At 73.5% G+C, this 55,321-nt stretch carries 52 protein-coding genes, 1 other RNA gene, 1 pseudogene and 1 riboswitch (2 of these 55 only partly in view); of the genes and pseudogenes, 25 read left to right on the top strand and 29 right to left on the bottom strand.

The genetic code is table 11. From position 1 onward, the window contains the following. On the top strand, positions 1–855 hold the 3' end of the coding sequence (locus ACIPPS_RS18410; protein WP_401432836.1) for a recombinase family protein. The gene continues 894 nt to the left of window position 1, outside the view; only the last 855 of its 1,749 coding nucleotides appear in the window; its start codon lies beyond the left edge, outside the window; the stop codon is at positions 853–855. 187 nt (positions 856–1,042) lie between these two features. Next, positions 1,043–1,336 (top strand): hypothetical protein, encoded by a 294-nt coding sequence (locus ACIPPS_RS18405; RefSeq protein ID WP_401432833.1) that lies wholly within the window; start codon positions 1,043–1,045, stop codon positions 1,334–1,336. Between the two features lie 82 nt (positions 1,337–1,418). On the opposite strand, the gene ACIPPS_RS18400 is transcribed toward ACIPPS_RS18405, so the two are convergent. Genes ACIPPS_RS18400 through ACIPPS_RS18390 form a run of 3 tightly spaced genes read right to left on the bottom strand, consistent with a single transcriptional unit; the run spans position 1,419 to position 3,023 of the window. Further along, positions 1,419–2,267 (bottom strand): helix-turn-helix domain-containing protein, encoded by an 849-nt coding sequence (locus ACIPPS_RS18400; RefSeq protein ID WP_401432830.1) that lies wholly within the window; start codon positions 2,265–2,267, stop codon positions 1,419–1,421. Positions 2,268–2,281: 14 nt separating this feature from the next. Next, on the bottom strand, positions 2,282–2,797 hold the full coding sequence (locus ACIPPS_RS18395; RefSeq protein WP_401432827.1) for a DUF6879 family protein: 516 nt from the start codon (positions 2,795–2,797) through the stop codon (positions 2,282–2,284). After that, positions 2,769–3,023: a hypothetical protein gene (locus tag ACIPPS_RS18390; RefSeq protein ID WP_401432824.1), complete on the bottom strand. Its 255-nt coding sequence runs from the start codon at positions 3,021–3,023 to the stop codon at positions 2,769–2,771. The genes ACIPPS_RS18395 and ACIPPS_RS18390 overlap by 29 nt, the downstream gene beginning before the upstream one ends. A 186-nt stretch (positions 3,024–3,209) precedes the next feature. On the opposite strand from ACIPPS_RS18390, the gene ACIPPS_RS18385 reads away from it, so the two are divergent. Together ACIPPS_RS18385 and ACIPPS_RS18380 are read left to right on the top strand one after the other, a co-directional pair. Continuing rightward, a complete protein-coding gene (locus ACIPPS_RS18385; protein WP_401432821.1) occupies positions 3,210–3,401 on the top strand; it encodes a hypothetical protein in 192 nt (63 codons plus the stop codon). Next, positions 3,389–3,595, top strand: a complete 207-nt coding sequence (locus tag ACIPPS_RS18380; protein WP_401432818.1) for a hypothetical protein — start codon at positions 3,389–3,391, stop codon at positions 3,593–3,595. The genes ACIPPS_RS18385 and ACIPPS_RS18380 overlap by 13 nt, the downstream gene beginning before the upstream one ends. Positions 3,596–3,768: 173 nt before the next feature. Here ACIPPS_RS18380 and ACIPPS_RS18375 read toward each other — a convergent pair whose 3' ends face one another. Together ACIPPS_RS18375 and ACIPPS_RS18370 are read right to left on the bottom strand one after the other, a co-directional pair. Next, entirely contained in the window at positions 3,769–4,437 is a 669-nt protein-coding gene (locus ACIPPS_RS18375) for an O-methyltransferase (RefSeq protein ID WP_401432815.1), read from the bottom strand. Between the two features lie 140 nt (positions 4,438–4,577). Next, on the bottom strand, positions 4,578–5,828 hold the full coding sequence (locus tag ACIPPS_RS18370; protein WP_401432812.1) for a cytochrome P450: 1,251 nt from the start codon (positions 5,826–5,828) through the stop codon (positions 4,578–4,580). A 274-nt stretch (positions 5,829–6,102) separates the two neighbouring features. Between ACIPPS_RS18370 and ACIPPS_RS18365 the strand changes: the two genes are divergently transcribed. After that, a complete protein-coding gene (locus ACIPPS_RS18365) occupies positions 6,103–7,281 on the top strand; it encodes a steroid 3-ketoacyl-CoA thiolase (protein ID WP_401432809.1) in 1,179 nt (392 codons plus the stop codon). 349 nt (positions 7,282–7,630) lie between these two features. On the opposite strand, the gene ACIPPS_RS18360 is transcribed toward ACIPPS_RS18365, so the two are convergent. The 8 genes from ACIPPS_RS18360 to ACIPPS_RS18325 form a co-directional block, all read right to left on the bottom strand. Beyond that, positions 7,631–8,056 carry a transglycosylase SLT domain-containing protein gene (locus ACIPPS_RS18360; protein ID WP_401432806.1) on the bottom strand — a complete coding sequence of 142 codons (426 nt, stop codon included), beginning with the start codon at positions 8,054–8,056 and terminating at the stop codon, positions 7,631–7,633. A gap of 285 nt (positions 8,057–8,341) precedes the next feature. Beyond that, complete coding sequence (locus tag ACIPPS_RS18355) at positions 8,342–9,238, bottom strand: ECF transporter S component (RefSeq protein WP_401433154.1); 897 nt, start codon at positions 9,236–9,238, stop codon at positions 8,342–8,344. A gap of 53 nt (positions 9,239–9,291) precedes the next feature. Beyond that, positions 9,292–11,181 (bottom strand): ABC transporter ATP-binding protein, encoded by a 1,890-nt coding sequence (locus ACIPPS_RS18350; protein ID WP_401432803.1) that lies wholly within the window; start codon positions 11,179–11,181, stop codon positions 9,292–9,294. Further along, positions 11,178–12,371 (bottom strand): energy-coupling factor transporter transmembrane component T, encoded by a 1,194-nt coding sequence (locus tag ACIPPS_RS18345; RefSeq protein ID WP_401432800.1) that lies wholly within the window; start codon positions 12,369–12,371, stop codon positions 11,178–11,180. Before ACIPPS_RS18345 ends, ACIPPS_RS18350 begins: the two co-directional genes overlap by 4 nt. Beyond that, complete coding sequence (locus ACIPPS_RS18340; RefSeq protein ID WP_401432797.1) at positions 12,368–13,066, bottom strand: SCO2322 family protein; 699 nt, start codon at positions 13,064–13,066, stop codon at positions 12,368–12,370. Before ACIPPS_RS18340 ends, ACIPPS_RS18345 begins: the two co-directional genes overlap by 4 nt. Further along, positions 13,063–14,319 (bottom strand): prenyltransferase/squalene oxidase repeat-containing protein, encoded by a 1,257-nt coding sequence (locus ACIPPS_RS18335; protein ID WP_401432794.1) that lies wholly within the window; start codon positions 14,317–14,319, stop codon positions 13,063–13,065. The genes ACIPPS_RS18340 and ACIPPS_RS18335 overlap by 4 nt, the downstream gene beginning before the upstream one ends. 97 nt (positions 14,320–14,416) lie before the next feature. After that, a riboswitch (cobalamin riboswitch) is annotated at positions 14,417–14,557 on the bottom strand. A 157-nt stretch (positions 14,558–14,714) separates the two neighbouring features. After that, positions 14,715–15,755, bottom strand: a complete 1,041-nt coding sequence (locus ACIPPS_RS18330) for an MBL fold metallo-hydrolase (protein ID WP_401432791.1) — start codon at positions 15,753–15,755, stop codon at positions 14,715–14,717. Between the two features lie 111 nt (positions 15,756–15,866). After that, positions 15,867–16,841 (bottom strand): alpha/beta fold hydrolase, encoded by a 975-nt coding sequence (locus ACIPPS_RS18325; protein WP_401432788.1) that lies wholly within the window; start codon positions 16,839–16,841, stop codon positions 15,867–15,869. A gap of 243 nt (positions 16,842–17,084) precedes the next feature. On the opposite strand from ACIPPS_RS18325, the gene ACIPPS_RS18320 reads away from it, so the two are divergent. The 3 genes from ACIPPS_RS18320 to ACIPPS_RS18310 all read left to right on the top strand — a co-directional run bounded on the left by ACIPPS_RS18320 (position 17,085) and on the right by ACIPPS_RS18310 (position 19,411). Beyond that, on the top strand, positions 17,085–18,554 hold the full coding sequence (locus ACIPPS_RS18320; protein ID WP_401432785.1) for an aldehyde dehydrogenase: 1,470 nt from the start codon (positions 17,085–17,087) through the stop codon (positions 18,552–18,554). After that, positions 18,554–18,787 (top strand): ferredoxin, encoded by a 234-nt coding sequence (locus tag ACIPPS_RS18315; RefSeq protein WP_401432782.1) that lies wholly within the window; start codon positions 18,554–18,556, stop codon positions 18,785–18,787. The genes ACIPPS_RS18320 and ACIPPS_RS18315 overlap by 1 nt, the downstream gene beginning before the upstream one ends. 84 nt (positions 18,788–18,871) lie before the next feature. Beyond that, the gene (locus tag ACIPPS_RS18310) at positions 18,872–19,411 is read left to right on the top strand and encodes a hypothetical protein (protein ID WP_401432779.1); all 540 of its coding nucleotides are present in this window, start codon (positions 18,872–18,874) and stop codon (positions 19,409–19,411) included. Between the two features lie 125 nt (positions 19,412–19,536). On the opposite strand, the gene ACIPPS_RS18305 is transcribed toward ACIPPS_RS18310, so the two are convergent. Further along, the gene (locus tag ACIPPS_RS18305; RefSeq protein WP_401432776.1) at positions 19,537–20,154 is read right to left on the bottom strand and encodes a TetR family transcriptional regulator; all 618 of its coding nucleotides are present in this window, start codon (positions 20,152–20,154) and stop codon (positions 19,537–19,539) included. Between the two features lie 218 nt (positions 20,155–20,372). Here ACIPPS_RS18305 and ACIPPS_RS18300 point away from each other — a divergent pair, with 218 nt between their 5' ends. The 3 genes from ACIPPS_RS18300 to ACIPPS_RS18290 are packed head-to-tail and all read left to right on the top strand — an operon-like array spanning position 20,373 to position 23,567. Next, positions 20,373–21,704 (top strand): glycosyltransferase family 4 protein, encoded by a 1,332-nt coding sequence (locus ACIPPS_RS18300; RefSeq protein WP_401432774.1) that lies wholly within the window; start codon positions 20,373–20,375, stop codon positions 21,702–21,704. A 55-nt stretch (positions 21,705–21,759) separates the two neighbouring features. Then, entirely contained in the window at positions 21,760–22,491 is a 732-nt protein-coding gene (locus tag ACIPPS_RS18295; protein WP_401432771.1) for a class I SAM-dependent methyltransferase, read from the top strand. Further along, a complete protein-coding gene (locus tag ACIPPS_RS18290) occupies positions 22,488–23,567 on the top strand; it encodes a prenyltransferase (protein WP_401432768.1) in 1,080 nt (359 codons plus the stop codon). Before ACIPPS_RS18295 ends, ACIPPS_RS18290 begins: the two co-directional genes overlap by 4 nt. Positions 23,568–23,613: 46 nt before the next feature. On the opposite strand, the gene ACIPPS_RS18285 is transcribed toward ACIPPS_RS18290, so the two are convergent. After that, on the bottom strand, positions 23,614–23,901 hold the full coding sequence (locus tag ACIPPS_RS18285) for a hypothetical protein (protein ID WP_401432765.1): 288 nt from the start codon (positions 23,899–23,901) through the stop codon (positions 23,614–23,616). A 113-nt stretch (positions 23,902–24,014) separates the two neighbouring features. Between ACIPPS_RS18285 and ACIPPS_RS18280 the strand changes: the two genes are divergently transcribed. Beyond that, positions 24,015–24,578: a hypothetical protein gene (locus ACIPPS_RS18280; protein ID WP_401432762.1), complete on the top strand. Its 564-nt coding sequence runs from the start codon at positions 24,015–24,017 to the stop codon at positions 24,576–24,578. Between the two features lie 94 nt (positions 24,579–24,672). Here the strand turns inward: ACIPPS_RS18280 and ACIPPS_RS18275 are convergent, their stop codons facing one another. The 3 genes from ACIPPS_RS18275 to ACIPPS_RS18265 all read right to left on the bottom strand — a co-directional run bounded on the left by ACIPPS_RS18275 (position 24,673) and on the right by ACIPPS_RS18265 (position 27,634). Beyond that, positions 24,673–25,683: an LLM class F420-dependent oxidoreductase gene (locus tag ACIPPS_RS18275; RefSeq protein WP_401432759.1), complete on the bottom strand. Its 1,011-nt coding sequence runs from the start codon at positions 25,681–25,683 to the stop codon at positions 24,673–24,675. Between the two features lie 161 nt (positions 25,684–25,844). Continuing rightward, positions 25,845–26,687: a hypothetical protein gene (locus tag ACIPPS_RS18270; RefSeq protein ID WP_401432756.1), complete on the bottom strand. Its 843-nt coding sequence runs from the start codon at positions 26,685–26,687 to the stop codon at positions 25,845–25,847. Between the two features lie 92 nt (positions 26,688–26,779). Beyond that, positions 26,780–27,634: an N-acetylmuramoyl-L-alanine amidase gene (locus ACIPPS_RS18265; RefSeq protein ID WP_401432753.1), complete on the bottom strand. Its 855-nt coding sequence runs from the start codon at positions 27,632–27,634 to the stop codon at positions 26,780–26,782. A gap of 380 nt (positions 27,635–28,014) precedes the next feature. Between ACIPPS_RS18265 and ACIPPS_RS18260 the strand changes: the two genes are divergently transcribed. Further along, positions 28,015–29,622, top strand: a complete 1,608-nt coding sequence (locus ACIPPS_RS18260) for a hypothetical protein (protein WP_401432750.1) — start codon at positions 28,015–28,017, stop codon at positions 29,620–29,622. Here ACIPPS_RS18260 and ACIPPS_RS18255 read toward each other — a convergent pair. Together ACIPPS_RS18255 and ACIPPS_RS18250 are read right to left on the bottom strand one after the other, a co-directional pair. Next, positions 29,610–30,245 carry a class I SAM-dependent methyltransferase gene (locus ACIPPS_RS18255; RefSeq protein WP_401432747.1) on the bottom strand — a complete coding sequence of 212 codons (636 nt, stop codon included), beginning with the start codon at positions 30,243–30,245 and terminating at the stop codon, positions 29,610–29,612. The two genes, ACIPPS_RS18260 and ACIPPS_RS18255, sit on opposite strands and share 13 nt — an antisense overlap. A 130-nt stretch (positions 30,246–30,375) precedes the next feature. After that, positions 30,376–30,747, bottom strand: a complete 372-nt coding sequence (locus tag ACIPPS_RS18250) for a MerR family transcriptional regulator (protein WP_401432744.1) — start codon at positions 30,745–30,747, stop codon at positions 30,376–30,378. 193 nt (positions 30,748–30,940) lie between these two features. On the opposite strand from ACIPPS_RS18250, the gene ACIPPS_RS18245 reads away from it, so the two are divergent. The 3 genes from ACIPPS_RS18245 to ACIPPS_RS18235 are packed head-to-tail and all read left to right on the top strand — an operon-like array spanning position 30,941 to position 35,918. Continuing rightward, the gene (locus tag ACIPPS_RS18245) at positions 30,941–33,226 is read left to right on the top strand and encodes an acyl-CoA dehydrogenase (RefSeq protein WP_401432741.1); all 2,286 of its coding nucleotides are present in this window, start codon (positions 30,941–30,943) and stop codon (positions 33,224–33,226) included. A gap of 12 nt (positions 33,227–33,238) precedes the next feature. Next, positions 33,239–34,432: a lipid-transfer protein gene (locus ACIPPS_RS18240; protein WP_401432738.1), complete on the top strand. Its 1,194-nt coding sequence runs from the start codon at positions 33,239–33,241 to the stop codon at positions 34,430–34,432. A 49-nt stretch (positions 34,433–34,481) separates the two neighbouring features. After that, positions 34,482–35,918: an MFS transporter gene (locus ACIPPS_RS18235; RefSeq protein WP_401432735.1), complete on the top strand. Its 1,437-nt coding sequence runs from the start codon at positions 34,482–34,484 to the stop codon at positions 35,916–35,918. Positions 35,919–35,975: 57 nt separating this feature from the next. Here ACIPPS_RS18235 and ACIPPS_RS18230 read toward each other — a convergent pair. Continuing rightward, positions 35,976–36,468 (bottom strand): annotated as a pseudogene (locus tag ACIPPS_RS18230) (response regulator transcription factor); the annotation flags it as partial. A gap of 432 nt (positions 36,469–36,900) precedes the next feature. Here ACIPPS_RS18230 and ACIPPS_RS18225 point away from each other — a divergent pair. Genes ACIPPS_RS18225 through ACIPPS_RS18215 form a run of 3 tightly spaced genes read left to right on the top strand, consistent with a single transcriptional unit; the run spans position 36,901 to position 39,816 of the window. Beyond that, a complete protein-coding gene (locus ACIPPS_RS18225) occupies positions 36,901–37,755 on the top strand; it encodes a MaoC/PaaZ C-terminal domain-containing protein (protein WP_401432732.1) in 855 nt (284 codons plus the stop codon). A 28-nt stretch (positions 37,756–37,783) separates the two neighbouring features. Then, entirely contained in the window at positions 37,784–38,860 is a 1,077-nt protein-coding gene (locus ACIPPS_RS18220; RefSeq protein ID WP_401432729.1) for a Zn-dependent alcohol dehydrogenase, read from the top strand. A 14-nt stretch (positions 38,861–38,874) separates the two neighbouring features. Then, positions 38,875–39,816 carry a 3-oxoacyl-ACP reductase gene (locus tag ACIPPS_RS18215; protein ID WP_401432727.1) on the top strand — a complete coding sequence of 314 codons (942 nt, stop codon included), beginning with the start codon at positions 38,875–38,877 and terminating at the stop codon, positions 39,814–39,816. A gap of 112 nt (positions 39,817–39,928) precedes the next feature. Here ACIPPS_RS18215 and ACIPPS_RS18210 read toward each other — a convergent pair whose 3' ends face one another. Next, positions 39,929–40,066, bottom strand: a complete 138-nt coding sequence (locus ACIPPS_RS18210) for a hypothetical protein (RefSeq protein ID WP_401432724.1) — start codon at positions 40,064–40,066, stop codon at positions 39,929–39,931. Between the two features lie 35 nt (positions 40,067–40,101). Beyond that, the gene (locus ACIPPS_RS18205; protein ID WP_401432721.1) at positions 40,102–41,214 is read right to left on the bottom strand and encodes a hypothetical protein; all 1,113 of its coding nucleotides are present in this window, start codon (positions 41,212–41,214) and stop codon (positions 40,102–40,104) included. A gap of 431 nt (positions 41,215–41,645) precedes the next feature. On the opposite strand from ACIPPS_RS18205, the gene ACIPPS_RS18200 reads away from it, so the two are divergent. From ACIPPS_RS18200 to ACIPPS_RS18185, 4 genes are all read left to right on the top strand, one after another. Next, positions 41,646–42,464 (top strand): Nif3-like dinuclear metal center hexameric protein, encoded by an 819-nt coding sequence (locus tag ACIPPS_RS18200; protein ID WP_401432719.1) that lies wholly within the window; start codon positions 41,646–41,648, stop codon positions 42,462–42,464. Then, entirely contained in the window at positions 42,461–43,204 is a 744-nt protein-coding gene (locus ACIPPS_RS18195) for a zinc ribbon domain-containing protein (protein WP_401433151.1), read from the top strand. The genes ACIPPS_RS18200 and ACIPPS_RS18195 overlap by 4 nt, the downstream gene beginning before the upstream one ends. After that, positions 43,204–44,715 carry a bifunctional RNase H/acid phosphatase gene (locus ACIPPS_RS18190; protein WP_401432716.1) on the top strand — a complete coding sequence of 504 codons (1,512 nt, stop codon included), beginning with the start codon at positions 43,204–43,206 and terminating at the stop codon, positions 44,713–44,715. Before ACIPPS_RS18195 ends, ACIPPS_RS18190 begins: the two co-directional genes overlap by 1 nt. Before the next feature lie 88 nt (positions 44,716–44,803). Beyond that, positions 44,804–45,637 carry a GNAT family N-acetyltransferase gene (locus ACIPPS_RS18185; RefSeq protein WP_401432713.1) on the top strand — a complete coding sequence of 278 codons (834 nt, stop codon included), beginning with the start codon at positions 44,804–44,806 and terminating at the stop codon, positions 45,635–45,637. 169 nt (positions 45,638–45,806) lie between these two features. On the opposite strand, the gene ACIPPS_RS18180 is transcribed toward ACIPPS_RS18185, so the two are convergent. Both ACIPPS_RS18180 and yaaA read right to left on the bottom strand, forming a co-directional pair. Further along, entirely contained in the window at positions 45,807–46,439 is a 633-nt protein-coding gene (locus tag ACIPPS_RS18180; RefSeq protein WP_401432710.1) for a bifunctional 4-hydroxy-2-oxoglutarate aldolase/2-dehydro-3-deoxy-phosphogluconate aldolase, read from the bottom strand. 108 nt (positions 46,440–46,547) lie between these two features. Continuing rightward, entirely contained in the window at positions 46,548–47,315 is a 768-nt protein-coding gene (gene yaaA / locus ACIPPS_RS18175; RefSeq protein ID WP_401432707.1) for a peroxide stress protein YaaA, read from the bottom strand. A 97-nt stretch (positions 47,316–47,412) separates the two neighbouring features. On the opposite strand from yaaA, the gene ACIPPS_RS18170 reads away from it, so the two are divergent. Continuing rightward, positions 47,413–48,855 (top strand): RNB domain-containing ribonuclease, encoded by a 1,443-nt coding sequence (locus tag ACIPPS_RS18170; protein WP_401432704.1) that lies wholly within the window; start codon positions 47,413–47,415, stop codon positions 48,853–48,855. Here the strand turns inward: ACIPPS_RS18170 and ACIPPS_RS18165 are convergent. Next, positions 48,806–49,837, bottom strand: a complete 1,032-nt coding sequence (locus ACIPPS_RS18165; protein WP_401432701.1) for a hypothetical protein — start codon at positions 49,835–49,837, stop codon at positions 48,806–48,808. The genes ACIPPS_RS18170 and ACIPPS_RS18165 overlap by 50 nt on opposite strands. Next, entirely contained in the window at positions 49,834–50,601 is a 768-nt protein-coding gene (locus tag ACIPPS_RS18160) for a MerR family transcriptional regulator (RefSeq protein WP_401432698.1), read from the bottom strand. The genes ACIPPS_RS18165 and ACIPPS_RS18160 overlap by 4 nt, the downstream gene beginning before the upstream one ends. Before the next feature lie 77 nt (positions 50,602–50,678). Between ACIPPS_RS18160 and rnpB the strand changes: the two genes are divergently transcribed. After that, positions 50,679–51,077, top strand: an RNA gene (gene rnpB / locus ACIPPS_RS18155) — RNase P RNA component class A. A 146-nt stretch (positions 51,078–51,223) separates the two neighbouring features. On the opposite strand, the gene ACIPPS_RS18150 is transcribed toward rnpB, so the two are convergent. Beyond that, complete coding sequence (locus ACIPPS_RS18150) at positions 51,224–52,150, bottom strand: glutaminase (RefSeq protein WP_401432695.1); 927 nt, start codon at positions 52,148–52,150, stop codon at positions 51,224–51,226. A gap of 87 nt (positions 52,151–52,237) precedes the next feature. Next, positions 52,238–55,321, bottom strand: the 3' portion of a protein-coding gene (locus ACIPPS_RS18145) for a LuxR C-terminal-related transcriptional regulator (RefSeq protein ID WP_401432691.1). The gene runs 27 nt beyond the window's last position; the window shows 3,084 of its 3,111 coding nt (coding positions 28–3,111); its start codon lies beyond the right edge, outside the window; its stop codon occupies positions 52,238–52,240.

Genomic DNA, 55,321 nt, shown 5'->3' with positions numbered 1-55,321 from the left:
ATCCCGGGCAAGACGGGGAAGCGCGTCATCCTGCGTGACGACGAAGGGCAGCCCGTCCAGTCGCACGAAGCGCTGATCCCCACGGAGGAATGGTGGAAGCTCCAGGACGTGCTGGACGGCCGGACGCAGGTGGTCGTACGAGCGGGCCGACGCGTCCCCACTCTGCTGGCTGGACACGGACTGCTGTTCTGCGACGTCTGCGGATCGGTAATGGTGACTGACCGACGGGCCGGGAAGCTCTACTACAAGTGCAACCGGGCCGGGGGACTGGTCCCGGGCCACGGTGGTCTCGTCATCGGCCAGGACGCGGCGGACAGCGAGACGGCGGGGCGGGTGTGGGCCCGTCTCATGGCCATGGACCCCGACGACCCGGAAGACCTCGAATGGCTGGCCGAGGCGTCACGGCGCTTCGCCCGCCAACAGGACACGTCCCAGCGAGACGCGGAACGCGCGGCGGTACGAGCCGAGTTGGAGCACGTACGGGAGTCCCGCCGCATCCTTCACGTGGACCGGCTGGCCGGCGTCTACGCCGACGAGACGGGTGCGCAGATGTTCAGGGAGTCCATGGCGCGGTTGGCTGCCCACGAGGAGCGGACGGCCGAACGGCTGGCGGAACTGGAGGCGACCGGCAGTCGAAGCATCCAGATCCCCAACGAGTGGACGAGCGTGGACGGAGATTCCATCGGGGAGGATTCGACATGGGCGGCGTGGGACCTGGAGAAGAAACGGGAGTTCCTGGCGCTCTTCATCGACTCCGTGAGGATCACCAAGTCTGTCGGCAGGGGCCGGAACGCGAACACGAGGGACCGGGTGGTCGTGCGATGGGCTGCGGCGCCTGACTCTGCGGGAGCCTGAGCCGCCTGAGAGGTCTACACGGTCCGCCGCCAGGAAAGCGGGTGGCGGGCCGTATGGCGTTCCTGAGCCCCGCCGGTTTACGGGTCGCCCGAGCCAAGCCCCGGTAGTCCCTCACGGACCGCCGGGGCTTCGCTGTGCCCGCAGCGGGGCCGACCAGCGGGCGGACATAGCCGGTAAGCCCACGGTCATGTGGAACGGCATCCCGCTGCTGGATGCCGGCCAGCGTCTCGACGGTACGGACGTGCTGCCGCTGACGACTGGGACCGGTGGTGTGGAGACCGGTGACAGCTACGCCGTTCGCTTCGGGGCGACCGAGGCGGACGCCGGTGTCTCCGGACTCACCAACGGTGGTGTTCAGGCCACCGACCTGGGCGAGTCGCATGACAAGCCTGTCTACCGCACCCGTATCGACTTCTACTGCGGCATCGCTCTCATCGGCGGTAAGGCAGCCGCACGCCTCACCGGCGTACTGAACGGCTGATGCCGCCATATGGCCCCTGTGCCCTCTCCATCGCCGGAGAGGGCACAGGGGCCTTTTTGCGTTTCCGCAGTAAGCCGGACGGTCAGCCGAGCGACGACAAGGCGGACGTCACGAGCGTGCGTGCGGCGGCTCCCCGTGCCGACCCTTGCGACAGCCGGTCGAAGGCTCGTGCGTAGAGCTCGACTTGGCTTGGTTGCGTCAGTGTGGACGCGGCGTCCAAGGTGTCCGCGTGCACCCTCGTGTCGTCGAAGATGGTGAAGGTCGGCATGGGCCAGACGGTTCGCTGCGACGAGAACGGGACGATGCCCACGGCCACGTTCTGGAGGTCCATGACCGCCAGGAGGTGACCGAGCTGCGCCGCCATCGTCTCGACGGTGCACAGCCGGTAGCGCAGGACCGATTCCTCCAGGACGAACGAGAACCGGTGCGCCGCGTTGTTCAGCACCGCGTTTCGTCTCATGCGGACCTTGACTGCCTCTGTCACGTCGTCCGGTGTTCCCCGGAAGTCCGCGATGGACGACAGGAGCGCCGTCGCGTATCCCGGTGTCTGGAGGAAGCCGGGGATCACGTCGGAGACGTAGACACGGAAGAGGCGCGTGCGCCGGTACAGGCTCTCCGTGGATTCCTGCACGTGCCGCAGGCCGCCTCGCTGGAGGCGTTTCCATTGGATGTGGGCGTCCGCGGACTGTCTGTTCGCCGCGATGAGGTCCGGCGCCTGGTCGTCGGCTCCGCACGCCCGGCACCACGCTCGGATGTCCGCGTCGGACGGGGGTGTCTTGGCGTTGCCGATGCGCGACACCTTCGAGTCCGACCAGCGGAGCCTGACGGCCAGCTCCCGCCCGCTGATTCCGGCGTCCCTGCGTAGCTCGCGCAGTCGGCCCGCGAGTGCTTCACGAGCCCGCTGGACGCTCGATGAGGGGTGTGGGGGCATGGAGCTGGCTGTCCTCAGATCGCGTACAGGTGGTGCGGGACGGCCCGGTCCCAGACGGCTTCGAAGGCCGATGCGCAGAGTTTCACCGTCGCCGGGTCGTCTGTGATCTCGTCCTCCACCACCACCCCGTCGCCGGAGAAGTGGTGCACGCGCAGGAGTTCGCCGTCGAAGAGCCAGAAGTCATTGCCGGGGAGGGCGATGTCCGTGGCCCGGCGGCGCGGCAGCCAGCGGACGTCCTCGCCGGCCGTGACGTTGGCGTGGGTGACGTAGTGCTCCCACCGGATGTACTCCGTCACGGGTTCGGAGACGATCCGGGCGCGACGGATCGACACCCCCCGCGCCACGGTGTCCGTGATCAGCTGGTCGTACGGGTGCCACCAGGACGCGCGGTCGTCCCAGTCGATGCGCTCGCCGCGCTTCCATGCTTCGAACCTGTCGGTGGACGCGTACGAGTCACGCATCTCCAGGTGTACGGCGGACCGCTCGCACCGGCCCAACAGCTCAGCGAAGCTGGGCACGCTCGACGGCATCGCACGCCTCCCGGATCATCGGAATCATGCGGGCCGGAATCCTGACGATGGCCTCGTTGTCGGGAACCGGCCCGTTCGCGGGGCTGCTCGCCTCGCACCGGGCCTGAGTCTCGCTGTCCGGCCTCCAGCCTTGCAACAAGATCTCCTGAGCTTCCGCGTCCGCCCACACCGTCGGGCAGTGATCGCGGTCGGTGTTCGGGTCGATGCCTACGAACTCTACGGCCATGGCTGACTCCCTGGTCCAGGTGATTGCGCGGACTTGCATGAACCATGTCGACCTGTGCTCAGAGCGTCAACATGCTAATGAGACAGGTGATTTGGCGTGCAAACCCATGCAATTTCGTGGAACTTCCACCGGGTGTCTTCCTAGCGTCCTCGGCAGGGAACGCAGACGGACCGAGGGGACGACGACATGCCCGGCAAGGCTCAGGAGCGTGAAACGGACGCACGGCAGTGGGAGTACACGACCTACGCCCCTTCGGGCGAGGTGTGTCCCGCCTGCGACAAGCCGATCGCCTCACTCGAACGCTGTCGCCGGGGAACGCCGCGCGAACCGTCCCAGCCCGACAGGACCGTCTACCAGCACGTGAAGTGCCCCAAGTGATCGGCCCGGACGACATCGGCCGGCGCGTCGAGGACGGCGCGGGAAGGGTCGGCATCCCGCGTGACCTGATCCGTGACTACGAGGATCCCGCCGAGTTGCCCCGCGAGCGCCGGAAGCGAGCCATGGCGTTCCTGCGGCCCGAGCGCGGCGGGCGGGAGTGGTTGGTCCCGCCCGACCATGTGCGGCGAGCGTAAGGGGGCATGGGCCGACAGCGGGGGCCGGCGGCTTCTAGGCTGGCCGACTCACGGCGGCAGGGCGCCGCCACGCCACGACCCGGGCCCCATCAGTCCGTCTGTCGCGCCGCCCCCGGCCTCCGTCACCCGTTCAGCCACGCCACGACCCGGGCCCCATCAGTCCGGTCCGTCCGCTACGCCACCACCCGGGCCACCAGCAGCCCGTCGTACCCCTTCACGCCGACCGTCTGGAACGCCGTCGCGTCGAGCCGGGGCTCGCGTGAGACCAGGTCGAACATCGCGCGGGTGCCGGTGATCGCCGGTTCCGTCGACTCCGCGTCGACGACCGCGCCGCCGCGCACCACGTTGTCGACGACGATGACCGAGCCGGGGCGGGAGAGCCGCAGCGCCCACTCCACGTAGTGCGGGTTGTTCACCTTGTCGGCGTCGACGAAGACGAAGTCGAACGGGCCGGCGCCCTCCGCCTCCAGCTGCGGCAGGGAGTCCAGGGCCGCGCCCGTACGGACCTCGACGATCTTGTCGAGGCCCGCCCGGGCGAGGTTGGCGCGGGCCACGTCCGCGTGGGCCGGGTTGTGCTCCAGCGAGACCATCCGGCCGTCCGAGGGCAGCGCCCGGGCCATCCAGATCGTGCTGTAGCCGCCGAGCGTGCCGATCTCCAGGATCGAGCGCGCACCCCGCAGGGAGACGAGCAGGTTCAGGAGTTTGCCCTGGTTGGGGGCGACGGCGATCTCCGGGAGGCCGGCGGCCTTGGAGTCGGCGAGCGCGGCGGCGAGCGTCTCGTCGGCCGGGGCGAGCAGATCGGTCAAGTAGCGGTCGACGGTGGACCATTGATCCTGAGTCATGGAGCCGAACGTACCGCAGCACGCGCCCGCGTACGGCTGACCGCCACGACCCCGTGCCCGACCATGAGCAGCCGGAACGGCACGGGCGGCGGGCGGCGGAGGCCCCGGCGTAGGGGGGAAGGCCCCCGCCTCCCGGTCTGTCAGGAGCCGGTCCGGACCCGCAACTCCTTGATGCCGTTCAGCCATGCGGCGCGCAGCCGCCGCGGTTCGCTCACGAGCGTCAGATCCGGCAGCTCGTCCGCGAGGGCGTTGAAGATCAGCTCGATCTCGTTGATGGCGAGCGACTTGCCGAGGCAGAAGTGCGGGCCCCCGCCGCCGAATCCGAGGTGCGGGTTCGGGTCGCGCGTGATGTCGAAGGTCTCGGGGCTCTCGAAGACCTCGGGGTCGTTGTTGGCGGAGGAGTAGAAGATCCCGACCCGGTCGCCCCGGCGGATCTTCTGGCCGCCGATCTCGGTGTCCTGGGTGGCCGTCCGCTGGAAGGAGACCACCGGCGTCGCCCAGCGCACGATCTCCTCGGCGGCGGTCGCCGGCCGGTCCCGCTTGAAGAGCTCCCACTGGTCGGGGTGGGTGAGGAAGGCGTGCATGCCGTGGCTGATCGCGTTACGGGTGGTCTCGTTGCCGGCCACCGCGAGCAGCAGCACGAAGAAGCCGAACTCGTCGGAGGAGAGGTTGCCCTGGCCCTCGGCGGCGACGAGCTGGGACACGATGTCCTTGGCGGGGCACTCCTTGCGCGCGGCGGCCAGGTTCATCGAGTAGCCGATGAGCTCCATGGCGGCCTCGGCGCCGATCTCCTCCGTGATGGCGTACTCGGGGTCGTCGTACGCGATCATCTTGTTGGACCACTCGAAGATCCGGGAGCGGTCCTCCTGCGGTACGCCGATGAGTTCGGCGATGGCCTGGAGCGGCAGCTCGACGGCGACCTGGGTGACGAAGTCGAAGGAGCCGTCCCCGGCGGCGGCGTTCCGCCGCGCCTCCTCGACGATCGCCCGGGCGCGCTCGCGCAGCGCCGTCTCCAGGGACCGGATCGCCCGGGGCGTGAAGCCGCGCTGGACGATCTGGCGGACCCGGGTGTGCTCGGGCGGGTCCATGTTGAGCATGATCAGCTTCTGGACCTCGATCTGGTCCCGGGAGATGTGCTCGTTGAAGCGGATGACCGCGGTGTTCTCGGTGGAGGAGAACAACTCGGGGTGCGTGGAGACGTACTTGACGTCCGCGTGCCGGGTGACGGCCCAGTAACCCTCGTCGTCGAAGCCGGTGATGCCGCGCGGCTGGGGGCACCACCAGACAGGTGCGGTCTGGCGCAGCTGGGCGAACTCCGGGAAGGGTATACGGCTCTGGAGCAGATCGGGGTCGGTGGCGTCGAACCCTTCGGGGAGGTGAGGGCAGGGCATCGGCAACACACTCCTGACGGTTCATCAGATGATGACGGCAAGGTAATAACGGGTTCTACAAGTCGCAAGGGATGTGGCCGGAACTGTTGCCCGAGCCGCCGCGTGGAGGCGATCGGCGCACGCGGGGCGCCCGGCGCGGTGCGTGCACAACCCTTGCGTACCGGCGGTAGCAGTCATAAGACTTCACTCAGAACTAGAACGCGTACTAGTTCCCCGTACCGCCCGCGTCGCGGAGTGCCGGGACGCCCCGCCCGGGCGAGGAGAGGACGAGCTCATGGCCGCGGAACCCGTCATCGTCGAAGCAGTACGCACCCCCATCGGCAAGCGCGGAGGCGCGCTCGCCAACCTGCACCCCGCCTACCTCCTGGGCGAGACCTACCGTGAACTCCTCGGCCGCACCGGTATCAAGGCCGACTGCGTCGAGCAGATCGTCGGCGGCACCGTGACCCACGCCGGCGAACAGTCCATGAACCCCGCGCGTACCGCCTGGCTCACCATGGGCCTTCCGTACGAGACCGCCGCCACCACCGTCGACTGCCAGTGCGGCTCCTCGCAGCAGGCCAGTCACATGGTCGCCAACATGATCGCCTCGGGCGTCATCGACATCGGCATCAGCTGCGGTGTCGAGGCGATGTCCCGCGTCCCGCTCGGCTCCGGCTCCAAGCACGGCCCCGGAAAGCCCTGGCCGGACGAGTGGAACGTCGACCTGCCCAACCAGTTCGAGGCCGCCGAGCGCATCGCCCGCCGGCGCGGCCTGACGCGCGAGCGCGTCGACTCGCTCGGTCTGCTCTCCCAGGAGCGGGCCGCGATCGCCTGGTCCGAGGAGCGGTTCAAGCGCGAGACCTTCGCCGTCCAGGTCCCGACGACCGAGGAGGAGCAGGCCGCCGGGCAGGGCATGTGGCGGCTGGTCGACCACGACGAGGGGCTGCGCGACACCACCATGGAGGCGCTCGGCCGGCTCAAGCCGGTCATGCCGACCGCCGTCCACACCGCCGGGAACTCCTCGCAGATCTCCGACGGGGCGTGCGCGCTGATGTGGGCGTCCCGGCGGACGGCCCGCGCGCTGGGCCTCCGGCCCCGCGCCCGGATCGTCGCGCAGGCCCTCGTCGGCTCCGACCCGCACTTCCACCTGGACGGCCCCATCGACGCGACCCGCGCGGTGCTGGGCAAGGCCGGGATGTCGCTCAAGGACATCGACCTGGTCGAGATCAACGAGGCGTTCGCGTCGGTGGTGCTGAGCTGGGCCCAGGAGTTCGAGGGCGACCTGGACGGCCTGGTGAAGGTCAACGTCAACGGCGGCGCGATCGCGCTCGGGCATCCGGTGGGGGCGACCGGGGCGCGGCTGATCACGACGGCGCTGCACGAGCTGGAGCGTACGGACAAGGAGTTCGCCCTCGTCACGATGTGCGCGGGCGGGGCGCTGGCCACGGGCACGATCATCCAGAGGCTCTGAGACCGCGTACGTCCGGGGGGTGCGGGCCACCGGGAACGCCGCAGGCCCCGCTCCTCCGAGGGGAGGGCGGGGCCGTGCGGGTGCGCGGGGTGCGGCGACCGGTGGGCCGGTGAAGCGGGGCCGGTCGTCGCGGGGCCTGCGACCGGGCGGGTCGGCGGCTGCGCGTCGGTGACTCCTAGGGCGTGTTTCGAAAGTCCCGTCTGACCGGGGACGCCTGGCACGCACGCTCGCCGCGTTGTCAGTCGTCGGCGCAGCCCGCTGCGCTCTCCTCCCTCCGCCTTGCGATCGCACGCACCAGACGCCCCCGGCCCCGCCCTCCGGGCGGACGACGCTACTTTCGAAACACGCCCTAGTACCAGCCGTTGGCCTGCCAGTGGGCCCAGGCGCCGTTCGGGCTGCCGTAGCGGTCGTTCATGTAGTCGAGGCCCCACTTGATCTGGGTGGCCGGGTTGGTCTTCCAGTCGGAGCCGGCCGAGGACATCTTCGAGGCCGGGAGGGCCTGGACCAGGCCGTAGGCGCCGCTGGACGAGTTGGTGGCGGAGGGGTTCCAGCCGGACTCGTGAGAGACGATCTTGCTGAACGACGCGTACTGCGAAGCCGGGACGATCTGCTTGGCGATCTCCTGGGGAGTCGCGGCCGAAGCCGTGGACGTCGTGCCGAGCACCGCACCCGAGGCGCCGAGCAGCACGGCTGCGGTGGCGGCGAGGGACTTCTTGCGGGACGCGACACGGGGGGAGAGCGAGCGGAACACGAAGCGACCTAACGTCGGGGACATGGGGTGCGCCGGACGTTTTCGGCAAGCCGGAACCAGAGCCCGGGGAACCCGGGATCCGGCGGGTGATCGGCCTGTCCGAGGAGCTGCGCTGGAGCGCTGCTGCCTGGCGACGTCCACCAGAGAAGCAGGGCCGGACGGGCGACGCAACGACCCCCGATACGAAGCGGAGTCGGACCCGCGCCGAACGGCAGGGGTGCCGGAGGTGGGTGGTTTTCGCAGGGCACGTACGCGTATGGGAGGATTTAGGCCGGTTTGGACCCTCTCCTATTCCACGTCGTACGTGACCTAGGTCCTGTGGGGCGGCTCACTCCGAAGGGACTCCCCAGAGCCCTCGAATGTGACCTGGGCCTCGAAGTTCGCGCGCCGCGTGGCGCGCCGGAGCGCCTTCAGGAGCGTGCCGCCGACGGTGAGGGTGAGGACGACGGTGAGGGCGGCCCGGCCGAGGTCCCAGCCGAGGGAGGTGGCGAGGACGTAGGCGAGGAAACGCGCCAGGTTCTCGCCCACCGGGGCACCGGGCTGGAAGGAGATCCCGGTACCGAGACCGCCGACCGTGACCCAGCCGTACAGATTGGTGACGGTGCCGTACGCGAACGCCGCCAGGAACCCGTACGCCGACAGCATCAGCAGCTCGCGCCGGCCCCGGATCCCGCCCTCCGCCGGGCCCGGGAGCAGCCCCGCGCCCATGGTGAACCAGCCCATGGCCAGCATCTGGACCGGCATCCAGGGGCCCACGCCCCCGGTGAGCAGGGCGGACGCGAACATCGTGACGGCCCCGAGGACGAAGCCGAAGCCCGGTCCGAGCACCCGGCCGCTCAGCACCATCAGGAAGAACATCGGCTCCAGGCCCGCCGTGCCCGCGCCGAGCGGCCGCAGCGCCGCGCCCACGGCCGCGAGGACGCCCAGCATCGCGACGGCCTTCGCGTCCATGCCGGAGTCGGCGATGGTCGCGACGACCACCGCGATCAGCAGGGGCAGCAGGACCGCGAAGAACCAGGGGGCGTCGGCGGCGTGCGTGGTGACGGCCGATGCGCCGTCGGCGAAGAGCGGCCAGCCGACGGCGATCAGGCCGATGACGGAGACGAGGGTGAGCGTGGCCACCGAGCGGACCCCGAGGCGGATGGGACGGGTGGGGCGGGTGGGATAGGTGGGATGGGTGGCGCGGTGGCCGACGCGGCCGCGCAGGGGGCCGCTGCGCGCGGGGCCGCTCCTTCCGGGGCGGCCGTCGGTAGGGCTGCTCACAGGGCCTCCCTGACCTGCTCGACCGTGAGCCAGGGCTGCGGCGCGAGGATCTTGGCGACCTGCGGGGAGAAGGCGGGGGAGGAGACGACGACCTCGGCCGTCGGGCCGTCCGCGACGACCTCGCCGCCCGCGAGGATCACCACCCGGTGCGCCAGCTCGGCCGCCAGCTCCACGTCGTGCGTGGCGAGCACGATCGCGTGGCCGTCGGCGGCGAGCTCGCGCAGATGGGCGACGAGGCGGGCCTTCGTGGCGTAGTCGAGCCCACGGGTCGGCTCGTCGAGGAGGAGGAGCGGAGGGCGGCCGGTGAGGACGACGGCGAGCGCGAGGGCCAGGCGCTGGCCCTCGGAGAGGTCGCGCGGGTGGGTGCCGTCCGCCACGCCCGGCAGCAGCTCGGACACCAGGGCCCGGCAGGTCCCGGGGGCGGCGCCCGCGTCGGCGTCGGCGGCGGAGCACTCGGCGCCGACCGTGTCCGCGTACAGCAGGTCGCGGGGCTCCTGCGGGACGAGGCCGACGTGGCGGATCAGCTCGCGGGGATCGGTGCGGTGGGGCGCGCGGCCGGAGACGAGGGCGGTGCCGGAGGTGGGCTCGACGATGCCGACGAGCGTGTTGAGCAGGGTGGACTTCCCGGCGCCGTTGCGTCCCATGAGCGCGACGGTCTCGCCCGCGTCGACCTGGAGCTCGACGCGCCGCAGCGCCTCGACGCGCCCGCGCCGGACACCGAGGGCGCGGACGTCGACGAGGGGGGTGGGTGCGGTGGGGGAGGGGGCGTGAGTGGTCGTGCCGGCGCGAGGGCGCCGCCGGAACAGGGAGATTCCCCCACTCCGCCCTGTGCCGAGACCCCGCCTGGGGCTGGGGCCAGGGCTGGGCCCGGCGCCGAGGCTGGGGCTGGGCCCGGCGCCGAGGCTGGGGCCGGGCCCGGCGCCGAGGCCGGTGGATTCCTGGCGCCCGGGGGCCGCTGTCCCCGTCTCCGCCCCCGTCCCCATGTCCCGTCCCATTCCCCGTCCCATTCCCCGTCCCGTCCCCGTTCCCGTCCCCGTCCCCGTCCCCGTTCCCGTTCCCGTTCCCGACGGAGTCGGCTCGCGGCCCTCCAGGCGCGCGCGCAGGGGCGCCGCCCTTCGGCGGGCGTCGCGGACCGTCAGGGGGAGCGGGGTCCAGCCCGCGAGGCGGCCCAGGGACACCACCGGCGGGTGGATCGGCGAGACCGCCATGATCTCCGCGGGCGGCCCCATGATGCCGTCCGGCAGCAGCACGACCTGGTCCGCGTACTGGACCACCCGCTCCAGCCGGTGCTCCGCCATCAGGACCGTCGTGCCGAGGTCGTGGACCAGCCGCTGCAGCACGGCGAGGACGTCCTCCGCCGCCGCGGGGTCCAGCGCCGACGTCGGCTCGTCCAGGACGAGGACCTCGGGGTGCGGGGTCAGCACCGAGCCGATCGCCACCCGCTGCTGCTGGCCACCGGAGAGCGTCGCGATGGGCCGGTCCCGCAGCTCCGCGAGGCCCAGGAGGTCCAGGGTCTCCTCGACGCGCCGCCGCATGACCGGGGGCGCCAGGCCCAGGGACTCCATGCCGTACGCGAGCTCGTCCTCGACCGTGTCCGTCACGAAGTGCGCGAGCGGGTCCTGGCCGACCGTGCCGACCACGTCCGCCAGCTCGCGCGGCTTGTGCGTCCGGGTGTCCCGGCCCGCGACCGTGACCCGGCCGGTCAGCGTGCCCCCCGTGAAGTGCGGGACCAGCCCCGACACCGCGCCCAGCAGTGTCGACTTGCCGACACCCGAAGGGCCGACGAGCAGCACCAGTTCACCCTCGGGGATCGTCAGGTCGATGCCCTGGAGCGTGGGCGCGGCGCCGTCCCCGTACCGCACCGAGACGTTCTCGAACCGGATCACTGCGACTCCTTGGACACGGATACGGAGGCCGACGGGCAGGCCGACGCGGACGCGGACGGGGGTGCCGACCGGGATGCGGAAGCGGAGGGCGGCGGGGGCGCGGACGGGGGCGCGGGCACGGGGGCCACGAACGCCGGCACCAGGCCCACCAGCAACGACACGGCCGGCCACAGCGGAAGCTCCGGCGCGACGAGCGGTACGACGCCGGGGTGCAGCTCCTCGAACGCGTACCCGTTCGCCCAGATCATCAGCGCCGCCACCGCCACGCCCGAACCGGCCACGAGCCAGGCCCGCGCCCCCCACAGGTCCGGCCGGTACCGGCTCCGTACCGCGCGCCGACCGCCCAGTCGGAGCCCCGCCATGGCGGCGACGAGCCCCGCGACGACCAGCGGAAGCCCGTAGCCCGCGCCCTCCGCCGCCAGCAGGCCGTACGAACCGGCGCACACGCCGAGCAACCCGCCGAGCGTGAGCAGGTTCGTCGTCCGGCGTACGGCCGGCGGCACCTGAGCCGTACGGCCGTAGCCGCGTGCGTCCATCGAGGCGGCCACCGCGATCGAACGTTCCAGCGCGCCCTCCAGGACCGGCAGCCCGATCTGGAGCACCGCCCGCACGCCGCCCGTCGGCCGGCCCCGCAGTCGCCGGGCGGTCCGCAGCCGCACCACGTCGGCCACCATGTTCGGCGCGAAGGTCATCGCCACCACGACGGCGACGCCCGCCTCGTACAGCGCGCCCGGCAGCGACTTGAGGAGCCGGGCCGGGTTCGCGAGCGCGTTCGCCGCGCCCACGCAGATCAGCAGCGTCGCCAGCTTGGCCCCGTCGTAGACCGCGAAGACGACCTGCTCCGCCGTCACCCGGCCGCCGATCCGCACGCCCTGCGCCCACAGGGGCGTCGGCACCTCGGGCAGTGTGAACAGCTCGACGGTCCCCGGGATCGCCGAACCCAGCACCACCGAGAACACCACCCGCAGGGCCACCACGAACAGACCCAGTTTCACGAACGCCCCGTACGAACGCGCCCACGGGGCGTCCGTACGGCGGGCCGCGACGACGTAGCCCGCGACCGCGACGATCAGGCCGAGGAGGAGCGGGTTGGTCGTACGGGAGGCGGCGACGGCCAGGCCGAGCGCCCAGATCCACCAGGCGCCCGCGTGCAGCGCGTTGGACCGGCTCGCCTCGGGGGCACGGATCATGCGCGGCGGCGGGCCTTCCAGAGTGCGGCGCCCCCGAGCACGAGCACGGCTGCCCCGCCCACCAGGATTCCGGCGGACGGCCCGCCGTCACCGCCCCCGTCGCCCTCCGTGGCCTTCGCGGACGTCGACACCGAGGGGTTTCCGGTGGACAGGCCTTCCCTGGACGGCGCCTTCGTCTCCGCGACCTGCTCGCCGCAGCCCTGCGCCGGGTATCCGGCGATCCCGCACAGCAGCGCCGCGCTGTCGTAGCGCAGCGGCTTCGCCACGGCGGCCAGCGCCTCCGCGCCCGTCGCGCTCTCCCGGACCTGCGCGCAGCCGGTCCTGATCCGCGGGACGGGCGGCGCCTCCCCCTGCGGGGCGTCCTGCGGGGTGCCGAAGTCCACGACGACGGCGACGCGCTTGGTGCCGGACTTCGCCTCCGTACCGCCGCAGACCCCCGTGAAGTCGGGGGCGACGGAGGGCCGGGCGGCGTCGTTCGTGTCCTTGCTGACCGCGAAGCGGAAGCCGATCGCGTCGCCGTCGCCGGGCCGGGCGGTCGCCGGGCCCTGCGTCGCGTACGCCCATGCGGTCGGTGTGTCGCCCTCCCAGTACGACCAGTACCGGTAGCCGGCGGCCTGGGCGGGCGCGGCCACGGCGAGGGTCAGCGCCACGGACGCGGCCGCGCCGACGAGACGCGACGGTCGAAAGGCACTCACTTCCTGCGCCCGCTGATCAGGAAGCCGATCCCGATGCCGGCGACCGCGCCGATGCCGATGATCCACCACAGGTTGGACAGCGAGCCGGAGCTCTCCTCCTGGCTCGCCTTCGCGGTGGGGGAGGGCGAGGCCTTCGGCGCGGGACCGGTGGCCGCCAGCTCCTTGAGGAGGTCGGTCGAACCGAACGCGGTCGGGTCGACGCGCATGGCCTTCGCGGCCAGGATCAGCTGCGCGTACGCGGCGGGGCCGCTCTCCTTCGCCCAGGCGGCGGAGTTCTGCTGGAGCCAGGTCAGGGCGCCGGTCGCCTCCTTGGTGGCACCGGCGGCGGCGAGCGCGACGACCGCGTCGGCGGTGTTGCCGTGGTCCGGCAGCTCGGTCGGGTCGGTGGCGCCCGGCATCGGCGGGGTGTTCAGGTGGCCGGTCCCGGCGAGCGCGGCGGCCAGGTAGGAGGCGCCGTTGAGCGCGGCCCGGTCGATCGTGGGCTTCGCCTCCGGCGTGCAGACCGGGGTCTGCTGGGGTTCGATGCCGCGGGCGGTGATGCCCTTGCCGAGCCCCGCGAGGGTGGCGGCGGCGGTCGCGTCGGCGTTCGCGAGCAGCTTGCCGTCCTTGTCGGGCTGGTAGGCGAAGGCGCCCGGGCCCTCCTTGGTCGAGCAGGGCAGCGCGAGCGTGAGCAGGGCGTCGTACGGGGTCCTGCCCTCGGCGGACGTCACGTCGCCGGGCTTCTGGCCGAGCGCGGTGAGCGCGCTGACGACGATCGAGGTGGAGTTGGCGTCGCTGGGACTGCCGGGGTTGTAGCCCCAGCCGCCGTCCTTGTTCTGCACGCTCTTCAGCCAGCTCGCACCGGCCTCCGCGGCCTTCCCGAGCGGCTCGGGGGCGGTGCTCCGGCCCTTGACGCCGGTGAGCGCCTGGACGGCGACGGCGGTGGCGTTGGTGTCCAGCATGGTCGCCGGGTCGCACGGCTTCGCCGGGTCGGGACGGTAGGAGGCGAAGGCGCCGTTGGCGCACTGCTGCCCCGTCAGCCAGCTCACGGCCTCGTCGGCGGGCTGCACTCCGCTGGTCGTCTGGGCGACGAACGCGAGCGACTGGCGCCACACACCGTCGTACGTCGGGTCCTTCGTGCCGTACAGCCCGGCAGGGACGGTGGGCGCGGGGGTCGCGGAAGGGGACGGCGCGGCGGACGCGGCGGGGGCCATGCCGGTGCAGAGCACCGCTGCGGCTGCGAACGCGGCGGCGCCGCGGCGGACGGTGGTCATGCGTGTGGTGGCCTCTCCTGCGGCCGGGCACCGGCACGCTGAGGCACCAGGCTCGGCTCCGTATTCCTCGACGGTGCCGGCGGTCACGTCCCGGACGGGGCATTCCGACTCCCGTTCTCGGGGCGGATGCCTTCCGGGCCGTTGCGGGCCTTCTGGCTCCTCCGGGCCTTGCGGCCCGGCGGCCTTCCGAGGGACGGTCACGGTTGCGGGTCAGCGCCGGATTTGCACCGGCTTCCCCCCGAACGGGTGTGATGACGACTCGCACACTCTACCGGCCCGTACCCCGGCCGACCGGTGGGTGGGAGCCGCCTCACACCCGGGCCGCCGCGGCCCGGGCGTGGTCACACCGCGGCCGGTGACGTGCGTGGCGGTCACACCGCCACGCACGTCACCGGTCACACCGCCACGTACGTCACCGGCTCCGTACCGGCCACGGCCTCGGCGCGGCCCAGCTTCACGAGCCGGCGCAGATGCGCCTCGGCCTCGCTGACCGCGATGGTCCGCGATCCGTACGGGATCTGCTCCCAGGGGCGGTTCCACTCCATGCGTTCGGCGAGCTGCCACGGGGTGAGCGGGTGCGCGAGCAGGTCCACGAGCCCGGTCAGCCGCTCCTCGTGGTGGTCGAGCAGTTCCCGTACCCGCCCGGCGGCGTCGGCGAAGGCGTACTGGTGGGCGGGGAGCACCTCGGCGACGCCGAGCCGCCCGATGCGCTCCAGCGAGTCCAGGTAGTCGCCGAGGGGGTCGGTGACCACCGCGTCGTCGGGGTCCTCGTAGAGGCCGATGTGCGGGGAGATCCCGGGCAGCAGATGGTCGCCGGAGAAGAGCCGGCCGTGCCCGGGCAGCCGCGCCGGGTGCTCCTCCTCCAGGTGCAGGCAGACGTGGCCCGGGGTGTGGCCGGGCGTCCAGATCGCGCGTAGTCGGCGGCCCGCCAGGTCGAGGAGTTCGCCGGGGACGATCTCCCGGTCGGGGAGGGCGGAACGCAGCCCGGGCAGGGTGCTCGCGCGGCGGCCGGAGGCGCGGGCGGCGAGGAGCGGCGCGGTGTGCTCCTCGGGCGCGCCGACGGCGGCCAGCTTGCGGGCGAGGTAGTCGAGCCAGGTGCCGGGCTCGGACGCGCGGGTGCGGCGGACGACGGCGGTGTCGGCGGCGTGCATCGCGATCCACGCCCCGGACGCCTCGCGCACCTGACCCGAGAGCCCGTGGTGGTCGGGATGGTGGTGCGTGATGACGATCCCGTGCACCTCGCGCACGGAGGTGCCCAACGCGACGAGACCGTCGGACAGTTCGCTCCAGGACGCCGGATCGTCCCACCCGGTGTCGATCAGCACGGGCCCGCGGTCGGTGTCGACGACGTGCACCAGGGTGTGCCCGAGGGGGTTGTCCGGGATGGGGACCCGTATCGCCCAGACGCCTCCGCCGTGCTCGGTCACCTGGCTCATGGGCCCTCATCTCTCCGCGACGGCAAGGTGCTTGTTCGACCCTGGCCACTATAACGAGAACTGACGAACCGTCAGAGTGGCCCGCGTCGCCCTGCCGTGAGGGGAGCGGAGTTACTTCGTGCCCGCCGTGCTCGGGCGGGGCTCGGCGGCGCGGCCCACGACGAGGCGGATCGCCGCGGTCGTGAGGTCCGGGTCGTGGAGCTGGACGTAGTGGTCGCTGCCGGTCGCCAGCAGGTGCGGGGTCTGCGGCCGTAGGGCCACCAGCGCCTGCTGGGCCTTGGGCCAGGAGGCCTCCAGCTTCGCCAGCAGCGCCTTGGACATGGTCGGCGGGGCGGCGAAGGGTTCCGTCTTGCTCAGCACCGCGACCGGGACCGGCGGGAGCGGGCCGCCGCGATCGATGAGGGTGACCCCGCCGTCGATGTCCACCTGCTCGAAGAACGGGTCGTCGTCGAAGGGGGTGCCGGGTTGCCGCAGCGCCTCGACGTACGCGGGCCAGTCCGCGCCCATCGCGGGCTTCAGCGCGGGACCCAGGGCGTCGACCAGCACGAGACCGGTCGTCCGCTCGGGGTGCTCCTGCGCGTATCGCAGGGCGAGCATCCCGCCGAAGGAGTGCCCCACCAGCAGGTACGGCCCCGGCACCTGGCCCGCGGTCAGCACGCGGTCCAGGTCCTGGACCATGGCGGGCAGGGTCCGGGTGCCCCGCACGGGGGTGCTGCGGGTGGTGAGCGCCGGGGGGTCGGTGTAGCGGATCGTGCCCGGCCGGTCGTAGGTGCACACGCGGGTGAACCCGGCCACGCCCGGCAGCACCGGGGCGTCCGGCACGGGCGGGGTGACCTCGGTCAGGGACCACGGGTCGGCGGACTCGTGCAGCCCGGAGACCAGCACCACGGTGGGGCTCCCGGAACCCTCGCAGTGCAGGTACAGGCTGCGCCCGCCGCCGATGTCCACCTGCTCCTCGCCGCCCCCGCCCCCACCGCCCCCGCCGGGTCCGCCGGGGTCGCCGCCCCTGCCGGGGCCGCCCGCGAACAGCAGGACCACGGCCCCCAGGGCGGCCACACCACCGGACACACGCCATCGCCATCGCATGCCCTCAGCGTCACCGTCGGCCCGCCGCGCCGCTAGCCGGGAGGCTCGTGGGGCGGCCATCGGGGTGGCTGCCGGACCAGAGACGGTCCGCAGCCGCCCGGGCGGGCCGGGGCACGGCCCCCACCAGCGGCAAAGCGGCTGGTGGGGGCCCATCCGGTCCTGGGCATTGCCCACGATAACTAGAACTGGTATCAGTTCTGATACACAGTCAGAAACATCGCGGGTTCCGGGAGGCAGTCGGTCATGACCGAGCTTGTGGAGCACGGAAAGCTGTACATCGGCGGGGAGTTGACCGATCCGGCGGGCGGGGACGTCATCGAGGTGATCTCGCCGCACACCGAGGAGGTCATCGGCCGGGTGCCGCACGCCTCCCGGGCCGATGTCGACCGGGCCGTCGCCGCCGCGCGCGAGGCCTTCGACCACGGCCCCTGGCCGCGGATGTCCCTCGAGGAGCGGATCGAGGTCGTCGGGCGGATCAAGGACGCCATCGCCGTACGCCACGAGGAGATCGCCCGCTCGATCAGCTCCCAGAACGGCTCCCCGTACTCCTGGAGCGTCCTCGCCCAGGCGCTGGGCGCCATGATGGTGTGGGACGCGGCGATCACGATCGCCCGTGACTTCCCGTACGAGAGCAGGCGCGCCGGGGTGCTCGGGCCGATCATGGTGCGCCGCGAGCCGGTCGGGGTGGTCGCGGCCGTCGTGCCGTGGAACGTCCCGCAGTTCACCGCCGCCGCGAAGCTCGGCCCCGCGCTCCTTGCCGGCTGCGCGGTGGTCCTGAAGCCCTCGCCCGAGACGCCCCTCGACTCGTACATCCTCGCCGAGATCGCGACCGAGGCCGGGCTCCCCGAGGGCGTGCTCTCCGTCCTGCCCGCCGACCGCGAGGTCAGCGAGTACCTGGTCGGCCATCCGGGTGTCGACAAGGTCTCCTTCACCGGGTCGGTCGCGGCCGGCAAGCGCGTGATGGAGGTCGCCTCCCGCAACCTCACCCGCGTCACCCTCGAACTCGGCGGCAAGTCCGCCGCCGTGATCCTGCCCGACGCCGACCTGGCCGCCACCGTCGCCGGGGTCGTCCCGGCGGCCTGGATGAACAACGGCCAGGCGTGCGTCGCCCAGACCCGCATCCTCGCCCCGCGCAGCCGGTACGACGAGATCGCCGAGGCGTTCGCCGCGGCCGCGGGCGCGCTGGTGGTCGGCGATCCGCTCGACCCCGCCACCCAGGTCGGCCCGCTCGTCGCCCGACGGCAGCGGCAGCGCTCCCTCGACTACATCAGGCTGGGCCAGGACGAGGGCGCCAAGGTCCTGACCGGCGGCGGCCGTCCGGCGGGCCTGGACCGCGGCTGGTACGTCGAGCCGACCCTCTTCGGGGCCGTCGACAACTCCATGCGGATCGCCCGCGAGGAGATCTTCGGGCCCGTCATCTGTCTGCTGCCGTACGGGGACGAGAGCGAGGCGCTCGCGATCGCCAACGACTCCGACTTCGGGCTCAGCGGCAGCGTCTGGACCGGGGACGTGGAGCACGGCATCGACTTCGCCCGGCAGGTCCGCACGGGCACCTTCAACATCAACACCTTCAGTCTGGACATGCTCGGCCCGTTCGGCGGCTACAAGAACTCCGGCCTGGGGCGGGAGTTCGGCCCCGAGGGCTTCGGCGAGTACCTGGAGTACAAGATGATCCACCTGCCGGCCGGGTACGAGGGGCCGGGTGGTGCGTGATGGGCGACCGCTGGCAGGTGGAGGTCGACCGGAGCGTGTGCATCGGCTCCGGCATGTGCGTCAACCACGCCCCGGACGGCTTCCGGCTCGACTCGGCGCGCCAGTCCCACCCGCGCGAACCGGAGTCCGACGCGAACGAGCGGGTGCTCGCGGCGGCCGAGGGCTGCCCGGTGGAGGCCATCCTGATCACCCTGCTCGACGGCGGGGAGCCGGTCTTCCCGCCCGAGGAGTAGCCACGAGCACTCGTTCACGCGTGCAAAAATTCTCTCTTGATCACGGGGGCAACAGGCCCGCGTGCACCCAGGGTTGGGACAATTGTGCGCAAGGCGATGATGGTGGCCGCGGCCGCCGGTGCGGTGCTGCTGGTCGCGGGATGCGGCAGCGGCGAGGGCGGCTCGGGCAAGAACAAGGGCGGCTCGTCCGCGTCCTCCTCGGGCTCCACGACGGGTGGTACGGAGGCGGCCGGCGGCGACAGCCCCGACGCGGCCGCGGTGGAGAAGGAGATCGACGCCGCGGCCACGGCGGCGGGTTTCGTCCGGGACGCCTCGGGCGAGGACGTCCCGGCCGGGCTGAAGAGCTGCATGGTGTCGTGGACGGCCGACGCGGAGAAGGCGGCGGACCCGAAGAAGTCCTACGGCGCCACGGTGACCACGCTGACCGGCGGCGGCTGGAAGGAGGGCCAGAAGACCGAGCAGGCCGGGTCCACCATCCAGACGCTGAACAAGGGCGGCTGGTCGCTCAAGGCCAGCAACCACGGCGCCGCCGGCTTCGCCATCGTGATGTTCATCGCGACGGACAACTCCTCGCAGTGCGAGGCGCTGTTCAAGGCCGATCTGGAGAAGCCCGCGACGCAGTGACGTTCCGTTGCCGGCGCAGGGGCTCGAATCCGCGGCGACGCCGGGGCTCGAATCGGCACCGGCAGCGACACCGACAGCGGCAGTGGCGGTGGCAGCGGCACCGGCACCGCCCCCGGCCCGCGGCGCTACGGCGCCGCGGGCTCGTCCGGGGCCGTCAGGTCGATCAGTCGGCAGACCGTCTCGATGTCGATCTTCACCTGGGCGATCGAGGCGCGCCCCGACAGCCAGGTGATCAGTGCCGAGTGCCAGGTGTGCTCGATCACCCGGACCGCCGACAGCTGCTGCGGGGTGGGGTGTTCGAGCCCCATGGAGTCGAGGATGATCGCCGTCGTCAGCCGCGAGACGGTGTCCACCTCGGGGCTCACGCTCCGGTCCGCGAACGTCAGCGCCCGCACCATCGCGTCCGCGAGCTGCGGCTCGCGCTGGAGCGCCCGGAAGGCGCGCATCAGCGTCTCGGCGACCCGCTCGGCCGAGCTCTCGCCCGCGGGCGGCCGCTTCCGCAGCGTGGTGTGCATGTGCTGGAGCTGGTCCTGCATCGTCGCGACCAGCAGATGGATCTTGGAAGGGAAGTAGCGGTACAGCGTGCCCAGGGCCACTCCGGCCGCCTCGGCGACCTCCCGCATCTGTACGGCGTCGAAACCGCCCCGCCCCGCGAGCTGCGCGCTGGCGTGCAGGATGCGACGGCGGCGCGCCTCCTGGCGCTCCGTCAGGGGCGGCGATGCGGGTCTTTCTTCCGCGGTCATGGAGTCCCGTTCCGTGCGGTGGGCGAGCGGCGGTACGGCCGGAGTATGGCGGGGCTTCCGCCGTGGCGCGAATCACCTGATCCGGCTCTCACGGCGGGGCTACCTGCCGGTAGATTCTGTGCTCCTTGAACGATCAAGAACGATCAAGTCTGAAACTTGTTCTAGATTAGCGCGAGCGGTTACGCTCCCGCGAAACGCAAGCTCGAAGGGGGCAGCGAGTGACCGCTGAGGCCATAGAGGCAGGCCCCCGCCAGGGCGTCACGGACGGTGATCACCGTCCGTTGCGCATCGCTCTCCTCACGTACAAGGGCAATCCCTTCTGTGGTGGTCAGGGCGTCTATGTCCGCCACCTCTCCCGCGAACTCGCCCGCCTCGGGCACCAGGTCGAGGTCTTCGGCTCCCAGCCGTACCCCACCCTCGACGAGGGCGTTCCGCTCACCGAGATCGCCAGCCTCGACCTCTACCGCTCGCCGGACCCGTTCCGCACGCCGAAGCGGGACGAGTACCGCGACTGGATCGACGCCGTCGAGGTCGCCACCATGTGGACCGGCGGATTCCCCGAGCCCCTCACCTTCTCCCTGCGGGCCCGGCGCATGCTCGCCGCCCGCCGCGGCGACTTCGACGTCGTCCACGACAACCAGACGCTCGGGTACGGACTCCTCGGCGGCCCCCGGGTGCTCGGCGCCCCGCTCGTCACCACGATCCACCACCCCATCACCGTCGACCGGCAGCTGGACCTCGCCGCCGCCGCCGACTGGAAGCGCCGCGCCTCCGTCCGCCGCTGGTACGGCTTCACCCGGATGCAGAAGCGGGTCGCCCGCAGGCTGCCCTCCGTCCTCACCGTCTCCGGCTCCTCGCAGCAGGAGATCGTCGACCACCTCGGCGTGGACGAGGACCGCGTCCGGGTCGTGCACATCGGGGCCGACACCGACCTCTGGGCCCCCGACCCGTCCGTCGCCGAGGTCACGGGCCGGATCGTCACCACCTCCAGCGCCGACGTGCCGCTCAAGGGCCTCGTCCACCTCGTCGAGGCCCTCGCCAAGCTCCGTACCGAGAACCCGGCCGCTCACCTCGTCGTCGTCGGCAAGCGCGCCGAGGACGGGCCGGTCGCGCAGGCCATCGAGCGGTACGGACTCCAGGACGCCGTCGAGTTCGTCAAGGGGATCTCCGACGCGGAGCTGGTGGACCTCGTCCGCTCCGCCCAGGTCTCCTGCGTGCCCTCGCTCTACGAGGGGTTCTCGCTGCCGGCCGCCGAGGCGATGGCCACCGGGACCCCGCTCGTCGCCACCACCGGCGGCGCGATCCCCGAAGTCACCGGAGCCGACGGCGAGACCTGCCTTGCGGTGCCCCCCGGCGACGCCGGCGCGCTCGCCACGGCGCTCGCCCGGCTCCTCGGCGACGCCGAACTGCGCGCCCGGCTCGGCGCCGCGGGCCGCGCCCGCGTCCTGGACCGCTTCACCTGGGCCCGCGCGGCCCAGGGCACGGCCGCGCTCTACCGCGAGGCGATCGCCGCGCGCGGGGCCGCCGCTCGTCGGGGAGCCCGCCGGTGACCGCCGCCCCCGTGTCCCACCCCCGCACCGCCACCCCTCCGGAAGGGCAGACCCCGTGCTGACCGTCGACTTCACCCGCTTCCCGCTCGCCCCCGGCGACCGCGTGCTCGATCTGGGCTGCGGAGCGGGCCGGCACGCCTTCGAGTGCTACCGGCGCGGCGCCCAGGTCGTGGCCCTCGACCAGAACGGCGAGGAGATCCGCGAGGTCGCCAAGTGGTTCGCGGCGATGAAGGAGGCCGGCGAGGCCCCGGCCGGCGCGATCGCCACCGCGATGGAGGGCGACGCGCTCAACCTGCCCTTCCCCGACGAGTCCTTCGACGTCGTGATCATCTCCGAGGTCATGGAGCACATCCCGGACGACAAGGGCGTCCTCGCCGAGATGGTCCGGGTGCTCAGGCCCGGCGGCCGGATCGCCGTCACCGTCCCGCGCTACGGCCCCGAGAAGGTCTGCTGGACGCTCTCCGACGCGTACCACGAGGTCGAGGGCGGCCACATCCGCATCTACAAGGCGGACGAGCTGCTCGCCAAGATCCGCCAGGCGGGCCTCAGGCCGTACGGCACCCATCACGCGCACGCGCTGCACTCGCCGTACTGGTGGCTCAAGTGCGCGTTCGGCGTGGACAACGACAAGGCGCTGCCCGTGCGGGCGTACCACAAGCTCCTGGTCTGGGACATCATGAAGAAGCCCGCTCTGACCCGGGTCGCCGAGCAGCTGCTCAACCCGGTGGTCGGCAAGAGCTTCGTGGCGTACGCGACCAAGCCCCACCTGCCCAAGGCCGACGCGTGACGAGTCCCGAGCAGATCGCGGAGCACCTGCTCCTGCCCGGGGTCCTCACCGCCGAACAGGCCGCCGAGACCGTCGCCGGGATCCTCGCCGTCCAGCGCGAGGACGGCGCCGTCCCGTGGTTCCGGGGCCACCACCTCGACCCGTGGGACCACACCGAGGCCGCCATGGCCCTGGACGCGGCAGGCGAACACGCGGCGGCGACCCGGGCGTACGAGTGGCTCGCCCGGCACCAGAACGCCGACGGCTCCTGGTACGCGGCCTACCGCGACGGCGACCCGGACGACGTCACCGACCGGGGCCTGGAGTCCAACTTCGTCGCGTACGTCGCCGTCGGCGTCTGGCACCACTACCTCGCCACCGGGGACGACGCCTTCCTCGACCGGATGTGGCCGACCGTCTACGCCGCCGTCGAGTTCGTCCTCGCCCTGCAACTGCCCGGCGGGCAGATCGGCTGGAAGCGGGAGGCGGACGGCACGGCCGTCGACGACGCGCTGCTGACCGGGAGTTCGTCCATCCACCAGGCGCTGCGCTGCGCGCTCGCCATCGCCGAGGCGCGCGAGGAGCCCCAGCCCGACTGGGAGCTGGCGACGGGCGCGCTGGGCCACGCGATCCGCAGCCACCCCGAGCGCTTCCTGGACAAGTCCCAATACTCGATGGACTGGTACTACCCGGTCCTCGGCGGCGCCGTGACGGGCCCGGCGGCCACGGCCCGGATCGACGCGCGCTGGGACGACTTCGTCGTCCCCGGGCTCGGCGTGCGGTGCGTCCTGCCCAACCCGTGGGTGACCGGCGGCGAGAGCTGCGAACTCGCGCTCGCGCTGTGGGTGACGGGGGAGTCCGACCGGGCCCTGGAGGTCCTCCAGTCCATCCAGCACCTGCGGGCCGAGGGCGGCATGTACTGGACGGGGTACGTCTTCGAGGGCGACCGGGCCGTGTGGCCCGAGGAGCTCACGACCTGGACGGCGGGCTCGCTGCTGCTCGCCGTCGCGGCGCTCGGCGGTGACGAGGCGACGGTGGCGGTCTTCGGCGGCGAACGCCTCCCGACCGGCCTCGAACCGGACTGCTGCGGCTCCTGAGCCCCCTCGGCCCGTGGGCCCGTCGGCTTCGACGGGCCCTTGGCCGTCAGTGGCGGCGGCGCAGGCCGCCCGCCACGGCGTGGCCGATGGCGAGGTAGACGACGGCGGCGAGACCGTAGCCCGCGACGACGCGTGCCCACGCCTCGTCGAAGGTGAACAGGTCGTGGGACCAGCCCGCCAGCCAGCGGGCCGCCTCCTGGACGAACTCGACCAGGCTGTTGGCCCGGTTGGCGTCCAGCAGGTACATGAGGATCCACAGGATGATCAGACCGGCCATGATGTCGGCCGCCGCGGCGATGATCCTCGCCGCTGTCGTACCGCTGCGTGAAGTCATGGGGATCGAATTGCCCCTATCCGGTGGCCGAAACCCGTTCGGAGTCCCCCGGGTGGCGGAGCGTCGGGGGCGGGGTGAGGCTGGCGCCACCACGCCCTCAGGGAGGTTCAGCCGTGCCCCGTTCCGTTCCCTCGGTCCCGTCCGGCCCGATGCGCCGCGGGCTCGTGGCGCTCCTGCTGTCCTGCACCCTGCTCATGACGACGGCCGCCTGCGGCGGTGACGACGACCAGAGCGCGAGCGCCGACACCAGCGCGACCGCCACGGTCGAGCAGCAGAAGCTCGCCAAGACCCGGTTCGTGGCCAACGCGGGCCTGGCGGCCGGCGCCACCTACCAGTGGATCGTCAAGCCGTACCGCGCGGGCAAGTTCAAGAAGGGCGCCGACGGCCAGAAGTTCGCGGTGGTCAAGGCCGGTCTGGCCGGAGCGTTCGCGTACAACAGGCTGAAGGCCGCGGTGAACAACGCCAAGGGCGACGAACACCTCTCGAAGGCGGTCGCGCCGCTCACGGCGGGCATCGACAAGCTCAAGGACCTCGGGACCAAGCTCCGCAAGGGCGAGGCGAGCGAGGCGGACATCGGCGCGTTCGAGAACGTCATCACCGACGTGAAGGACGCGGGCGCGAGCGCCGGCGCCGTGGTGACGGACAAGGTGCCGAGCACGTCCCAACTGGGCGGCTGAGACGAGGGGGTGCCCTGCCCCCCAGGCGTCTTGTGGCCCGGCCCGGCCCGGCCCGGCCCGGCCCGGCGCGGGCGGGCCTCGTGGCGGGGCGTCCCTAGCCGTTCAGCTCCGCCAGCAGCCGTAGCGTGGCCGGGTCCGGCGCCGTGACCAGGAGGTCGGTGACCGGGCCCTTCCGCCATTCCTCCAGCCGCTCCGCGATCCGCTCCTTCGGGCCGACGAGCGAGATCTCGTCCGCGAAGGCGTCGGGCACGGCGAGCACGGCCTCCTCGCGGCGGCCGGCCGCGAACAGCTCCTGGATGCGCCGGGCCTCGGACCCGTATCCCATGCGCCCCATCAGGTCGGCGTGGAAGTTACGGGCCGTGTGCCCCATCCCGCCGATGTAGAAGCCGAGCATCGCCTTGACCGGCAGCAGCCCCTCGGCGAGATCGTCGCAGAGCTGCGCGCGGACCATCGGGGCCACCCGGAAGGCGTCGGGCAGCCGCTCGGGGAGGGCGTAGACCTCGGCGTAGCGGGAGGGGGACCAGTAGAGCGGCAGCCAGCCGTCGGCGATCCGCAGGGTCTGCGCGATGTTCTTGGGGCCCTCCGCCCCGAGCAGCACGGGCAGGTCCGCCCGCAGGGGGTGGGTGATCGGCTTGAGCGCCTTGCCGAGCCCGGTGCCGTCCTCCCCGGCGTACGGGTGGGAGTGGAACCGACCGTCGAGCCGGACGGGCGCCTCGCGCCGCAGCACCTGCCGGATCACGTCCACGTACTCGCGGGTCGCCGTCAGCGGGGAGCGAGGGAAGGGGCGGCCGTACCAGCCCTCCACGACCTGCGGTCCGGAGAGGCCGAGGCCGAGCCTCATCCGGCCGCCGGAGAGGTGGTCGAGGGTGAGCGCGTGCATGGCGGTGGCGGTCGGCGTCCGCGCGGCCATCTGCGCGACGGCGGTCCCGAGCCCGATACGGGAGGTGTGCGCGGCGATCCAGGTCAGCGCCGTGAACGCGTCGGACCCCCAGGCCTCCGCCGTCCACACCGAGTCGTAGCCGAGCCGCTCGACCTCGCGGGCCAGCTCCAGGTGGGTGGGGGTGGGGCCGCGCCCCCAGTAGCCGAGGGCGAGTCCGAGGCGCATGGCACTCCACCTTTCTGACGCTCCGTCAGTTCAGTCGCCCGAACTGTACGGCAACGGCCCCCCGTCCGGAAGGGATTCCGGGCGGGGGGCCGTGGGTGGCGTCGGCGTCGGCGCCGGTGTCGGTGTCGGCGTCGAGCCGTGCGTGACGGGCGGGCTGCGGATCAGCCGCGCTGGATGCCGGTGGTGTCCTGGAGGACGCCGCGGCGGCCGTCCTGGGTCTGGGCGATCAGGCCGGGGCCGCGCTGCTCGACCGCCAGGTACCAGGTACCGGGGGCCAGTTCGGCGATCGGGGTCGGCGAGCCGTCCTCCGCGTACAGCGGGCGGGCGACCGGCACCGCGAACCAGAACGGAGCGAAGTCGCCGGCGGGCTGGCCCTGCGTCTGCGCCGGGGACGGCTGCGGGGCGGGGGTGTGCGCCTGGGCCTGCGGGTCGGGCTGCTGCTGGCCGCCGTACGGCTGCGGCTGTCCGCCGTAGGGCTGCTGCTGGGCGCCGGGGTAGCCGTAGCCGCCGGGGACGCCCTGCTGGCCGGGCTGGCCCGGCTGCATGCCGTACGGCTGCTGGGTCTGCGGCTTCGGGGCGCTCAGCAGGGGGCCCTTGAGGGCGGGGACCAACGGGGCGGCGACGGCGGCGCCCGCCAGGATCAGGGCGGCGATGAGGCCGAGGATGAGGCCGGCGCCGGCGTTGGTGGACTCGAACATCCACATCAGCACGTTCCAGGCCGAGGCGATCGTGAACGCGACGCCGACCTGGCCCAGCTCCAGACCCGCGACCTTGCGGGGCTGCGCGAGCGTGCGCGAGTAGACGACGAGCGCGGCGCCCGCGATACCGAGGAAGAAGGCGCCCCAGCCGAGCGGCGAAGCCTCCCACGAGTTCGTGCTCGGGACCTGGTCGCAGATCTCCGGGCTGGCGTCACAGCCGGAGATGTCGAGGAACGAGGCGATGAACAGCACCACCGCTGCACCGATCAGAACGCCATCGCCTCGAGTGAGGGAGCGGATATTCACGTAAGAATCCTTCGTCGGGTCGTCTCGTCGGGGTGGCGCGAAGCACGGGGGCGGCCCCCTATCGTACGGAGGGAATCTATCGCCCGTCGGTACTACCCCTTGAGGTAGGTCCCGATGCCGTCCGCGATCCCGCGCGCCGCTTTCTGGCGCCATGCCGCATTCGAGAGGAGTGCGGCGTCCTTCGGGTCACGCATATTGCCGCATTCGACGAAGACCTTGGGCACGGTCGAGAGATTGAGGCCCCCGAGATCGTCGCGGACGTCCAACCCCGTTCCGTCGCCGAGGTAGTTGGCGGGGGCGGTGCCCGTCGCGCGCGCGAAGTCCCGGGCGACCGCCTCGCCGAGTTCGCGGGACGGGCCGACGATCTTCGCGGTGTCGGCGGCGCCGGAGCTGACCCGGGCGGGCACGATCACGTGGAATCCGCGGTTTCCGGTGGCGGAACCGTCGGCGTGCACGGAGACGACGGCGTCGGCGCGGGCGGCGTTGCCGGTCCGGGCGCGCTCGTCGATGCAGGGGCCGAAGGGGCGGTCGGCGTCGTGGGTGAGCAGGACTTTCGCGCCCTGGGCCTTGAGGAGATCGCGCAGGTGGTGTGAAACATCGAGGGTGAATGCGGCTTCGGTGTAATCGGCGGCCGTGGCGGTGCCGGTGGTGTCGCATTCCTTGCGGGTTGTGCCGATATCGACCTTCTGGTTGATGTCCCGTGCGTGGCGGTAGTTGCCGGGATTGTGACCGGGGTCGATCACGATCGTCCGGCCGGTGAGCGGGAGGGCCGCGGCGGGGGCGTCCGTCGGTGGGATCGAGGAGGTCGCCGAGGTGGTCGACTTGGCGTCGGTGGTCCTCGGGGCGGCGGCGTGCGAGCCGCTGCCGCAGCCTGCGAGCGTGGTGAGCGCGGCGCAGGCGGTGAGGGCTCCGCCGAGGGCGCGGATGGTTCGGTGGTCGTACGGCACCTTGCGACTCTAGTGGGAGCTTCCGGGGTGTGTTCGGTCGACGCGGCGTGACTGTGAAGGTGCTGTGGGGGGTAGGGAGAGGGCACGTGCACCGCACATGGACCACGGGGGGAACCGTGACGGGTGAAGAGCCGAACGACGCGCGTCCGGCGGGGGAGCCGGAGCCGCGGGGAGTGTCGGAGCCGCAGGGGGTGTCGGAGACACCGTGGGCGTACGGGGCACCGGGGGCGCCGGGGTCGCCGGGGGTGCCTGCACCGCCTGGAGCGTCGGGGACGCAGGGGTCGCCGGGGGCACCGGCAGAGCCCGGAGCGCCCGGGTCACCCGGGGTTCCGCCGCCGCCTTCCCAGCCGCCCGGGGTTCCGCCGTCCGGGACGTACGGGATGCAGTCCGGGACGTACGGGATGCCGGGACCGCCGCCCGCCTCGGCACCGCGGGAGTCCAATCCCGCGCAGGCCGTTCTCGCCGGGCTGCTGAACCTGTCGTGTCTGGGCCTTGGCTACGTCCTGCTCAAGCAGTGGATCCCGGCCGCCGTCTGCTGGGTCGCGACGGCCGTGCTGCTGCTCGTCGCGCTGCCCGCCGACGTGGACGGGGTGCCCACCGGCTTCCTCGTCGGGTACGGCGTGTTCCTGCTGGCCGCGGCCGTCGACGGCGCCCGGCGCGGTCTGCGCGCGCCGCTCGTGCTCGGCGGCTCCGCGACGGGCGCGGGGGCGCCGGCGGGAGCGGGCGCGGGAGCCGGGGCGCGGCGGCTCGTGCTCCCGCTCGTGCTCGGCCTCGTCCTGCTCGCCGTGCCGGTCGGCGGGTCCGTCGCCTACGGCTCGGCGCGCGACGAGGCGATAGAGCAGTCGCTGCTGGCCCGGCTCGCCGACGCGGACAAGCGGGTCAAGTCCGTCGAGGGACAGAGCTTCAGCGGGGCGGACCACACGTACCGCGAAGCGCTCGCCGTCTACCAGGAGCTCGGCACGGAGCACGCCGGCTCACGGGCCGGCCGCCTCGTCCCCGACCGGCTCGCGGACTACCACGCCTCCGTCTCCCTGCCGTACGAGCAGAAGAAGTACTGCGAGGCGGTCCCCGGGCTCCAGCATCTGCGCGCCCTGCCGGAGAAGGTGGACCGCGCCCTCCTCGACGGGCTGACGGGGAAGGCGGACGAACCGCTGGCCCACTCCTGGTACGAGTGCGGGATCGCCGGACTCGCCGGCGCGGGCACCGAGGCGACGGCGGGGGAGCATCTGAACGCCCTGTTCTCGACCTTCCCCGAGTCCCCGTACGCGAAGAAGGTCGAGCCCACGGTCCGTGAGGGCCTGCGGACCCGGTCCGCCGCGATAGCCGCCGGACGGACGGAGGCCTGCGACGCCGTCGTCGAGCTGCGGCGCTTCCGCACCACGGTCGACCTGCTGCCGAAGGACACCTTCGCCGCCGTCTCGACCGACACGGGTGCGGAGATCCAGAAGGGCGACTTCGCCTGCGGGGTCGAGCAGTTCAAGGACAAGGACTTCAGCAAGGCCCGCCAGACGATGACGGAGTACGAGAAGCAGTACCCGGGCAGCCCGCGGATCGCCCACGCCCGGTCCGTCGCGACCGCCGCCGAGATAGCCGAGGAGACACCCGCCGCCGGGAACCGGCTGCCGGCCGCCACGTCGCCCGGCGGCCCCCGGATGGTCATGGTCGTGTCGAACGACGGCCCCGGCGAGGTCGAGGTGCTCTACACCGGGCCGGTGACCGGTCGGGTCACCCTCAAGGCGTGCGGCGGCTGCACGGCGTACCAGAGCAGCATCCGACTGGGCGCGGCGAAGCCCAAGGTGTGCTCCGGTCCGTCGTCGAAGTATCCGAAGGCGACGCTGACGCTGCCCGCCGGCGACTACCACTTCCTCCAGAAGCGTTCGGCGTCGGCGGGAGCGCTGTCGTCGGCGGACAAGTCGAGCACGGCGAAGATCGAGCCGGGCTACACGTACACGAACTGTCTGTACGTGACGAGGGGTTACGGCTTCTGAGGGAGGCGGCGCAGCACGCGCAGCGAGCCGGTGACCGAGACCTCCTCGAAGTCGCCCGACTCCAGAGCCCGGAGGTAGACGCGGTACGGGGCCTGGCCGCCGTCCTCCGGGTTCGGGAAGACGTCGTGGATGACGAGCAGGCCGCCGGTCGCGACCTTGGGCGCCCAGCCCTCGTAGTCGTTGCCGGCGTGCTCGTCGGTGTGACCGCCGTCGACGAAGACGAGGCCGAGTTCGCCCGCCCAGACCGTGGCGACCTGCGGGGAGCGGCCGACGACGGCGATCACGTGCTCCTCCAGGCCCGCGTTGCGCAGCGTCCGGCGGAAGGTGGGCAGGGTGTCCATCAGGCCGACCTCGGGGTCCACGACGGTCGGGTCGTGGTACTCCCACCCCGGCTGCTGCTCCTCGCTGCCCCGGTGGTGGTCCACGGTCACCGCGACCGTCCCGGCCTCGCGGGCCGCGTCCGCGAGCAGGATCGTGGAGCGCCCGCAGTAGGTCCCGACCTCCAGCAGCGGCAGGCCCAGCTTGCCGGCCTCGGTGGCGGCGGCGTGCAGGGCGAGCCCCTCGTCGAGGGGCATGAAGCCCTTGGCGGCCTCGAAGGCCTCGAGGATCTCGGGCGCGGGCATGGGTCCTCCTACTGGCGGGTACGGCACGTGCGAGCGCCCATCGTGCCCTACGCGTCCCATGCGAACCACACCGTGCCCGCGCGGGAACCGGCGGGCACGGCGGGAGGGTGGCGCCGGTGACGCGGGCGCCTCAGGGTCGGCGGACGGTCTCGCCCGAACGCTGAGGGCCGACGGTGTCGACGCGGGTCGTGAGTTCCGCCCGCAGGGCGGCGAGTTCGGACATGCGGGCGTCGATGAGCCGGATCTTCTCCTGGAAGAGCGCGGCCAGCGCCTCTGCGGCGTCCGGCGCTTCCCGCAGTTCCTCGCCGGTCCGTGCGATCTCCGCGTGGGAGAAGCCGAGGGCCTGCGCGGTGCGGACGTAGTGCAGCCACGCCACCGTCTCGGGCGGGAAGTCGCGGGAACCGTTGGTCAGCCGCCGGCTCTCGATCAGGCCGACTTTCTCGTAGAAGCGGATCGTGTCCGGGGTCGTGCCCGCCTGCGTGGCCAGCTCTCCGATGCGCATGACTCCTCCGTCGCGTCGTGGGGCTTGCGAGTCAAGGGCTTGACCTTGGACCGTACTGCACTGATCGCCATGAGGCCCGCCCCCGCGGCGTGCTCTCGTCGGCGGGTCGGCCGGGCGGTCTTCTCCGACGGGAGCGCCGATCGATCGTCACCTGACCTTCCGTCAGATTGGAACGTGTTCTAGTCTGCGCCCCATGGGCATCGGAATCACGCAAGAGCAGCGGGAGTTGGCCCGGGCCGTGCGCGGCTGGTTCGCCCGCGCCGTACCCCCCGAGGACGTGCGGAAGCTTCTCGACGCGCCCGCCGGGAGCGGGGTGGGCAGGCCCGCGTACTGGGACGGGCTCGCCGGGCAGGGGCTGCTCGGGATCCATCTGCCCGAGGAGTACGGAGGGGGCGGCGGCGATCTCGTCGATCTGGCCGTCGTGCTGGAAGAGGCGGCGCGGGCGCTGGTGCCGGGGCCGTATCTGCCCTCGGTGCTCGCCACGGAGATCCTGCGCCGCGCGGGGGTCGACGGCCTGGTCGAGGAGCTGGCGAGCGGAGCCAGAATCGCCGCCGTCGCCCTCGACCCGGGCACCTTGACCGCCACCCCGGCCCCCACGGCGGGCGGCGCCCCGGGCCGCTCGGCGGACGGCCTCGACGTCGCCACCCCGGCCCCCACGGCCGACGACAGCGCGCCGGCCCCTGCCCCGGCCCCCACGGCGGGCGGCGCCCCCTCGGCGGGAGGTCTCCTGCTTCACGGTGTCGCCCCGCCCGTGCTCGGCGGCGCCCAGGCCGACCTGCTGATCCTTCCCGCGCGCACGCCGCACGGCGCCCGCTGGTTCGCCGTGGACGCCGACGCCCTTGCCGTCCGCCCGCACGAGAGCGCCGACCCGACCCGGCCGACCGCCGAGGTCACCGCCGACGGCGTCCACGTGCCCGCCGAACGGATCCTGGACCTCGACCCCGCCCTCGTGTCCGACCTCGCCGCCGTCCTGTTCGCGGCCGACGCGTGCGGGACCGCCGCCCGGGCGCTGGAGACGGCCGCCGAGTACGCCAGGACGCGCGAGCAGTTCGGGCGGCCCATCGGGCGGTTCCAAGGGGTCAAGCACCTCTGTGCCGACATGCTCGTCCGCGTCGAGCAGGCCCGCGCCCTCACCTGGGACGCCGCCAGGTCCACCGAGGACGACGCGCGCCCCCTCGTCGCGGCCCTCGCCGCCGCCACCGCCCTCGACGCCGCCTACAGCTGCGCCAAGGACTGCATCCAGGTCCTCGGCGGCATCGGCTTCACCTGGGAGCACGACGCCCATCTCGCGCTGCGCCGCGCCCTCGTCGCCCGTCAGCTCCTCGGCGCCGGTGACGCCCACCGGGCGCGAGCGGTCCGGCTCGCCGCCGAGGGCGTCCGGCGCGAGCTGCGGCTCGCACTGCCGCCCGAGGCCGACGCGCTGCGTGCCGCCGCGCGCGCGGCGGTCGCGCCCGCCGTCGGCCTCGACCCGGGCGCGGCCCGCCGGGCCCTCGCCGCCACCGGGTACGCCGCCCCGCACCTGCCCGAGCCGTACGGCCTCGGCGCCGGGCCGCTCCACCAGCTCGCCGTGCAACGGGAGCTGGACGCGGCCGGGGTCCACATCGCCGGCCTGGGGATCGCCACCTGGGTCGTCCCCTCCCTCCTCGCGTACGGCACGGCCGCGCAGCAGGAGCGCTACCTCGCCCCCACCCTCCGGGGCGACCTGCTCTGGTGCCAGCTCTTCTCCGAGCCGGGCGCCGGGTCCGACCTCGCCTCCCTGCGCACCCGGGCCGAGCGCACCGAGGACGGCGGCTGGCGGATCACCGGACAGAAGGTGTGGACGAGCGCCGCCCAGTGGGCCGACCACGGCATCCTGCTGGCCCGCACCGATCCGGACGCCCCCAAGCACAAGGGGCTCACGTACTTCCTCGTCGACATGAAGAACACCCCCGGGATCGACATCCGCCCGCTGAAGGAGATCACCGGCGAGTCGCTCTTCAACGAGGTCTTCTTCGACGGCGCGCCGCTCCCCGCCGACGCCGTCGTCGGCGAGGTGCACGACGGCTGGCGCGTCGCCCGCAACACCCTCGGCAACGAGCGCGTGCACATGGCCGACCAGGTCGCCTTCGACTCCGGGCTCGAAGCGCTGATCGAGCGGGCGGCCGGCGCCGAGGCCTCCGTACGCGTACGGATCGGCGCGCTGGCCGCCGAGGCCCACGCGCTCGCCTGCATCGGGCTGCGGACCACGATGCTCCAGGTCTCCGGCCTGGAACCGGGCGCCGGCGCGTCCGTGCGCAAGCTCGTCCAGACCGTCCACCAGCAGAAGCTCGCCGAGCTCACGCTCGAACTGCTCGGCCCCGACGGCGCCGTCCGGGAGGGCGCGGGGGAGCGGGCCGTCCACGGGCTGCTGATGTCCCGCTGTCTCACCATCGCGGGCGGCACCACGCAGGTCCAGCTCAATGTCGTCGCCGAGCGCCTGCTCGGCCTGCCCAGAGACTGAGGGGAACCGGAGATGGGGAAGGCGTACATCGTCGGCGTCGGGATGACGAGGTTCGAGAAGCCCGAGACGCGCGACTGGCAGTACTGGGACATGGCGAAGGAAGCGGGAACGGCGGCGCTCGCCGACGCCGGGATCACCTACGACCGGGTCGAGCAGGTCCCCGTCGGCTACTGCTTCCAGGCCTCCACGGCCGGACAGCGCGCGGCCTACGAACTCGGCCTCACCGGCGTGCCCGTCTACAACGTCAACAACAACTGCGCGACGGCCTCGACCGCGCTGATGATGGCCCGCCAGTTCGTGGAGGGCGGGATCAGCGACTGCGTCCTCGCCCTCGGCTTCGAGAAGATGGCGCGCGGGGCGCTGGGCGGCGGGTCGGACGGGGGCGACTTCAAGACGTCGCCGGTGGCCCGGCACTACGGGATCATGGCCGCCGCGCACGGCTTCGAGATGTCCCCGCCGACCGCGCAGATCTTCGGCAACGCGGCCCGGGAGCACATGGAGCGGTACGGGACGACGGAGGTCCAGCTCGCGGCCGTCGGCGCCAAGAACCACCAGCACTCGGCGAACAACCCGCGCGCCCAGTTCCAGGACGTGTACACGGTCGACGAGATCCTCGCCGCCAAGACCATCCACCGGCCGCTGACCAAGCTCCAGTGCTCGCCCACCTCCGACGGATCGGCGGCGGCCGTCGTGGTCTCGGAGCGGTTCGTGGTCGAGCACGGACTGCACGACAAGGCCGTGGAGATCGCGGCGCAGGCGATGACCACGGACACCGCGGACTCCTTCGCCTCCGGCTCGTGCATCGACACCGTCGGCCGGCCGATGTCCCGCGCGGCGGCCCGGCAGGTCTACGAGAGGTCAGGCCTCGGCATCGAGGACGTGGACGTGGTGGAGCTGCACGACTGCTTCTCCATCAACGAGCTGCTGACCTACGAGGCGCTCGGCATGTGCGAGGACGGCGCCTCGGGGAAGCTCGTCGAGTCCGGCGCGACGACGTACGGCGGGCGGTGGGTCGTGAACCCGTCCGGCGGGCTGATCTCCAAGGGGCATCCGCTGGGCGCCACCGGGCTCGCCCAGGCCGCCGAACTGGTCTGGCAACTGCGGGGCGAGGCGGGCCCCCGCCAGGTCGCGGGGGCCCGCGTCGGCCTGGCGCACAACATCGGGCTCGGCGGGGCGGCGGTCGTGACGATGCTCCGGAGGTCGTAGGACCGATTCCCGATGTACGGGGCAGGGGGCGTCTGCGACCATCACACGCATGGTCCACACCGAGCCCACCGAGTCAGCCGCCACACGGTCCCCGTCCCCGCGCCCCACCCCGCGCACCTGGCTCGTGGTGCTCGCCGCGTGCGCGGGGCAGTTCCTGGTGGTCCTCGACGTCTCGGTGGTGAACGTCGCCCTGCCGTCGATGCGGGCCGACCTCGGACTGTCGGGGATCGGACTCCAGTGGGTCCTCAACGCGTACTCGATCGCCTTCGCCGGGTTCATGCTGCTCGGCGGACGGGCGGCCGACCTCTTCGGCCGGAAGCGGATGTTCCTGCTCGGGCTCGGGCTGTTCACGGCGGCCTCCGTCGCGGGCGGGCTCGCACAGGAGGGCTGGCAACTGGTCGCCGCCCGCGCCGTGCAGGGCCTCGGCGCGGCGGTGCTGGCGCCCGCGACGCTCACCATCGTGACCGCCGCCGTCCCCGCCGGGCCGGCGCGGACCCGGGCCATCGGCACCTGGACGGCCGTCGGCGCGGCGGGTGGCGCGGCGGGCGGCTTCGTCGGCGGGGTCCTGGTGGACCTCCTCTCCTGGCGCTGGGTGCTCCTCATCAACGTGCCCGTCGGCGTCCTGGTCCTGGCCGGGGCCGCGCTGTGGCTGGGCGAGAGCCGCACCGGCGGCGGCCGACGGCTCGACCTGCCCGGCGCCGTCCTCGTCACCGGCGGCCTCGCCTCCGTCGCGTACGGCATCGTGCAGACGGAGGAGGGCGGCTGGGGCGCCCCGGCCACCCTGGTCCCGCTCCTCGGCGGCCTGGCCCTGCTCGGGGTCTTCGTCGCCGTCGAGGCCCGGACGGCGGCCCCGCTGATGCCGCTGAAGCTCTTCCGCTCGCGGGCCGTCTCGGCCGCGAACGTGTCGATCCTGCTGGCCGGTTCGACCTCCTTCGGCATGTGGTTCTTCATGACGGTGTACGCCCAGAACGTTCTCGGCTACACCCCGCTCCAGGCGGGCCTGGCCCTGGTCCCCAGCTCGGTCAGCGTCATCGTGGGCTCCAAGCTGGCGCCCCGTCTGATGCCGACGACCGGCGCCCGCAACCTCGCGGTCATCGGCGCCCTCGTCGCCGCGACCGGCTTCGGCTGGCAGTCCACGATGACCGCCGACGGCACGTTCCTGACCACCATCCTGGGCCCCGGCATCCTGATGATGGCGGGCATCGGCCTGCTCACCACCCCCCTCGCCACCCTCGCCACGTCGAGCGCCGCGCCCGCCGACGCCGGCCTCGTCTCGGGCCTCGTGAACACCTCCCGCACGATGGGCGGCGCGCTGGGCCTCGCCGTCCTCTCCACCGTCGCCGCCGCCCACACGGCCGGCGCCACCACCCCCGAGGCCCTGACAGCGGGCTACGCCCTCGCCTTCCGCACGGCGACCGGCGTGCTGCTGGTCGCGGCGCTCCTGATGCTGCTCTGGCTCCCGAGGCCCACGCGCCAGGACGCCTGAACCGGCGGCTCGGAGCCGGCCCTGCTGCCGGGCCTCCCGGTCCGTCCCGGCGGCTCGGAGCCGGCCCTGCTGCCGGGCCCCCCGGACCGCCTCCCTACGGTTGCGCGTCCCGGTGTTCGCCGGCCGACAGCGGGTTCGGATCCGCGCTCAGGTCCGCCGCCGCGAGAGCCGGGTCGATGACGGTCTCGCCCCGCAGGACCTGCCGGATCGCCGAGGCCAACTCCTCCACCGGACCGTCCTTCACCAGGAAACCGGCCGCCCCCGCCTCCATCGCCCGCCGCAGATGCCCCGGCCGGCCGAAGGTGGTCAGGATCAGCACCCGGCAGTCGGGCACCTGATCGCGCAGGTCGGCGGCGGCGTCCAGCCCGGAGCGCCCCGGCAGCTCGCTGTCCAGCAACGCCACCTCGGGCCGGTCCACGAGCGCGGCGTCCACGACCTCGTCCCCCCGCCCCACCTGCGCGACGACCTCGATGTCCGGCTCCATCCCGAGCAACAGCGCGAGCGCGCCGCGCGTCGTGCCCTGGTCCTCGGCGAGGAGAACTCTGATCATCGCGTGGGCTCCCGACTCTGTGAGGCGTCGATCTCCACGGGCGGTTCCGCGGCGACCCGGAACCCTCCGCCTGGTGGGGGTCCCGATTCGAGGGTGCCCCCTGCGGACGTCACGCGCGCGCGGAGGCCCCTCAGGCCGCTTCCCGGCGCGCCGGCCCGTTCGATCGTTCCGGCCCGGTCGACCCGGCGAGCTCGGCGACCGGTCGTCGCCATAGCTGACGTTCCGTCAGGTAGGGCCCGCCGAAGGGGTTCTCAACTCCTCCCCGCTCGGCTATACATGAGGATCACCGACCTAGAACGCGTTCTAGAACGGAAGAGAAGGGCGCGTACGGGCGGTCCCCGCACGGCCTCGGTGCGGCCGACGGTGCGGACGGTCGCACCGAGGTCTTCCCCACGTCACGATCCGCACGGATCTCCAAGGAGCAGCATCCCCATGCCCATTGATGCCGCCAGGGCCGTCGCCGCCGAGCCCCGCAGCGCCGAGATCACCTGGGACCACAAGGACGTCCAGCTCTACCACCTGGGAGTGGGCGCCGGCACCCCGGCGACCGACGCCGCCGAGCTCCGCTACACCCTCGAGTCCCGGCTCCACGTCCTGCCCAGCTTCGTCACCGTCGCCGGCGCCGGCATGGGAGTCGTCGGCGGGCTCTCCGCCCCCGGCGTCGAGATCGACCTGGCCGCCGTCCTGCACGGCGGACAGACGATCACCCTCCACCGCCCGGTCCCCGTCCGGGGCAGGGCCGTCACCACCTCCCGCGTCGCCGCCGTCCACGACAAGGGCAAGGCGGCCGTCCTCGTGCTGCGCTCCGAGGTCGCCGACGACGACGGCCCGCTGTGGACCAGCGACGCGCAGATCTTCGTGCGCGGCGAGGGCGGCTGGGGTGGCGACCGAGGACCCTCCGAGCGGCTCGCCCTCCCGGACCGCGAGCCCGACAAGACCGTCGAGCGGCCCGTACGCGAGGACCAGGCGCTGCTGTACCGGCTCTCCGGGGACTTCAACCCCCTCCACGCCGACCCCGAGTTCGCCGCGCTCGCCGGCTTCGACCGGCCGATCCTGCACGGACTCTGCACCTACGGCATGACCCTCAAGGCGGTGGTGGACACGGTGCTCGGCGGAGACGTCGCCCGCGTCCGCTCGTACCGCACCCGCTTCGCCGGGATCGTCTTCCCCGGCGAGACCCTGCGCATCCGGATGTGGACCGGCGACGGCCGCGTCCAGGTGTCGGTCACGGCCGTGGAGCGCCAGGACGCTCCCGTGCTCGCCGACACGCTCGTCGAGTGTTCGTGACACCAGATCTCCCGGAGGGAGCCGCACCATGCGCGCAGCCGTACTGCACGAGATCGGCCAGGACAAACTGGAGGTCCTCGACGACGTCGAGGCGGTGGGATTCGGCCCCGGCAAGGTGAGGATCCGGGTCAGGGCGACCGGACTCTGCCACTCCGACGTCTCCGCCATGAACGGCGTGCTCCCGCAGCCCGCGCCGTTCATCCCCGGCCACGAGGGCGCGGGCGAGATCATCGACGTCGGCGACGGCGTCACCGGACTGACCGAGGGCCAGCGGGTGCTGCTGTGCTGGCTGCCCGCGTGCGGTGGCTGCCCGGCCTGCAAGCGCGGCCAGACCCAGCTCTGCCTGGCCGGCTTCATGAACGCGGGCACCCCCAACTTCAGGCGCCCGGGCGGCGACGTCTTCGGCTTCGCCGGTACGGGCACGTTCACGGAGGAGGTCGTCGTCGACGCCGGCTGCGCCGTCCCGATCCCCGACGACGTGCCCTTCGACATCGCCGCGCTCATCGGCTGCGGAGTGACCACCGGGCTCGGCGCGGCCATCAACACGGCGAAGGTCGAGGCGGGTTCCTCGGTCGCCGTCATCGGCTGCGGCGGCGTCGGCATCTCCGCGATCCAGGGCGCCAAGCTCCAGGGCGCCGCGCAGATCGTCGCCGTCGACCCGGTCGCGTCCCGGCGCGAGGCCGCCCTCCGCTTCGGCGCGACCGAGGCCGTCGCCCCCGACGCGCTCGCCGACGCCAAGCAGCGCGTCACGGCCGGCGAGGGCTTCGACTACGTCTTCGAGGTCGTCGGCAAGTCCGCCACCGCCCGTACCGCGTACGAGACGACCCGCCGCGGCGGCACGCTCTGCGTCGTCGGCGCGGGCGCGCTCGACGACTTCCTGCAGCTCAACATGTTCGAGCTGTTCTTCGACGAGAAGAGGATCCTGCCGTCCATGTACGGGGGCGGTGACGTGCTGCGCTCGTACGAGCGGGCCATCGCGCTCTGGCGGGCCGGCCGGATCGACCTGGAGTCCCTGATCACCCACCGGGTGCCGCTCTCCGGGATCAACGAGGCGCTGGAGCAGATGCGCACCGGTGTCGCGCTGCGCACCTGCATCGAGATCTGAGAGGACGCGAATCGATGTCACTCCCTCTGGAGGGGCTGTCCGCGATCGTCACCGGCGCGGGCCGGGGGCTGGGCCGCGCCGAGGCGCTGGAACTCGCCCGCCTGGGCGCCGCGGTGGTCGTCAACGACTACGGGCAGCCGGGGCGCGACGGCTCCGGCGCGGCCTCCGCTGCCCCCGCCGAAGAGGTCGCCGAGGAGATCCGGGCGGCGGGCGGCCGGGCGGTCGCGCACCTGGGCGACATCGCCGACTTCGCGACCGCGCGGGGCCTGGTGGACCTGGCGGTGGGCGAGTTCGGGAAGCTGGACATCCTGGTCAACAACGCGGGCATCCTGCGCGACCGGATGGTCTTCTCGATGAGCGAGGAGGAGTGGGACTCGGTGATCCGGGTCCATCTGAAGGGCCACTTCGCCACCACGCGCTTCGCGGCGGTGCACTGGCGGGGGCGGGCCAAGGCGGGGGAGTCCGGCGTGTACGGCCGGATCGTCAACACCTCGTCGGAGGCGTTCCTCGCGGGCTCGGCCGGCCAGCCGAACTACGCGGCGGCCAAGGGCGGGATCGTGGGCCTGACGACGTCGACGGCGCTGGCCCTGGCGAAGTACGGCGTCACGGCGAACGCGATCTGCCCACGCGCGCGTACCCGGATGACGGAGGACGTCTTCGCGGGCTTCGCCGAGCCGGGCGAGGGGGAGCTGGACGCGCTGGCACCGGAGCACGTGGCACCGGTCGTGGGCTATCTGGCGTCCCCCGCGGCGGCGGCCGTCAACGGCCAGCTGCTCGTCGTCCACGGCGGCATGGTCGCGATCGTGGAGCGGCCGAAGGTGTCGGCGAAGTTCGACACGGCGAAGGACGCCTTCACGTACGAGGAACTGGACGGGCTGCTGTCCCCGCACTACGCGGACCGCCCGCCGGGCGAGACGTTCGCCGCGTCGGAGGTCCTGGGGCTGAAGCGGGGCTGAGGCGCGGGGTGGTGGAGCGGGGCTGAGGCGCGAGGTGGTGGAGCGACGGCAGCGGCCCCGGGGACACCCCCGGGGCCGCTGCCGTCGCTCGGTCTTGGACGAGTGGTGCTGCCTACCGCTCCGCGTCCCGGCGGTGGCGGCCGTGCGGGGAGGACGTGGAGTCCTCCGTCGGCGCCGCCTCGCCGCGGTGCTTTCCGGAGCCCTCCGACTCCGTCCCGTCCGTACGCGCTTCCGACATGGTGGAACTCACCCCGTAATGATCGCTGTTGTCGTGCGGCCGAAATTCTAGCCAGCGGCTTTACGGTCGGCGAGGGGAGCCTGCTGGAGCGGTACGGGGCGACAGACGCGCGGCTCGACCGTGACCGCCGCCGGCTCCGGATCCGGCGGCACGGCCAGCCCCGCGAGCCCGCAGGGCGCGTCCCGCGTCGCGTACGGCAGCCGCAGCACGCCCTCCGGCGTCCAGAGGCCCGAACCGGCCAGCCATCCCGCGGGCGCGGCCAGGTGGTGCATCCGGCGGCCGGTCGGCTGCCACATCCCGACCCAGCTCCCGGCCGCCGCGTCGATCCGCAGCGCGACCGAGCAGCTCTCCGGCAGCAGCACCTGCCCCGGCTGCACGGCGAACGGCGTCACCGCCGCGTCGTCCAGCCGAAGGCACTCGGGGAAGCGGATCGGCAGCAGACTGCCGAGCACTCCCCAGCCGAGCCGGTCGCGCCCCGGCGACGGCGCGTCGGAGCGGATCAGCAGCAGCCCGCTGTCCGGGTCGGCCATGAGCAGCCGGTCGTCGCTCTCCTCGGTGATCTGGAGCAGCGGCGTCACCTCGCCCCCGCGCTCCAGGTCGACCGCGACCGCCTTCACCGGACCGCCGTCGAGGCACCGGTCGAGGGCCAGCATCCGTCCCGTACGGTCCAGCCAGACGCCGCCGGTGCAACGGCCCTTGACCTCCGCGACCTGCTCGGGCCCGAAGGCCCCGCCCGCCACCAGCCAGATCGTCGTCGTGTCCGCCCCGACGCACATCGCGTAGCCGCAGATGCCGTCGGGGGAGGGCGGCAGGAGGACGAGTTCCTCGGCCTCGACAGCGCCCAGGGGCAGTTGCCCGGTGCCCGGGCCCGTCGGGTAGAGCAGGGAGAACGTGTTCCGGTGGCCGTCCACCCGGCGCGCGATCAGCACTCGCCCGTCCGCGAGCGGCAGCAGCTGGGTGTGGGCTTCCTCGGGCTGGTCGAGCGGGAGCGGAACGGCGTACGGCTCCGGCCCGTCGAGCGTCCAGCGCTCCGCGTACAGGGCGTCCCCCGTGCCGGCGAGGCGCGCCGCGTACGCCCCGTTCGCCGTGATCGTGAACCGGGCCGGCCGCACCGCCGCGCCGCCGCCGTCCGTCGTTGTCTCGATGGCACAGGCTGTCATCGACTCGTCACCTCCGGCCACCGAAGCTAGTTTTCGCACTTCCTGCCGAACAACACGAGCCCGGTCACTTCACACATAAGGGTGGCCGTGAATCGATTCTGCTGAGGCGAGGGGGCGGGGTGTGCTGGAGAGGCGGGGGGTACGCGGGCGACGGCGCCCTCCGCGGAGGGCGCCGTCGTGAACGTCGCACGCCGGGGCCGTCGCGCGGCGGAACGGAGATCGTCGCCGTCCCGCGGCGGGTCGTCGCCCGCGCCTCCGGAGAGCCCTCTCGGAGCCGGGGCCGGTGGCGTCCCCACCCATCTGGAGGGCTGATCTTCCGGTCCCGGTGCGACCGCCGCCGGAAGAGGGGGACGAAGGGGCGGGGGAGCGGCGGCCCCGTGGTTGTCCACAGGCAGGACGGCGGACCACGGGGGCCAGGTAGCCTTTCCCTCGTGCCCCGCCTGTCTGAAGTCATCGCCGCGCTCGACGCCCTCTGGCCGCCCGAGCGGGCCGAGCAGTGGGACGCCGTCGGCACGGTCTGCGGCGATCCCGACGCCGAGGTCACCCGTGTCCTGTTCGCCGTCGACCCGGTCCAGGAGATCGTGGACGAGGCGATCGCGCTCGGCGCGGACCTGATCGTCACCCACCACCCCCTCTATCTGCGCGGTACGACGACGGTCGCGGCCTCCCACTTCAAGGGCCGTGTCGTGCACACCCTGATCAAGCAGGACATCGCCCTGCACGTGGCGCACACCAACGCCGACACCGCCGACCCCGGCGTCTCCGACGCCCTCGCCGGCGCCCTCGGCCTCCGCGTCACCGGCCCCCTGGTCCCCGAGAACAACCTCGGCCGGATCTGCGAGCTGGACCGCCCCGAGACGCTGGCCGAGTTCGCCGCCCGCGCCGCGAAGCGGCTGCCCGCCACCGCGCAGGGCATCCGGGTCGCCGGCGACCCGAGGGCGAGCGTCCGCCGTGTCGCGGTCAGCGGCGGCTCCGGCGACAGCCTCTTCGACGCCGTCCGCGCCGCGGGCGTGGACGCCTTCCTCACCGCCGACCTCCGCCACCACCCCGTGTCCGAGGCCACCCAGCACGCGCCGATCGGCCTGGTCGACGCCGCCCACTGGGCCACCGAGTGGCCCTGGTGCGAGCAGGCAGCCGCCCAGCTCGACGAGATTTCCGACCGCCACGGCTGGGACCTGCGCGTCCACGTCTCGAAGACGGTCACCGACCCCTGGTCCTCCCATCACACCTCCCCTGGAGCCCCCAACTGAACGCCGCGCCCGCCGACCAGATCCGACTCCTCGACGTCCAGTCCCTGGACGTCCGTCTCCAGCAGCTCGCCCACAAGCGCAGGTCCCTGCCCGAGCACGCCGAGATCGAGTCGCTGACCAAGGACCTCACGCAGCTGCGCGACCTGCTCGTCGCCGCGCAGACCGAGGAGAGCGACTGCGCCCGCGAGCAGACCAAGGCCGAGCAGGACGTCGACCAGGTGCGCCAGCGCGCCGTACGGGACCAGCAGCGGCTGGACTCCGGCGCCGTCTCCTCCCCGAAGGACCTGGAGAACCTCCAGCGCGAGCTCACCTCGCTCGCCAAGCGCCAGGGTGACCTGGAGGACATCGTCCTGGAGGTCATGGAGCGCCGCGAGTCCGCCGCCGAGCGGGTCGCCGAGCTGACCGAGCGGGCCTCCTCCGTCCAGGCCAAGACCGACGACGCGATCGCCCGCCGCGACGCGGCGCAGGCCGAGTTCGACGGCGAGGCGGCGTCGGTCGGCAAGGAGCGCGAGCTGGTGGCCGGCTCCGTCCCGGCCGACCTGCTCAAGCTCTACGAGAAGCTGCGCGAGCAGCAGGGCGGCGTCGGCGCGGCCCGGCTGTACCAGCGCAAGTGCGAGGGCTGCCACATCGAGCTGAACATCACCGAGCTGAACGAGGTCCGCGCGGCCGCGGCCGACACGGTGGTGCGCTGCGAGAACTGCCGCCGGATCCTGGTCCGCACGTCGGAGTCCGGCCTGTAATGACGGCCAGGAGCGGAGTGGCCCGCGAGGTCGTCGTCGAGGCCGACGGAGGCTCCCGGGGCAACCCGGGGCCCGCCGGATACGGCGCGGTGGTCCTGGACCCGGTCACCGGCGAGACCCTCGCCGAGCGCGCCGAGTACATCGGCGTCGCGACGAACAACGTGGCCGAGTACAAGGGCCTGGTGGCCGGCCTCAAGGCGGCGCGCGAGCTCTTCCCGGACGCCCAGGTGCACGTCCGGATGGACTCCAAGCTGGTCGTCGAGCAGATGTCCGGCCGCTGGAAGATCAAGCACCCGGACATGAAGCCGCTGGCGGCGGAGGCGGCCCGGGTCTTCCCGGCGAGCCAGGTCCGCTACGAATGGATCCCGCGCGAGAAGAACAAGCACGCGGACCGGCTCGCCAACGAGGCGATGGACGCGGGCAAGCGCGGCAGGCAGTGGGAGCCGTCGGCGTCCACGGCTGCCCTGGACACCTCGGCGGCGCGCAACGCGTCGGCGGCGCCGTCCGCCGCGCCCTCGGGTCCGCCCGGCGACGCGACGGCGGGCGCGGCCCGCGCGAGGGCGGCGCTGGCGGGTACGGGAGCGACTGCCGGCACGGGTACGCGTACGGGGTCCGGTCCAGCGTCGCGCACGGAGCCCGGTTCCGCGTCGCGTGCGGGGGCCGGTGGGGGTGTCCGTACCGGTGCCGACCGCTCCGACGACGGGCTCTTCGCCGCCGACGAGACCCTCGCGGCCCAGGCCCGCGCCGTGCTGGCCACGGCCGCGACCGCCGAGCAGGAGTCCGCGGCGAGCGGTGACTTCGAGGCCGAGGCGGGCGTGCACACCTCCGGGGCCGACCGGGGCACCGGGACCTCCGGTGCCGCCCCGGGATGGGGCTCGCCCGACATGGGTGCCCCCGCCACCTTCGTGCTGCTGCGGCACGGGGAGACCGCGCTCACGCCCGAGAAGCGGTTCTCCGGCAGCGGGGGCACGGACCCCGTGCTGTCCGCCGCCGGGCTGCGCCAGGCCGACGCCGTCGCCGCCGCGCTCGCCGCGCGCGGCACGATCCAGGAGATCGTCAGCTCACCGCTCAAGCGGTGCCGGCAGACCGCCGAGGCCGTCGCCGCCCGCCTCGGACTCGACGTACGGGTCGAGGACGGGCTGCGCGAGACGGACTTCGGGGCCTGGGAGGGGCTGACCTTCGCCGAGGTGCGCGAGCGGTACGCCGAGGACCTCGACGCCTGGCTCGCCTCGCCCAAGGCCGCCCCGACCGGCGGCGGCGAGAGCTTCGCGACCGTCGCCCGCCGCGTCTCGGCGACCCGGGACCGGCTGACCGCCGCCTACGCCGGCCGTACGGTCCTCCTCGTCACGCACGTCACGCCCATCAAGACCCTGGTGCGGCTCGCCCTCGGCGCCCCGCCGGAGTCGCTGTTCCGGATGGAGCTCTCGGCGGCCTCGCTGTCGGCGGTGGCGTACTACGCGGACGGCAACGCCTCCGTACGGCTCCTGAACGACACCTCGCACCTGAGGTGACCTCAGGTCGCCGGAGCCGGGCGACGAACGGGTGCGGGGCCGCGGAATTCCGTGGCCCCGCACCCGTTCGCGTAGCACCATCGTCGGCATGACCTGGCACTTCACCGAGGACGCCGCCGTCTTCCGCGCGGCCGCCGACGAGCACTTCGCCGCCGACCCCGCGCGCAACACCGTGCTGCTCACCCTCAGCGAGGGCGCCCGCAGACGGCCCGTCGCCGACGCGCGGTACGGCTGGTGGACCGAGCCGGACGGCCGGGTCACCGGCGCGTTCCTCCGCACGCTGCCGCACGAGCCGGCGCTCGGCCCGATGCCGGTGGTGGCCGCCCGCGCCCTCGCGCACGTCCTGCCCGAGAGGGCCGAGGTGGCGACGGTGCGCGGTGAGCGGGAGACGGCCGAGGCGTTCGTACGGGAGCTGTGCCGGGGGTCCGGGCGGGGCTGGACGACCACGCGCCGGATGCGGCTCCACCGGCTCGGCGATCTCGTCCCGCCCGTCCCCGGACCGCCGGGCCGGGCGCGGGTGGCGGGCGCCGGGGACATCCCGCTCGCGGTGGGGTGGATGCGGGAGTTCGCCCGTGACATCGGGGAGGACGGCGACGTCGACTTCACCCCGAACATCGAGCCGCGCGTCGCCGAGGGCCGCCTCCACCTCTGGGAGACGGACGAGGACGGGCCGGTGTCGATGGCGAGCGTCTCGCGGGTCGTCGCGGGCCAGGCGCGGGTCTCACCGGTCTTCACGCCGGCCGGGCGGCGGGGGCGGGGCTACGCGGGCGCCGTCACCACGGCCGTGAGCCGTGCGGCGCTCGGCGCGGGGGCGGAGCAGGTCCTGCTCTTCACGGACGTGGCCAACCCGACGAGCAACGCGCTGTACCGGCGGCTCGGGTACCGCCCCGTGACGGACCACGTCGGCCTGACGCTCTCCTGACCGCCGGGACCGGGCCGGGAAGCCAGGCCCGCCGGAGTCGGCCGGGAAGCCAGGCCCGCCGGGGCCGGCCGGGAAGCCAGGCATGCCGAAACCGGGCCGCGAAGCCAGGCCCCGCCGGAACCGGGTCGGGAGCCAGGCCCGCCGGAACCGGCAGGGGCGAGCGGCAGGCTCAATGTGCCCGCAGGCCCGCCGCCTCGCGGGCCAGCGACTCCACCCGGGCCCAGTCGCGGGCCGCGAGGGCGTCGGCGGGCAGCATCCACGTACCGCCGACGCAGCCCACGTTGGGCAGCGAGAGGTACGACGGGGCCGAGTCCAGGGAGATGCCGCCGGTCGGGCAGAACCGGGCCTGGGGGAGCGGGCCGGAGAGCGACTTCAGGTACGGGACGCCGCCCGCCGCCTCGGCCGGGAAGAACTTCATCTCGCCCACCCCGCGTTCGAGGAGCGCCACGACCTCCGAGGTGGTCGAGACGCCAGGCAGGAACGGCACGCCGGAGGCCCGCATGGCGTCCAGCAGCCCCTCGGTCCAGCCCGGGCTGACCAGGAACCGGGCCCCGGCCCCGACCGCGTTCGCGACGCCGGCCGGCGAGATGACCGTGCCCGCGCCGACGACGGCGTCCGGGACCTCGGCGGCGATCGCCCGGATCGCGTCCAGCGCGGCGGGCGTCCGCAGGGTCACCTCGATCGCGGGCAGCCCGCCCGCGACCAGGGCCCGGGCCAGCGGTACGGCGTCGGAGGCGTCCTCGATCACCACGACCGGGACGACGGGGGCGAGGTCGAGAACGGAGGGCAGCGCGGAGGTCATGGGCCCATCCTGCCCGCACGCGACAACCTGCGCAACGATCGTTGCGCAGGGCGCAACACGCTCCCTGGGGTGTCGGTCTCCCGCGCATCGCGCGCCCCTTGGGGGCGACTAGTGGATCTCGTCCACCAGCACGTCCAGCGCCCCCGCCCTGGCGCCCTCCTCGACCACGTACTTCAGGTCCCGCAGCGCCACCACCAGCTCCGCCGGGTCCTTCGGGGCCGCGCCGGCCTCCAGCAGGCTGCGGACGATCCGGCCCTTCGTCGCCTTGTTGAAGTGGCTGACCACCTTGCGCGTCGGCGCGTGCAGCACCCGTACCGTCGCCGTCCTGGCCGCGACCTCGCCCTTCGGCTTCCACGCCGACGCGTACGCCGAGGACCGCAGGTCCAGGACGAGTCCCTCCCCGGCGGCCTCCGGCATGACCGTCGCCATCGCGTGGCGCCAGTGCGCGACCAGCGCGCCGAGCCCGGGCAGCTTCACACCCATCGAGCAGCGGTACGACGGGATCCGGTCGCCCACCCGGACCGCGCCCCACAGCCCCGAGAACACCAGGAGAGAGGCCCGCGCCCGCTTCCCTGCCGCCGGGTCCAGGGTGGCCAGGCCGAGCCCGTCGTACAGCACGCCGGTGTAGATCTCGCCGGCCGGCCGGGCGCCGGCCGTCCGCAGCTCCGTGTTCTTGGCGACCTCGCCGCGCAGCCCCTCGCTCAGCCCCAGCACCTCACGGGCCTTCTCCTCGTCGGCGGCGCACAGCTCGACCAGCTCGTCCAGGACGGCCGCCCGTGCCCCGGCAAGGCCCGGCAGCGACAGGGACTCCGGCTTGAGCGGCGCCCCGCGCCCCGACGCGGCCTTACCCTCCGACGGCGGCAACAGCACGAGCACGGTGGTTCTCCTTCGTACGACCAGGGGCTGGGGGTGCGGCCCCAGGGCGTTCAGCCTACAAAGTGCCGGGCACCCTCCCCCGCCATACGCTCGGTCCATGCCCCGCCGCCACCTTCATGTGACCGGCGCAGCCGAGGCTCCGCTGCGGGCCGCCCTGCGCGCACTGCGTACCGAGCTCGCCATCCCCGACAGCTTCCCGCCCGCCGTCCTCGCCGAGGCGGAGGCGGCGGCCAAGGCGCCCCGGCTCCCCGGGTACGACGCCACCGACCTCCCCTTCTTCACGATCGACCCGCCGAGCTCCACCGACCTCGACCAGGCCATGCACCTCGCCCGGCGCGCCGACGGCGGCTACCGCGTGCACTACGCCATCGCCGATGTCGCCGCCTTCGTCACGCCCGGCTCCGCGCTCGACGCCGAGGCCCACCGGCGGGTCCTCACGCTCTACTTTCCCGACGGCAAGGTGCCCCTCCACCCCGCCGTCCTCTCCGAGGGCGCGGCGAGCCTCCTGCCCGACGAGCCCCGCCCCGCGCTGCTGTGGCGGATCGACCTCGACGCGCAGGGCCGCCGCGTCGCCACCGACGTGCGGCGCGCGCTCGTCCGCAGCCGGGCCAAGCTCGACTACGCGGGCGTGCAGCGGCGGATCGACGCCGGTACGGCCGAGGAACCGCTCGCGCTGCTCCGGGACGTCGGGCGGCTCCGCGAGGCCCTCGAAGCGGAACGCGGCGGGATCTCCCTCAACGTGCCCGAGCAGGAGATCGTCGAGCAGGACCACACGTACGCGCTGCACTACCGCGCCCCCCTGCCCGTCGACGGCTGGAACGCGCAGATCTCGCTGCTGACCGGCATGGCCGCCGCCGACCTCATGACCGCCGCCGGCACCGGCATCCTGCGCACGCTCCCCACCGCGCCCGTCGGCGAGGTCGCCCGGCTGCGCCGCTCCGCGCAGGCCCTCGGGGTCGAGTGGCCGCACCACGTCTCGTACGCGGACGTCGTCCGCTCCGTCGACCCCGCCGACCCGCGCCACGCCGCCTTCCTCCAGGAGTGCACGACCCTGCTGCGCGGCGCCGGCTACTCCGTCTTCACCGACGGCAGCGTGCCGACGCCCGCCGTCCACGCGGCCGTCGCCGACGAGTACACGCACTGCACCGCGCCGCTGCGCCGGCTCGTCGACCGGTACGCGGGCGAGCTGTGCGTCTCCGCCGTGGCCGGGGAGGAGCCGCCGGAGTGGGTGCGGGCGGCTCTTCCGGCGCTCCCCGACGAGATGGCGACCGGATCGCGGCGGGCGAACACCCTCGAGCGCGAGTCCGTCGACATCGTCGAGGCGGCGCTGCTCGCCGGGCGGATCGGCGAGATCTTCGACGCGTACGTGATCGACGTGAAGGACCGTGAACCGGCCGTCGGGACCGTCCACCTGGACGATCCCGCGGTCGTCGCCCGGATCGAGGGCGGTACGACCCGGCTGCCGCTCGGCGAGTGGCTGCGGGTCCGGCTCACACAGGCGGACCCGGGGTCGGCGAAGGTCCGGTTCGCACCGGCGTGACGGCCGGCTGCGCGGCGGCGGTCCGTGTGTCGGCCGGCTGCGCGGCGGCGGTCCGTGTGTCGGCCGGCTGGGCGACGGCGGTCCGTGTGTCGGCCGGCTGGGCGACGCCCGTCCCCGCGTCGGCTGCCGCCGTGACGGCTGTCCCCGCGTCGGCTGCCGCCGCGACGGCTGTCCCCGCGTCGGCTGCCGCCGCGACGGCCTGGGAGAGCGCGCGGTACAGAGTCCGGGCGTCGTCCGCGTGGCAGCGCACGATCCGCACCGGGCGGGGCGCGCCGAGGAAGCGGGGCGCGTCGACCGGCTCGGTCAGCTCGATGGTGAGGGAGGTCTGTGAGCCGACGGCGAGGTTCAGCTCCCCCTCCTTCTTCTCGTGGGAGAAGACCAGCTCGTACCGGACGGAGGCGATCCGGTCGAGCGGCACGAGGAGGTCGACGTGCGCGGCCTGCCGCAGACGGAGCCCGTCGGCGGTGAGGAGGTGCGGACGGGTGACGGAGGCGGCGTGCAGCCCGAGGACGAACAGCACCGTGTACACGTCCACGACGAGCATGATCGCGTGGGCGACGGGCCAGTCGGCGAGCAGGTACGACATGCCGACGGTCTCGACGAGGCAGACGAACGCGAAGCCGTACAGGAGCGCGGCCTGATCGCGGGCGTGCGGGAAGACCTGGTCGCCGGGGCGTACGCCGACGCGCCGCCGGCCCACCCAGCGGACCAGGCTCGCCATCAGCCGCAGCTCGTGACCGACGAGCCGCAGCACGGGCTCGGGCACCAGCTCCCCGAGGGCCTGCCGGGCCGAACCCCCGCGCCGCCACAGCCGTAGGAAGACGGCGCTCCCGGTGAGGAGCAGGGCGAGACCGGCGAGTTCGGCGACAGCGAGGGCGGCCGGCGGTATCCGTACCCCGGCGACGAGACAGACCAGCAGGACGAGCTCGGCGGGCAGGAACGCGTACGACAACCCGCGCAGGAGGCGGATCACGGCGGTCACCGGTCCCGCTCCCGGACCAGCCGGAGGGCGAGGTGGACGACCGCGGACTGGGCGGGGGAGAAGTCGCCGAAGAAGGCCTCGGTGAGCCGCCCCTGCGGCAGGACGTCCTGCTCGCCGAGGAGCGCGGCCAGCGAGTCCGGCAGACAGTCGGCGAGGGCCTGTCCGGCCTCCGCCACGCGCGGGTCGTCGGCGTCGGCGTCGGCGAGGGCGTCGAGCCGCGCGTACACGTCGTGGGCGCGGGCGACGACCTCCGGGTCCTCGGTCATGGAGCGCATCGCGCCGATGAGCCGCGACCGCTCCTCGTCCGGTGCCACGGTGTCGAGCAGGGCGAGCAGCTCGCGGTCCTTGGCGGCCATCGGGGACTCCGGCACCTCGCCCAGGCCCGCGAACAGCCCGGCGAGGTCGGCCGATACGGGCCCCTCGGCGGGCAGCCGTCCGGCCCGCGCCTCCCCGAGGAGGTCGGTGAGACGCGCCCGCCGCTCACGGATCACGGCCTCCTGCCGCCCGAGGTCGGCGTCCAGCTCCTCCAGGACCTCGACCAGCTCCCGCCCCTCGTCGTCGGCGACCACGTCCCGGACCTCGTCGAGCCCGAGCCCGAGCTCGGTGAGGCGCCGGATCCGGGCGAGCAGGACGGCGTCGCGGATGCCGTACTCGCGGTAGCCGTTGGCCCGCCGTACGGGCTCGGGCAGCAGCCCGAGATGGTGGTAGTGCCGCACGGCCCGCGGGGTGATCCCGACGAGCGCGGCGATCTCGCCGATTCGCATGAGCCCAGTACAAACCCTGACGCTGCGACAAGGTCAAGCCGACGCGGTGCGGCGGGTAGCATGGTCGGCACGGCAGACGAGCCGGGCGGGCGGCCGCGTGGGGATCCTCGGATCCTCCCGAGGAACGTCCGGGCTCCACAGGGCAGGGTGGTGGCTAACGGCCACCCGGGGTGACCCGCGGGACAGTGCCACAGAAAACAGACCGCCGGGGACCTCGGTCCTCGGTAAGGGTGAAACGGTGGTGTAAGAGACCACCAGCGCCTGAGGTGACTCAGGCGGCTAGGTAAACCCCACCCGGAGCAAGGTCAAGAGGGGACGCCTCGGCGTCCCTGCGCGAACGTTCGAGGGCTGCCCGCCCGAGTTCGCGGGTAGACCGCACGAGGCCGGCGGCAACGCCGGCCCTAGATGGATGGCCGTCACCCCGACGACCGCGAGGTCCCGGGGGACAGAACCCGGCGTACAGCTCGGCTCGTCTGCCTCATAGGGCTTCTGACCAGTGAAAACCTGGGCCAGGGGCCCTTTTTCGCGCGTCGGGGGCGAAGCCGCCTCCGAGTCCGGGTCGGAAGATGGGCAGTCCAGGGCACGCGAGGGGCGGTCCGGGGCACGCGAGGGGCGGTCCGGGTCAGAAGATGGACAGTCCGGTCAGGGTGGTGAAGCGGTCCAGGGCCGCCACCCCGGCGACCGAGTTGCCGTGCGCGTCCAGCCCGGGGCTCCACACCGCGATCGTGCACCGGCCCGGCACCACCGCCACGATCCCGCCGCCGACCCCGCTCTTGCCCGGCAGGCCCACCCGGTAGGCGATCTCGCCCGCCGCGTCGTACGTCCCGCAGGTCAGCATCACCGCGTTGATCTGCTTCGCCTCGCTGCGGGTCAGCAACCGGGAACCGTCCGCACGGAGCCCGTGCCGGGCCAGGAAGCGGGCGGCCAGCGCCAGATCGGCGCAGCTCATCTCGATGGAGCACTGCCAGAAGTAGTGCTCCAGGAGGTCCGGCACCGGATTGTCGATGTTGCCGTACGACGCCATGAAGTGCGCCAGGGCCGCGTTCCGGTCGCCGTGCGCCTGCTCGGAGGCGGCGACCTCGGCGTCGAACCCCAGCTCCGGGTTGGCGCTCTCCGCCCGCAGGAACGCCAGCAGTTCGCTGCTGGCGTCACCGGTCAGGGTCTGCAGCCGGTCCGTGACCACCAGCGCGCCCGCGTTGATGAACGGATTGCGCGGCACGCCGTTCTCGTACTCCAGCTGCACCAGCGAGTTGAACGGGTTGCCGGACGGCTCCCGGCCCACCCGCTCCCACAGGCTGTCGCCGCCCTCGGCGAGGGCCAGGGCCAGCGCGAACACCTTGGTGACGGACTGCGCGGAGAACGGCGTCCGCCAGTCCCCCACCCCGTACACCGTCCCGTCGAGGCCGGCGATCGCCATGCCGAACTGGTCCGGGTCCACCCCGGCGAGCGCCGGGATGTACTCGGCCGGAGTGCCGCTGCCGACCAGGGGGGCGACGTCGGAGGCGATCTGTTCGAGCAGCTTCTGATAGTCGAGGGGGGCGTCTTCCACGAGGGGTTCCTCAGGTCGGGGTGCGGTGGAGCGGGCCACCGCCCCGGCGGGCGGGTTCACCGCCGACACCGTGTGAAGAGAGTGGCCTCACGGGGCCAGTGTGGCGGTGAGCTGGGTCCGGTTGCGGACACCGAGCTTGCGGTAGATGCGGCTCAGCGTCGATTCGACGGTCTTGGCCGAGACGAACATCTGCTGGGCGGCCTCCTGATTGGTGGCGCCGGCGCAGACCAGCCCGGCGAGCCGCAGTTCGTGCTCGGTCAGGGCCGTCGGGCCGTCCTGCGCCGCGCGGCCCGCCGCGGCGTCGGGGACGGGGGGCCGGCCGGTCAGCCGGGAGAGGTGACGGTCGGTGAGCGCGGTCCAGGGCCGGGCCTCGGCGTCCTCGAAGACGGCGCGCGCCGTCTCCCAGGCGGTCCTGGCCGCGGCGGCCCGGCGGCGACGGCGTTCGACGCGGCCGCGGACCAGGTGGGTGCGCCCTTCCTCGACGGGGCGGCCGAGGCGGCGGAAGGCGCGGCCGGCGTCGTCGAGGAGTTCGACCGCCTCGTCGTTCCTGCCGTCGAGGTGGAGACAGGCGGCCCGGGCCCGGGTGAGGGCGGCGCGCAGCGCCGCGTGGCCGGGGTGCGGCCCCACGGACCGCTGCATGCGGTCCAGCAGGTGGTGGGCGGGTGACGTGCGGCCCGAGGAGGCGAAGGCTTCGACGGCGTCGGCCTGCCAGCGCAGGATGGCGGGGTCGGCCGCTCCGGCGTGGGCTTCGAGTTCGGCCACCTCGGACAGAGCCGTGACCGCCTCCTCGACCTGCCCGACGTGGAGGTGGACGGCGCCCAGGATCCACAGGCCGCGGGTGGTGTGCAGGGTGTCGTGTTCCTCGCGGGAGGCGCGGACGCCTTGGGCGGCGTAGCGCAGGGCTTGGGCGAAGGTTCCGCCGTGGCTGTGTGCGAGGGCGGCGGTGTACCAGGCGGGTCCCGGGGAGAGGCCGGCGGCGGCGGTGAGTTCGACCGCCTTGACCGACCAGCGCAGCGCGCGGCGGCAGGCGCCGAGGCCGGAGTCGACCTCGGCGAGGCTGCGCCAGATGTCGACGAGGTCCTCGGCCTCACCGGAGGACTCGGCGGCGGGCAGCAGCTCGAGGAGGGCGGTCCGGGCCGCGCCCAGACGGCCGTCGAAGACGGCGTGACGGGCGGACAGGTACTGGGGGCTGTTACGGATGCCGATGCGCTGCGGAGGGACGGCGAGCGCGAGCGCGGCCGTCAGGGTGGCCGAGGCGGTCTCCGACCGGCCGAGCACGCGTTCCATCCGCGCGGTCATGGTCAGTGCGGCCGCCTCCAGAGGCGCGTCGCCACAACGGCGGGCCAGCGACGCCGCGGTGTCGGCGTGGTGGAGGGCGAGCGTGGCGTCACCCGCGGCGACGTTGGCCTGGACGGCGCTGCGCAGCTCGATCGCGGCGAGCAGCGCCGGATCGCCGCCTGCGGTCCTGCGGGCGGTGGCGAGCAGCGACGTGGACTCGGCGAGGCACTGACCGCGGGCGTCGGCGACGGCCAGCCACGCGGACACCTGCTGTGCGGGGCTGCCGCGGTCCTCGGCGATCCGGGTGGCGGCCTCCTCGGCCAGGTCGGCGGAGCCCGCGGCGGCGGCGTCCTGCGCGGCTCGGGCGAGCCGGTCCAGGCGCGGGCCGGGGCGGTCGGCGGGGGTGAGGCGCGAGGCGAGGAGCATCAGCTCCGCCGCGAGCAGCCGTTCACCGGCCGCGCGTGCGATCGACGCGGCGTGCGCGGTGTCCTCCGCGACGGCCTGGTCGGTGCCGGCCTGGGCCAGGGCGCGGTGGCGCACGCGCTGGACCGGGTCGTGGACGGCGTCGGCGAGCGCCTGATGGTGGCGGCGGCGCTGTCCGGCCGTGCTGCTGACAGCGGCGGCTTCGGCGAGTGCCTCGGCCGCGAAGCGGGTGCGGGCGGGCGGGGAGCCGAGGGCCCCGGCCGTGTCGTCGGGTGCCAACAGACCCGCGCGCAGGGCCTGGTCGAGATGGTCCTCGGCCTGGGCGCAGCCGGCCTGGCGGAGCAGGTCGGCGTCGGGGGACCGGGCCAGGGCCGCGATCTGCAGGGTCCAGCGCACCGCGTCGGACGTGGTGGCCAGCCAGGTCGCGGCGAGTTCGCGGACCTCCCGGGGCCGCCCCGGACTGCCGGGGGCCCGCGCGGCGGCGCTGTCGGCCGACGCGCGGCCGGTCTCGGCGAGGGAGCGGCAGCAGGTGGCCAGAAGACCCCGGTGGCCGCCGCAGTAGCGGTGCACGGGCGCGGCCCAGCGGGCGGGCAGCGCGAACCGCTCCAGGATCGTGGCGGTCTCCTCGAGGTCCGCCGCCGGTACGCGGATCACGGGTGGGTGCCCGCCCAGCAGCCGCGCCGCGAGGGCCGGGTGGCTCGCGGTGCGCTCGGCGGCCACGACCGCCGTCCTGCCGGCGGGGGCGTGGGCGAGGCAGCTCGCCAGGACGTCGGCGCTGGCGGGGTCGATCCACTGGGCACCGTCGAGGACCAGCAGGGCGGGCGGCCCGTCGGCCCACAGGTCCGCCAGCGCCCACTGAAGCCACAGCCTGGCCTCCGCCGGGACGCGGGCGAGGCCGACTCGTCCTGCTGTGCCCGCGGGGGCGCTCCGGCGGATCGGGTCGGGTGAGGCGGGGTGAGGGGTCGGGTCCGGACCCGGACTCAGACCCGGACCCGGACTCAGACCCGGACCCGGACTCAGACCCGGACCCGGACTCAGACCCGGACCCGGACTCAGACCCGGACCCAGACCCGGACCCGGACCCGGACTCAGGCACGGCCCGGGCCTCGCTGAGGCGGCCCTGGCGTCCCACCCCGCCGAGTCGGCCATGCCGCCCCGATCCGCCGAGTCGGCCATGCCGCCCCACCCCGCCGAGCCGGCCATGCCGGCCCACCCCGCCGAGCCGGCCAGGGCGCCCCGTACGTCGAGTATCTGCGCCAGCGCCGCGTACGGGATTTCCTGGTCGCCCTCTCGGGTGGTCACCCGCAGGCAGCGGTGTCCGGCTGCGCGGCCGGCCTCCTCCAGGCTGTCCAGCAGCGTCGTCTTGCCCGCGCCCCAAGGGGCCGAGACGGCCAGCGTCCCGTGCCGCTCCAGCAGGCCGGAGGCCGTGGCCACCAGCGCGGCCCAGCCTTCGGTGGCCGCGCCTGGCGC

Source organism: Streptomyces sp. NPDC090127 (assembly GCF_044746945.1).
Taxonomy (GTDB): Bacteria; Actinomycetota; Actinomycetes; order Streptomycetales; family Streptomycetaceae; genus Streptomyces.
Note: the sequence above shows the minus strand (reverse complement) of the source record. Positions and strands in the feature narration are given on the sequence as shown.

Excerpts from the sequence above, each read along its gene's own strand:
- ACIPPS_RS18405 (WP_401432833.1), top strand. The coding sequence starts at position 1,043 with ATGTGGAACGGCATCCCGCTGCTGGATGCCGGCCAGCGTCTCGACGGT.
- ACIPPS_RS18400 (WP_401432830.1), bottom strand. The coding sequence starts at position 2,267 with ATGCCCCCACACCCCTCATCGAGCGTCCAGCGGGCTCGTGAAGCACTC.
- ACIPPS_RS18395 (WP_401432827.1), bottom strand. The coding sequence starts at position 2,797 with ATGCCGTCGAGCGTGCCCAGCTTCGCTGAGCTGTTGGGCCGGTGCGAG.
- ACIPPS_RS18390 (WP_401432824.1), bottom strand. The coding sequence starts at position 3,023 with ATGGCCGTAGAGTTCGTAGGCATCGACCCGAACACCGACCGCGATCAC.
- ACIPPS_RS18385 (WP_401432821.1), top strand. The coding sequence starts at position 3,210 with ATGCCCGGCAAGGCTCAGGAGCGTGAAACGGACGCACGGCAGTGGGAG.
- ACIPPS_RS18375 (WP_401432815.1), bottom strand. The coding sequence starts at position 4,437 with ATGACTCAGGATCAATGGTCCACCGTCGACCGCTACTTGACCGATCTG.
- ACIPPS_RS18370 (WP_401432812.1), bottom strand. The coding sequence starts at position 5,828 with ATGCCCTGCCCTCACCTCCCCGAAGGGTTCGACGCCACCGACCCCGAT.
- ACIPPS_RS18365 (WP_401432809.1), top strand. The coding sequence starts at position 6,103 with ATGGCCGCGGAACCCGTCATCGTCGAAGCAGTACGCACCCCCATCGGC.
- ACIPPS_RS18360 (WP_401432806.1), bottom strand. The coding sequence starts at position 8,056 with ATGTCCCCGACGTTAGGTCGCTTCGTGTTCCGCTCGCTCTCCCCCCGT.
- ACIPPS_RS18345 (WP_401432800.1), bottom strand. The coding sequence starts at position 12,371 with ATGATCCGTGCCCCCGAGGCGAGCCGGTCCAACGCGCTGCACGCGGGC.
- ACIPPS_RS18335 (WP_401432794.1), bottom strand. The coding sequence starts at position 14,319 with ATGACCACCGTCCGCCGCGGCGCCGCCGCGTTCGCAGCCGCAGCGGTG.
- ACIPPS_RS18330 (WP_401432791.1), bottom strand. The coding sequence starts at position 15,755 with ATGAGCCAGGTGACCGAGCACGGCGGAGGCGTCTGGGCGATACGGGTC.
- ACIPPS_RS18325 (WP_401432788.1), bottom strand. The coding sequence starts at position 16,841 with ATGCGATGGCGATGGCGTGTGTCCGGTGGTGTGGCCGCCCTGGGGGCC.
- ACIPPS_RS18320 (WP_401432785.1), top strand. The coding sequence starts at position 17,085 with ATGACCGAGCTTGTGGAGCACGGAAAGCTGTACATCGGCGGGGAGTTG.
- ACIPPS_RS18315 (WP_401432782.1), top strand. The coding sequence starts at position 18,554 with ATGGGCGACCGCTGGCAGGTGGAGGTCGACCGGAGCGTGTGCATCGGC.
- ACIPPS_RS18305 (WP_401432776.1), bottom strand. The coding sequence starts at position 20,154 with ATGACCGCGGAAGAAAGACCCGCATCGCCGCCCCTGACGGAGCGCCAG.
- ACIPPS_RS18285 (WP_401432765.1), bottom strand. The coding sequence starts at position 23,901 with ATGACTTCACGCAGCGGTACGACAGCGGCGAGGATCATCGCCGCGGCG.
- ACIPPS_RS18275 (WP_401432759.1), bottom strand. The coding sequence starts at position 25,683 with ATGCGCCTCGGACTCGCCCTCGGCTACTGGGGGCGCGGCCCCACCCCC.
- ACIPPS_RS18260 (WP_401432750.1), top strand. The coding sequence starts at position 28,015 with ATGCAGTCCGGGACGTACGGGATGCCGGGACCGCCGCCCGCCTCGGCA.
- ACIPPS_RS18255 (WP_401432747.1), bottom strand. The coding sequence starts at position 30,245 with ATGCCCGCGCCCGAGATCCTCGAGGCCTTCGAGGCCGCCAAGGGCTTC.
- ACIPPS_RS18250 (WP_401432744.1), bottom strand. The coding sequence starts at position 30,747 with ATGCGCATCGGAGAGCTGGCCACGCAGGCGGGCACGACCCCGGACACG.
- ACIPPS_RS18245 (WP_401432741.1), top strand. The coding sequence starts at position 30,941 with ATGGGCATCGGAATCACGCAAGAGCAGCGGGAGTTGGCCCGGGCCGTG.
- ACIPPS_RS18240 (WP_401432738.1), top strand. The coding sequence starts at position 33,239 with ATGGGGAAGGCGTACATCGTCGGCGTCGGGATGACGAGGTTCGAGAAG.
- ACIPPS_RS18235 (WP_401432735.1), top strand. The coding sequence starts at position 34,482 with ATGGTCCACACCGAGCCCACCGAGTCAGCCGCCACACGGTCCCCGTCC.
- ACIPPS_RS18225 (WP_401432732.1), top strand. The coding sequence starts at position 36,901 with ATGCCCATTGATGCCGCCAGGGCCGTCGCCGCCGAGCCCCGCAGCGCC.
- ACIPPS_RS18220 (WP_401432729.1), top strand. The coding sequence starts at position 37,784 with ATGCGCGCAGCCGTACTGCACGAGATCGGCCAGGACAAACTGGAGGTC.
- ACIPPS_RS18215 (WP_401432727.1), top strand. The coding sequence starts at position 38,875 with ATGTCACTCCCTCTGGAGGGGCTGTCCGCGATCGTCACCGGCGCGGGC.
- ACIPPS_RS18205 (WP_401432721.1), bottom strand. The coding sequence starts at position 41,214 with ATGACAGCCTGTGCCATCGAGACAACGACGGACGGCGGCGGCGCGGCG.
- ACIPPS_RS18190 (WP_401432716.1), top strand. The coding sequence starts at position 43,204 with ATGACGGCCAGGAGCGGAGTGGCCCGCGAGGTCGTCGTCGAGGCCGAC.
- ACIPPS_RS18185 (WP_401432713.1), top strand. The coding sequence starts at position 44,804 with ATGACCTGGCACTTCACCGAGGACGCCGCCGTCTTCCGCGCGGCCGCC.
- ACIPPS_RS18180 (WP_401432710.1), bottom strand. The coding sequence starts at position 46,439 with ATGACCTCCGCGCTGCCCTCCGTTCTCGACCTCGCCCCCGTCGTCCCG.
- ACIPPS_RS18170 (WP_401432704.1), top strand. The coding sequence starts at position 47,413 with ATGCCCCGCCGCCACCTTCATGTGACCGGCGCAGCCGAGGCTCCGCTG.
- ACIPPS_RS18160 (WP_401432698.1), bottom strand. The coding sequence starts at position 50,601 with ATGCGAATCGGCGAGATCGCCGCGCTCGTCGGGATCACCCCGCGGGCC.